Consider the following 57,671-nt stretch of genomic DNA (forward strand, 5'->3'; position numbering starts at 1 on the left):
TCGGTCTGGAGAACAACCAGCAGGGCGGCGCCGGTGGCGGCAACCAAGTTCCGGGGGTCGGCGGGCTTCCGGGCATCCCCAACGGGGGCAATAACAATGGCGGCGGTGCCGGTGGCGGCAACGGTGGGATCAATATCGGTCTGGAGAACAACCAGCAAGGCGGCGCCGGCGGTGGGAACGGCTGACACCCGCAGGCGAAACCCGAACCCCTGTAGACGGGATTCACTGGATGCCCCGGCGCACACCGCGCCGGGGTTTTCGTGTGGTTCGGCTACCCGGTAGGCGGTGCGGGGGTGCACACTACCATGAGGTTACGGGTCATCCGATGCGGGAGCGGTGGTGGCCGAGTGATGCGGATGGCGCGGTCGCACAAGACCGCGATCGTGCAGGCTCGGCGCAACGCCGAAGCCGGCACGGCGCAGACTCGGCTGCGCAGACAAGACTCGGCACAGGCGCAGCTCGAGGTGTTCGAAAAATGCGGATTGAGCGTGCTTCCCACGCCGCCGGGCTACGCCGGCAAGGTGGCGCTGGACGGCGACCACACCCGCGGGGGCCAAGCGGGTGCGGATTCCGACGGTAGCCGACGCGGAGTACATGAAGATCCCTGACGAGGCTGCCGCTGCGTCACACGATCGGGTGGCGCTCGACCGAATGCGGATCGGGTAGCCGCCCTGAGATCGTCACGCGGGCTGCGGAGTTGGTGGAAGGCGGAGCTGCCGTCCTCAACGGCGCTGACAGCGTGTGCGAGTCGGCCACCGGTGTGGCGAGTCGCGGACGGCGATCTGCGACACATTGCCCTGGCGGCTTCGGTCGACAGGGTCGACACGGCAATCCGCGGACATGCCCCGCCGCACTCGGGGGTGCGCCCCCAGTGAGCGGCATCGTCCGTCACTCACTGGCTCGCATCTGCACTGGCCTCGGCCCGCTTATCAGCCCTGCACTGATCCGGAATCCGGTGGTGTTCGCCTTGGCGCTACAATATTTCGTCCTCCAGCGAGGTGGGCGACCACCTCCGCGCAGGCGGCGAGCCGTCCGGTCGGAGCCGATCCCGGCCCGGGCGTATCGGATGATTGAGGCGGCCGATCAGAGCACGTTGCTCGAAAGGGTAGTGGCCTGCGGGCGTCTGCTATACGGGTTTGCCGCAGCTACTGCAGAATTTGGCATTCGATTCGTTCGCCGTTCCGCATTGACTGCAGAAGCGACGCTGTGCTGTCTCGGGTGGACTCGAGGTTGGGGGCTCGGTGGGACCCGTGTGCGGTGGTTGTCCGCCGGCGGGGCTCGCACCCCGGGGCGAGATCGTGGATGCGCTCTGTGCTGCGCCGGTTCCGGGTGCCGCCCCGGCCGGTCCCGCCCCGGCAGGTGCAGCGGCGGGTGTGGCACCACCGCGCCGGCCGCGCATGAGCACGGTGAGCAGTCCCACCACCACCAGGATCGCTATCACACCTCCGATTACGAACCATGTGAGATTGGATCCGCCCGCCGCGGGTGCTGCATCACCGTATTGATCGCGGTCTTTCGCGGCATCCTGTTTGAGATCAGCGACACCGGGATACCCGGGTGAGGCCGCGAGGACGTCGTCGAAATCCTCGATCGCGGCCGTGTAGTTGCCAGCGAAGTAGTTGGTCAACCCGTCTCGGTACGCGGTATCAGTGGGCCCGAGTGTCGCTTCGACTCCATTGGTGGACAGCATGTCCGAGAGGATGCTCGACGGGGCAATGAAGTTGAAGGCCTGAGTCTCCCCGGTGGGTTTGAAACTGTTGATTCCGAGGACCTTGCCATCGAGCGCGATCGTGGGTCCACCGCTCATGCCCTCGGATATCGCTGCGTCCATCTCGTAGACCGGTACCGTTCCGCTGGTCGATTTCTTGCTGATCTTGCCGCTCTTGCTGGTGGGGTCCAACGTCGGGTCGGTCACCATCTCGGTGCTCGCCGGGTATCCGACCGCGAGGACCGCAGTGCCGACGGCGACATCGGCGTCGGCGCCCAGTTGGGCAGACGGCATGTCCGACTGATGGACCCGGAGAAGCGCGACGTCCCCCTTGTCGGGAGGCACGGCCTCGACCACTTCGGCGGGTTGTGCATCGATTTGGTCTCCGGAGCCGGACAGCACCGCGATGTCGATTTGCGGGCTGGAGCCCCCCTGTTCGCCCTCGACGCGCCAGTTCGCGACCGCCACGTCGAACAGCGCGGGTGCGTCTTGGAGTTTGGTGGGATCGATGCCCTCGAGCCGGGCGGGTTCGACGTTCCCGTCGACGATCGCCTGCACTGCCTGGCCGAGGATCGCCTCCTCTGCTCCCGTGCCGCAGTGACCTGCTGTCGCCACCCATCCGTCGGGGTTGACCACAAAGCCGGAGCATTGCCAGCCGGACTCGAAATAGCCGGAGTCGAGCAGGTTTCCGTTCGGTAGGCGGACCCAACCCTTGGCGGTTGCTTGGATGAACACCACTGCAGGGCGGATGTATGCGGCCGCGACTTCTTCAGGGTTGGAGTCCGGCTTGGGCGTCGGGGTGGGTTGACTGAGTGCCACAGCGGGTGTTCCGACCGACAGTGCGCATGCGAAAACGATGGGAATGGCGAATTTGGTCCGCCATCGAGGATCTGACATTGCGACTTCCCCGTTCTGAGATTGTTCGGCATCGCGTCGGCGACCGTTGAAAGCCGGGATCATCGAACCCGGCCGGGCCGCGCTGATCTGACCACCGTCCGCGCGACCAGGTGCCCGTATCCGTGGTGCTGCAGCCAGTCGAGTACGCCGCGCCGGGCGCGGTCGTTCGCCGGTGATCGTTTTTCTGTCCGGAACCAAGTCTATCCAGGTCGTCGTGTGTTTTGAAAGGGTGTCGGACGGGGGCCGCGACGCGGAATCGGCCCAGGATCGCACTCACTCGTGGCCGTGCCGTATCGCTGGCCTCAATCGCCTGTGGCCGTCACCGCGGAGCATCAGTGGCGAAACGTTATCGCGCGCCGCGACCGTCGCTGGCGCACTTGGCAATCGGCCTGCGCACCTGCCCGGCAGGGAGAATGTGGTGTCGAGGGAGCGGCGCGCCCCGCTCAACCGGCACCGGCCGGGGTGTCGTTTCCTGGAAGCGCCGGCACCGGCGCCGGCACGGGTTCGGCCCGTGCGCCGGGAAATAGACGAGTGCGCGGCGCCAGCGACTAAGGGCGTGTCTCACCTCCATGTGAGACACGCCCTTTAGTCGACAGCTGCGGTGTTCGGTCGGTACACGCCGGGGTGTCCCGGAGGGGCGTTTGATGCTGTCCTGCCTGGCTGGTGATGAGTGTCGGGCCAGGCAGGGCACGCGGAGAACAGAATTCGCCCGTCACGTCGGAGGCGATTGCCGAGCGGACGTACCAGGCCACGTCCCCGAGCACATCCGAACTCGCGGCTTGGGTTCGAACGCGTCCAGCGACAGCAGCAGCCGCCGATGCCTCGTCCTGCCGTGGTGGTGCAATGGAGGCGTCGGATGCCGAGGTGGGCGGAGGCACTCTCGCCGGATCCCCCGCGCGGCCCTTCGCCGGCACCGCAGCCGGACAGACGACCGGGCGCGGGCCTCTAGCGCGCCCGCAGCTACCGGGGCAATGCGCTTGATCCACCACGGTTCGGCGTCTGCTCGTTCGCGGGTGTTGGAATCGTGAGCGGTGAAAGCTACAGACGGATCGGCGGTTCGACCGGCGGTGAGTGTAGCCACGACCTCCAGGAGCGTCAGACCGCGGGTCCGTCCCCGAACGGGTGGCCGGCCAGCGGTGAAGGGGGTGGTGGAGGGTCACCGCAGGCCCGCCGGCCTGCGGTGAGGGTGACGGAAAACAGGGTGTCAGGGGGTGTGTGGTGTGACGATGTTGTTGGTGAGGGCGAGAGCAACGAGTCGGGCACGTTTCTGGTTTCGGGGGAGGTCGTCGATGTCGAATTTGGTGCAGATAGCCCGCAGGTGCGACTTGACGGTTTCGGTGCTCACGTTCAGGGCGTCAGCGATTTGTTGGTTCGATGCAGCGATGGGGTGATCGGTGCCGTCGTGGAATGGCCGGCACAGTTCGGTCAGGACGATGTGCTGGGCGGGTGTGAGGTCGATGGGAGTGTCGATGGTGTCGCCGATATTGGTGACGCCGCATTCCGTCGCGGGCTCCCCGTGGTAAGTGAGGGTGCTCTCGCCGATCCGGATGACATCACCCGGGTGCAGGGTCTGGCGTCCCCGTATTCGGGTGCCGTTGACGAAGGTTCCGTTGCGGGAGAGGCTTTCGTCGGTGATGGTCCAGTAGATGCCGATGCGTTCGACGGTGGCGTGCAGGCGGGAGATGTCCGGGTCGGTGCGCAGTGACAGGTCGGCGTGAGCGGAACGGCCGACGATGATCGGGGAGCGGTCGGGGGACAGTGGTATCTGGTGGGTGTATCCGCGGTCGGTGTAGGTCAGAGTCGGGTCTGTCACGGGGTCTGTCACTGGTGGTCGTCCTTGTGGTACGGGTTGGTTGAGACGGGTGCGGTGGTGGGCATCTGGGCCAGGATCTGCTCGGTGGTGTCGAACATTTGCTGGATGACGATGGCTGCGGCGATACCGAGGGCGAGGCTGACCGCGCTGGCGAGGGGGAGACACGGGGTGAGGACTGCGGGGAAGAACCACAACAGGGTGGCCAGGACGAGGAGCGGGGCGGGCACCACGATCCAGCGGGCTCGGGACAGTTGGTCGCGGTGCACGGTCAGGGCGGTGCGTTGGGTGTGGTGGGGGTCGTTGTTCGGCGCGCCGGTGTAGGCGTTCGTCGTCATGGATGTGCTTTCTCGCGATCGCGGTCGGGGTGGGGTGGTGACGGGTGTCGGTTGTTGCTCGCGTCCTTCTATCGTGGTGGGCGGGGGCTGTTGGCGTTAGCCACCCTGGGGGTGGCTGTGACCACCCCCAGGCCTCTGCTCGTCTGTGTGGGGTTCCGGTTCGGTCAGGTGAATGCGGAGGACAGGCACCAGGCGGTGGTCAGGATGCCGATGCTCAGGGCGATGATGCCGAGGGTTCTGGCCCTCTTTGATGCGGTTCGGGCGCCGTCGAGGTCGCCGCTGTACCAGCGGGGGAACACCTTCAGTGCGTTGCTGAACGCTGCGAAGGCCAGCGGCCAGAAGAACACCACGGCGGCGACGGCCCATCCGACGTTCGAGGGTGGGGGCGGCGACAGCGGCAGAGTGTGCGGTGTGGTCAGTTCGGGCTGTGTCATGTTCTGCTCCTGGGGTTGTGGGTGGGGTTGTGTGCCGTTAACACTGGTTCATGCCGATGTTCGGGCGCGTCCCCTTCAGGGTGAGGCGTGCCCTACCTTGCTATCGGGTGCGGTAATGCGCTGGGGGAGCGCGATCGCGGAGAGTCGGTGAGGTGGGGTGATATGCACCCTGATGGGGATGAGCGACCGCTACGCCGACGGGCATCGTTGACGGCATCGAAAGCCCCACCCACCCCACCCGCACCGGTAAGGAACCAACCGGATCGAACACCCCCCAAGTCCACCAAGTCCGGCCCGTCCAGCCTGCGAGCCCTGGTCGTCGGTGCCGCAGCGGTGCCGATGCTAATTCTGGGGGTGGGCCCCGCGTCCGCTGCCGCGACGTTCCCGTTCGATGTGCCGATCAATATCGGTTTCGAGAACAGCCCACAGGGTGGCGCTGGTACCGGCGGTAGCAATGGCAACGGCAACACGGGAGGCAGCGGCAGCGGCACCGGGTCGGGTAGGTAGCGCGTCATGTCGTGAAGGTCCACGATCGTTGCGTGTGCTGCGGCGGCGGTCCTGAACTGTGGGTACGGGGCTGTCGCCGGGTCGGACGGCCCGATTGCCGGCCGGGCCGTGGTGGCCTGGGTTGCTCCGGACACCCCGGGCGCCGCGGTCTGGCAGCCTGGTGCGCCCGGGAGCGGCGGCCGGGCGGACGGCGGCGACTGTGCCGGCGGATCCGCCGGCAGTGGTGTCGGCAACCGCGGCGGCAGCGACACGGGCGGGGCCGGAGGTAACACGCCGGATAGCCGCCGCCGCGGGTGAACAACCGGAAGGGTGAGTAACCCCTCCGACCGTTCACACCACTTTCTATCGACGACCGATGCTCATCGGGCGGATATGCCCGGCGGGCAACGGTCGCGCGGTGACGGTGCTCGGGTACGTAACAGGCGACGTCACTTTCACTGTTGATCTTGGTCTTTGGTCATTGTTGGTCCGTCGCACCGCGGCGGAAAGGGAAAGAAAATCATGGTGCACAGACGCGTATTTCGCCGATCGCCGAGGGTCGACGTCGGCCCGGAGGAGCCCGGTGGCGTGTGGCACCGTCGGCGGCTGTTCGCCGGCGGGCGGCGGAACTATACTCCGGGGATGGCGGAGGATGAGCCTGGCGGGGACCCGGATCCGGACCGATCCGCGAGCCCACACGAGCCCCCAGTGGGAGGCAGTGCGTGGGAAGTGAGCATCGAGGGTCGGCACGACGCGGACCGCATCCGCGACCAGGTGCGGCGCGGGGCGAACATCGGCGACACCGTCGGCGGTGGTGGCGGAACTCTGTTCACCGAGCCGGTGCTGGTGGTCAATCAACGGGCCAAACTGATCGAACTGGCTGCGGAATTCGCCATCTATGATCAACACGGCCACCCGATCGGCTCGGTCGTCCAGGTCGGTCAGTCCACCACGAAGAAGGTGGCGCGATTCATCGGACGCCTCGATCAGTTCTTCACCCACACCCTCGAGGTGCGCGACACCAGTGGCGCGGTGGTGTTACGTCTGATTCGCCCGGCGAAGGTGGCCAAATCCCGGATCGAGGTCGAGCGCGGCGACGGGGAGCCGATCGGGGAAATCAAGCAGGACAACGTGCTCGGCGCGATCACCTTCTCCTTGTCCGCTGACGGTGTCACCGTGGGGGCGATCAAGGCCGAAAACGTGCTGGCCTGGGACTTCTCGGTGGTCGACGAGTCCGACACCGAGGTCGCCCGGATCAGCAAGACATGGGCGGGCTGGGACAAGGCGGCACTGACCAACGCCGACAAGTATGTCGTGAGGATCCACCGGCGGCTGCCGGATCCGTTGGCACGTCTGGTGGTTGCGGCCAGCCTGTCGATCGACCTGGCACTGAAACAAGACGACAAGGGATTGAGCGTGTCCGATCTGTTCCCCTGGTGATCCGGCTGGGGCACTATTGGATTCGATTCAGTAAGCTAGGGGTTAGGTCGAATCGCGGTGGGTCCGAAGTCGGCGAGCGCCACCGTCACCCTATCTTCCGGCAACGACGCGCCGGGATCAGCATGTGCGAGTGCCGCTGTCGTCCGGGCGCCGGTGACGACCTGCGCCAGCCGACTTTGTCTCCACCCGAGCGCGCACACACAGAGCATTGCTTTCGCTTGGTAACAAACATGATTCCACAGAAGGGTAAGCCCCTCGGTGACAGAGGGCTTGCTACAATTTTGCCACGCTCCGGCAATTCACGACATGGTCTTGTGGAGTTGATTTCGATGGCTGCACTGCATGCTCGGCTCCACTGGTCCGCGGCGGTTGCTGTGGTACTGCTCGCGGTGACCGTGGGGTGTTCGTCGGGCGGCGAGGACAGTGCGGCGTCAGAGGCCGCGGCGACGACGAGGCAGGTGCCGGACACGGCCAAGTTCGTGCCCGAGTACCAGGATGCGGGCCTGTCGGAGATGAGCCAGGCAGGCCATGACATCGCCCGCGACAACGAGGTGATCGAAGAGTTGGCCGAGGCGTTGGGGGAGATCTACAAACTCCCCAAGGACTTCCCGATCATCGGTGTGGAATGCGGTGGGTTCGGCGTGATCTGGGATTCGGAGAACGACTGGATGGTGTTGTGTTACGAGATATTCACGGTCGCCGAGGATTACGCGAGACTGCAGGCGGAGGGCCGCGCCGACAACTCCGACCTGTCCTTCGACGGGATCACCCGGATGCTCACGTTCCACGGGTCCGGTCACATGGCGATCGACCTGTACTCGCTGCCGACCACGGGGTGGGAAGAGGATTCCGCCGATCAACTCGGTGCCCTGCTCCAGTTGACCACGCCCGGCCCGGCCGGGGTGGCGGGTGTGGCTGCGGCGGCGGACTTCTGGTTCGACATCTCCACCGACCCGGCGAGCCTGACCGCGGAGTCGGTGACCGCAGAGTCGGTCTTCGCCTACAGTCATGCACTCGACGAGGTCCGCGGTTACAACCTGCTGTGCTGGGATTACGGTGCCCTTCCCGAGACCCTCGGCGTGTTGGTGGCCGAGCCCGGAGGGCCGGAGCGGGAGGGGCAGCTGCCGGCGGACCGCGCGGCGGGGTGTCCGGAGGAGTATCAGAAGATCCTCGCGTCGTGGACCACAGTGCTCGAGCCGTACCTCACGGTCGAACTCGGTGTTCCCGCCGAGGAGGCGAGCGGTTCCCCGGCGGCGACGTCGACGACCACGACCGGAACCCGGTAACCCACCCCCACTGCACGGGGGTTCGGGCGGGCACCGAAGGAATGGGCGACACCTGTGCTGTCCGACCGGTAACGCGGTGCCTCGGGGCCGGGGTCAGTGTTCGATCCATCGAGGGGGCGGGTCGGTGCGGTTGTCCCCGTTCCAGTCGGCCTTCTTGTCTGCCCGCTGGTGCTGGTGCTGGTGGTGGTTGTGGTTGTCGTGCGGTGGTGGGAGGGGTGTGTCGGTGACGGTGGACAGGCGTCGTCGTAGTTCGGCGACTTTCTGGGGGTCGGCGTGTGCGGTGAGGCGGTCTCCGATTTCTCCGAGGACGAACATTGCGATGATGGGAGCGACGAGGACGCAGATGACGATGACGGTGGCGGTGGTCATGGGTGTCGGACCTAGCGGGGCCGCAGGTGCGAGGCGAGCCGGTCGACCTTGCGGAGGTGATAGTGAAACGCGAGTGGTAGTGCTGCGATGAGGATCATCGAGATCGCGGAGCGCAGGTGGGTGGCCGAGGTGGCGGAGCCCTCGGCGGCGTAGATGATTGCGCCGAGAATCAGCATGAGCCAGACCGTCGCAGCGACGATCAGTGTGATCAGGCGCGTTCGGGCTGAGCCTCCCCCGTTTCTCCGGACACTTCCGAACCAGGTTTTATGTGGAGACCGAGGAAGGACATCATGGGAACGAGGAAGTATCCGCCGGAGCTGCGGGAACGTGCGGTGCGGTTGTATCGGGAGTCGGATCCGAAGCCGGTGCTCCGCCGGCTGGCCGAGCAGTTGAACGTGCACCCGGAGGCGCTGCGGAACTGGATCCGCCAGGCCGAGGCCGATCACGGGGAGCGCGACGACCGGCCGTCGACGGCGATGATCGAGGAGAACCGGCGCCTGGCCCGGGAGGTCGCGGAGCTGCGGCGGGTGAACGAGGTGCTGCGGGCGGCGAGCGCGTATTTCGCTGCGGAGATCGACCCGACCCGGAGAAGGTCATGAGTTTCATTGATGCGCATGACTTCTCGGTCGGTCTCGTATTGCGGGTCCTGGGTATCGCCTCGTCGACGTACTACGAGTGGCGGGCGCGAGCAACCCTGCCCGCTCGGCGCCGACGTGAGGACGCCGAGCTGCTGGCGTTGATCGACGAGATCCGCGCCTCACACGAGTTCGCTGGCACGTACGGGTCCCCGCGGGTGTGGCTGGAGCTGCGCCGCCGCGGGGTGCGGGTCGGCCGAAAACGGGTCGAGCGGATCATGCGCGAGAGCGGACGCCGAGGCGCCTACCTGCGCAAGGGGTGGAAGGGTGGCTCGACGAAGCAGAATCCGCGGCACACCGCCGCCCCGGATCTGCTGGACCGGGACTTCACCGCGACCGCGCCCAACACCAAGTGGGTGGCCGACCTGACGCGGATCCTCACCGGTGAGGGGGTGTTGTGGTTGGCGAGTGTGCGCGACGCGTTCTCGAACAAGGTGGTCGGCTGGCGATCCGGCCCGCGGGCGGACACCGACCTGGTGCTCTCGGCGCTCGACTATGCCCTGTTCTCCCGCGATGTCCGGGGCGGGGGGTTGATTTTCCACAGCGATTATGCCGAGGTTTTCGTTAAGCCGAGGAATTTGTGAGTTTGTCTGTGCTGCTTAGATATTCTGAGTATTCATTCGGCTTAACGATTGACTGTCAGGCTTACGTTTGTCGTGTCCATGCCCCTATGGGAAGGAGACGGCGATGGATACGACGATCACCAGGATCGGTGCGGTTGTTATTGCCGAGTTGCGTTCAGTCGGCTACATGGAATCGACGATCGGGCAGTACGGAAAGACCATCAAGGCGCTCACCGAATACGCGAAGCGACACGGTGCAAATGCTTACACGCCAGCGTTGGGTGCCGGCTTCGCGTCGATGACGACCAGCCCGCGCACGGGACGGTTCAGCGCGCAGCGCAGGTTCGACTACCGACGACTGGTAGCCCTGTTCGACTCCTACGTGACCACCGGACGGGTCGACCTGTCGATGCGTAGGCGCGGCGGTGGTGGTCCGCGACCGACATCTGCTCAGTTTGTGGTGCTTAATGATTCGTGGGAATCGGACATGGCCGAACGCGGTTTGGCTGCAGCAACGCGTGAGGCCTACGGCCGGACGGCCCGCGGCTACCTGTGTTTTCTCGAATCGAGAGGAACCGTCGAACTCGATGACGCCGACGGTGGCACCGTTCTGGAGTTCCTGCGTTCGTTGTCGCCGAGGTGGGCGAAAACCACGTTGTTTTGGGTGGTGTCGAACCTTCGCCCCTTCCTGACCTTCATAAACCGGGCAGATCTGATCGACGCGGTCAATCTGGCGGGAGTGAAACGTCCCCATCCGATAGTGCCGGTCCTCGGTGACGACGATCATCGGCGGATCATCGCCGCGTGCACGTCCGGCATCGTGTGCGTTCGTGACGCCGCAATCACCTTGCTGGCACTGTCGACCGGGCTTCGGGCCTGCGACATCATTGCGTTGCGACTGGGCGATATCGACTGGCAGGGGCAGACGATCTCGCTCGTGCAGCAAAAGACGGGCAACCCGCTCACCGTCCCGCTGATCGACGTTCTCACCTCGACGCTCGCCGACTATGTTGTGCATGAGCGGCCCGAAACCGAAGACGATCACCTGTTCGTACGCCGGGTGGCGCCGCATGTTCGGCTTCGTGATCACGCCTCGATCCACCGGGTGACTGCGACGGTGTTCACCGCTGCCGAGGTGACCGATGTCAAGGGTGGAACCCGTCTTCTGCGGCATAACGCCGCCTCTCGGATGCTGCGGGCCGCGACTCCGTTGCCGACCATCGCGGCGGTGCTCGGTCTCGCGAGCGAGGAATCGGCCAAGCAGTACATGAATATCGATGACGAGCGGCTGCTCCGGTGCGTGCTGGCGGTGCCGCAAAGCGCACGGCCATGAACGGCCGCGGATTCACCAGCGCGTTCGCGACGCAGTTGGCTGAGTACGTCGAGTTCAAAAGGGCGATGGGTTGCGACGGTGCCTCGCGGATCTGGTATCTGAACAAGTTCGACTCCTATTGCGCCGAGCACGAGCGGACCCTTTTCGATCAGGAGACCGTCGAAGCCTGGGTGACAGCGCAATTGGCCACCTCCGGCCGGTACCGGTCGTGGATGTCATACATCCGCGACCTCGGCCGCTTTCTGCGTGCCACTGGGCACACAGACGCCTACGTGCTCTCCGACAGGTGGAAGTCCGCGGTCGTGCCCGCCCGTCCCTACCTGCTCACTGCCAAGGAGATCGACGCGTTCTTCGCCGCCGCGGCACAGCTGAACACGGCATCGCCGTGGCGGTGGCAGGCGAGCGCATTCTTCACTCTGATGCACTCGTCGGGCCTCCGCACCTGCGAGGTCCGCCGCTTGCTGGTCGAGCACGTCGACCTGCCGGGCCGGCACATCGACGTGATCTGGTCCAAAGGCAGACGCAGCCGCAGACTGCCGATCACCAGTGATATCGCCGACGTGCTGGCAGCGTGCGACGACACCTCGAGATCGACTATCGGTGCCGGGCGGGAAACGTTCTTCACCTCCTCGACCGGCCAGCCGGTCACCGCCGCTACGGTCGGGGTGATGTTCAACCGGATCTGGGATAACGCCGGCTTGGCGCGACCGGCGAGCGGACAGCGTCCCCGCCCCTACGATTTCCGGCACCATTTCGCCTACGCCAACATCGAACGATGGATGGCCGACGGCATCGACGTCGGCGCGATGTTGCCGTATCTGTCGACCTACATGGGTCACGCAACGGTCGAGTCGACCTACTACTACATTCACACATCGCCCGGCTTCATGGACGCCTACGGGCACATCACCGCCGGTGCCGGCTCGCTGCTCCCGGAGGTCGGATTCGAATGAAACACAACACCACAACCGGCGCGCCGGACTTCTACACATTCGCGCGCGGCTTCCTGCACACGTACATGCCCACAATCCGCAGACTCTCACCGAAAACGGTCGAGGCCTACCGGATCAGCTTGGAATGCTTCCTCACCTTCCTCACCGACCACGAGCACATCGACCGCGCACGGGTGAGCTTCGACCACTTCGACCGAACACATCTGAAAGCATGGATGATCTGGCTCGCCGACGACAAACAATATTCAGCGCGAACCATCACCCTGCGGATCAGCGCCCTCAAAGCTTTTCTGGCCTACGCCGCCGCCGAGGATGTCAGCCTCATGGCACTGAGCGAGGCGGCACGAACCCTCAAGACCCCGTCCGCCCCGAAGAAGCCGATCGAATATCTCACCGAAGACCAGACGCGAGCCTTCCTATCCGTATTCACCGGGCGCACCGGGAAATCACGCCGCAACCGAATGCTCCTGATCCTGCTCTACGACACCGCCGCCCGGGTCAGCGAAATCACCGCCCTCACACTGGCCGACCTGTCGCTGACCAAACCAGGGCACCTCACGCTCACCGGGAAACGCGACAAGACCCGAATCGTGCCCCTTGCCGGCAAGACGATCGAGCACCTGCGCGTCTACCTGAAAGAATTCCACCCGAACATCGCGGGCCAACCCGCGACGCGTCCGCTGTTCTACAGCCTCCGCGGCGGCCAGCCCGTCGGCTTGTCGAGCGACACCGTCGCGGCCGTAGTCAAACAGGCCGCGGCGACCGCGCGAAAGACCTGCCCCACAATGCCGGCCAGGATCCACTGCCACATGCTGCGCAAAACGAAGGCCATGGACCTTTACCGGCACGGCATCCCACTGCCGATCATCATGAGACTTCTCGGCCACGAAAACGTCTCGACAACCGCCGCCTTCTACGCATTCTCCACCATCGACATGATGCGCGCCGCCGTCGACGCCGCCACCCCAACACCCGGCGACCCCGCCGAACACCCCCTCGCCGAAGACGCACTGCAAGCCCTCTACAGCCTGCGATGAACCTGAATCGTTAAGCCGAAGAATCCGACAGAAACAGGCAACTGACCAGACCCGCCCCCCGATTCCTCGGCTTAACAAAAACCTCGGCATAATCACTGTTAAGCGGAATTCCTATCTGGGGTTGCGTGACCACCGTCCGCAACGAATGGTGAGAGTTCTTTACGACGGTCGGCGTGTCTGTCGCGGACGTTCTATCCGGGGTGGTTACGCTACGGATGTGACGACGATCACAGGAACGGTCGGGACGTGTTGTCGGGTGCAGCGGCTGGTCCTGCCCGAGGGCGGGGGCCACACCTGGACGGTGCTCGGCTCGGATCATCGCCCGGTGGTACCGGTGGAGGAGTACCTGGAATATCTTCGGGCCCAGCAGGTGTCGCCGAATACGGTGAAGTCCTACGCGCGGGCGTTGGCGTTGTGGTGGCAGTTCCTGGAGCTGTTCGGGCTGGCCTGGGATGCGGTGACGTTGGAGAACTTCGGTGCGTTCCTGACGTGGTTGCGCACCGGGGACGAGCCGGGGGTGGTGTCGATCGAGCGCCGTGGTGCCCGATTCGCCGAGTCGACGATCTCCGCGCGGCTGGGTGCGGTGCTGTCCTGCTACGACTATCACGTGCTCAACGGCGTGGACGTCGGCCGGGACCTGCATCGGATCACCCATCGCGGCGGCGGCCGGTACAAGCCACTGCTCGAGCACGTCGCGCGGCGCAAGGGGCGTCGCCAGGCGGTGATCCGGGTGCGCCGCCCGGGCCGGGCGGCGCCACCGATCCTGACGCCCGAGCAGATCGAGCGGATCTGTGAGGCATGCGCGAGTTGGGATCCCGACACGCGGGAGTGGCGTGGGTCGGTGCGCAACAGGCTGCTATGGATGTTGTTGGCGGAGACGGGAGTTCGGCTGGGTGAGGCGCTCGGTTTGCAGCATCGCGATTGGCACACCGGGTGCGGCGACACCCCGTACGTCGAGATCGTCGCCCGAGACCACCCACACGGGGTGCGGGCCAAGAGCGGCTACCGGCGGGTGTATGTCTCCGACGAGCTGGACCGCCTCTACGGCGAGTACGTCTGGCGGTTGTGTGAGGCCGGCGCCGACCTGGCCACCGACGACTTCGACGGCACCTGCGTGTTCGTCAACCTCGACCGGGACCCGCGGTTCGCGCCGTGGCGACCGGAGTCCGTCTACGACCTGGTGGACCGGCTACGCCGGCAACTGTCCGGGCAGGTACCGCAGGCCTGGACCCCGCACTGGATGCGGCATTCGCACGCCACAGCGCTGTTGCTGTCGGGGGTACCCGTGCACGTGGTGAGTCGACGATTGGGACATCTCGACGTGCAGACCACGCTCAACACGTACGCGCACGTGACCGAGGACGCCGAGATGCGGGCGGCCGCCGACTGGAAGGCGTTCACCGGCGGCTGGCGAGTCGGCGCGCACCGCGACGACCGGATCGGGTCCGGCTCGTGACCGGCGGGCGCGACGAGGCCACGATCGACTGGGTGGAAGCGGCCCGCGTCCGCTGCGACCCGCAGGCGCTGGAGGACTTGTGGGCGGCGGTGCCGGAACCGATGCGGCTGGCGTGCTTCGCCGAGTCAAGTGTCCCAACGGAATACGCGGGAGCGTTCTGCCACGACGGGACCTGGCGGGCCGGGGTGGACCTGTCGCAACTGCCGGAGCCGATGCGCCGGGAGGTGGCGTGGTGTGTGTTCCGGATCATCGAGCTGGGTGGGAAGATCCCGACACCGGGGTTGAGCATGCTGGTGCGCCGGCTCGGTGAGGTGATCGCCGATCGTGCCGGACGGCCGCCCGCCTCCCTGCTCGGACTGCCCGTGCGGGACTGGTGCCAACAGATCCAGCGTGCGGTGCACCGGCGCCGCGGGCGGCTGCCGGCGGTCACCACGATGAAGAACATCCGCTGCCTGCTGACGCGGATGATGCGTCTGCTCGTCACCGCCTCCGACACCGGCCCGTGGTGGCAGCGGGATCGATGGAACCCGGTCGAGGACAACAGGATCCCGCTGCGCGAGCACGAGCCGATGGGCCGGTACTCGGTGCGGTTCGACCGGATCGGCACCCGGTGGCTGCGGCGCGGGCTGCAGTGGCACTGCAAGGTCGGGCTGGAGACGGGATCGTTGAGCTGGTCGACGGTGCACCGCCGGATCGTGGCGGTGGTCGAGTTCGACGGTTTCCTGGGCGGTCGCGGGGTCGACGGGCCGTGGCTGGTCGATGACGCCGCCGGGACGCGGGCCCTCATGCTGGAGTTCCTCGGTCATCTCCGCGCCAGGCCGGTCACCCGTGGACGCCGCACCGGCAAGCGGTTGTCGCCGGAGTCGGTGCAGCACCGGGCCAGCGATGTGGAGCAGTTCTACCTATTCATGACCGACAACAAGGACGCGGCCGCCGCGGCGCTGGCCGAACCGGGCTGGCTGCGACTCGGGCCCGAGCACGCCGGCTTCTACCGGCGTGGTGAGCTGCCCGGCAAGCCGCGGCCCCGACTCGACGGTCAGGTCATCGACGACGACGCCATGACACGGATCATGGGAGGGTTGGACCTGCTCGGCGCCGCGGTCGCCGACGGCGGGTTCGGTGACGAACAGGCCATGCGGATCACCATGCTGGTGGCGTTGTTGGGCCGGCGCGTCAGCGAGATCTGCCTGCTGGACCGCGACCCGCTGCTGCCGTTGTCGCCGACGACCACATCCTCACCGGGCGACCCCGACGCAGACGGCGACGAGCAGGGGCTGGTCGCCAAGCTCCGCTACCAGCAGACGAAGATCGACGGTGCACCGGACACCATCCCGGTGCATGCCGAGGTCGTCGCGATCATCCGTGAGCAGCAGCAGTGGGCGCAACGGTTCCTCGCCGAACACGGCGCACCCGGCAGGACCCCGAAGTACCTGTTCCTGGCCGCGCTGATGAACCGCAACGGCGACAAACCCTACTCCGGCACCAACCTGCGGAATCTGCTGACTGATCTGGCCGTCCGGCTGGACGTGCGCGACAGCACCGGAGCCCTGGTCGATTTCAACCGCACCCACCGATTCCGCCACACCGTCGCCACCCGGTTGCTGAACAGCGGCGTCCCGTTGCACGTGCTGCAGCGCTACCTCGGGCACCTCACGCCGACTATGAGCATGACGTATGCGCAGACGTTGCAGTCCACCGCCGAGGCCGAGTTTCTGCGCTTCCGCAAGATCACCGCCGACGGGCGCGAGCTCGAGGTCGATCCCCGCGACCTCTACGACATGCTCGAGCTGGACAGACGCACCGACCGGATCCTGCCCAACGGGTACTGCCTGCTGCCGCCCCGTCAGGTCTGCGGCAAGGGCAACGCCTGCCTGACCTGCGACAAGTACGCCACCGACGCCACCTTCCTGCCCGAGCTGCAAACCCAGCTCGCCCGAACCGACCAACTCATCACCGAACGCCGCGCGACGTTCGAGGCCCGCACCGGACACCCGATGGGCGAGGACAACATCTGGCTCGCCGGACGCCACCAGGAACGCGACGCCCTCGGCCGAATCATCCTCACCCTCGGGCACACCCGGCTCACCGACGGCACCGCCGGGGCGATCCGCGGCGCCGGCGTCGAGGCCCGCACCGAGGCCATCACCGGAAAAGAGGACAACCACTGATGCGTGGCAACCCGGACAACCTCCGCCAGGCCGCCGCCCGCAAGAGCGCCGCCGCTCAGGCCCGAGCCGAGCAAGGACTGCACGAGATCATCCGCCGCAACGAGCCGATCACCTTCCGCGGCCTCGCCCGGACCGCGGGTGTCTCCCTGGACTTCCTCTACCGCTGCACCCCGATCCGCCAACGCGTCCAACAACTTCGGGCCCAACAACAGAACACACCACCACCGGCAGCAGCGGCCCCGACCCGAGACGACTCTGCGAGCAGCGTCGTCCGCACCCTCACCGCCCAGCTCACCGAACTCAAACGACGTCACCGTGACGAGATCAACGCTCTCAGACAAGCGCTCGAGGCCGCACACGGCGAGAATCTCGAACTACGTCGCCGCCTCGGCGCCCAAAGCGCCCTCCACGACACCAAGGCACCCTGACGCTCCTCTTGCAGACGCGTACGCAAACGATCTACCGGCGTAGACACACAAATTCACGATCATTACCCCAGATAAAACATCGGTTTAACTCCGACAAGGGCTGTCAATTTACGGCGGTTCGGTTCACCCAGCGGCTCGTCGACGCGGGCATCGCCCCGTCCACCGGAAGCGTCGGGGACAGCTTCGACAATGCGCTCGCCGAAAACCTGTGGTCGACACTCAAGATCGAGCTTATCTACTGGCCCGCAAGAATATTCGCCACCAGAGCCGAGGCGGAGGCGGCATTGTTCCGCTACATCGATGGTTGGTACAACCCGCGCAGGATTCAGGCCGGCCTGCGCGGACTGTCACCCGACGAATACGAACGCGCCTACTATGACCGATCAGACGGACAGGAGACAGATATCATCGAACCCGAGCTCGTCGGAGCCAGATAGAAAAGTCTCCGGAGAAGCGGGGGAATCTCAGGCAAGTGTGGCGCGTGTGTCGGCCAGCAGCGGCCCCCACACGTGCGGGGGCGCACCGGGCGGCAGGGCCCCGTTCTTCACCGCCGTGTCGACGGCGCGTTGGGCGGGGGTGCGATGGAACATGCTGGCTCCTTGGGCGGGTCGCGGGTATACCCGACAATTCTCGGCTTCCGCGGGCGCCGCGAACATCCCCCTTGGGGTGCAGGAGGTATCACCCCCGGGTGCCGCCGCGCCCGGGTTTCGCGGTCGAGGGCCGCGGTCGAGGGATTCGATCCCCGCGCCGCCGCCCGTTTACCGTGCCAGTCCGGGGTTCGCCGGGGACGGTGTCGTGCGCCGTGGGCGGGGTTTACGCGGGGGTCGTGGGTGCGTTTCACCGAGGGGCGGTCGGGAAGGTGGTGGTGGTGGCGGTGTGAGCGATGCTTTGGCCCCGGGTGTGACGGTCGCCGGGTACACGATCGAGCGTGTGCTGGGGTGGGATGGGGACGGTGTATCTTGCCCGGCATCCGACGTTGCGCCGGAAGGTGGCGTTGAAGGTTCTCGACTCGTCATGGGTGGAGGACGACTACGTCGCGGTCAGTTCGAGTCGGGGGCCGATCATGCGGCGTGATCGGTGCGTACGCGGCGGCGGCCAACGAGCGAGGCGATGTGTTCGTGACGACGGCGAGCAATGCGGTCAGTGTGCTCAGCGCCGCGACGAATACCGTGGCGGTGCTGCCGTTCGCCGAAGTCGACGAGGCCTCCGGAATCGCGGTCGGCCCGGAGGGCGAGGTGTATGTCGTCGACGTCGAGACCACCCGGGTCGTCATGCTGCCCCCACAGAACTGATCATCCTGGCTCACTACTGTTGCCGAGCAACAATATTCGTTGAGCCCTCATCGCTTTCGGCGATGCCTGCGCGGCACGGTACGGGTCGAGGATCCCACCGCCCCCGTTCCGGGTCGGTCGCTCCGCCCACGACCACGCACACCACACCCATCCTGCCGCGTGCCGGGAGGCCGGCCGAGGCGGACACCCCCACGCGCGCTGGGGGTGGACGTCGGCCGGAGGCGTTAGGAGTGTTCTCTCAGCCGAGCTCTTTGACCCGGTGAACTTGGGCGGCGAAGGTCTGCTCGAATTCCTCGAGGTCGGAGAGTTGGTCGACCTCGCCGCTTTCGGTGTCGGTGAGGGAGGCGACGACGTTGTGCTGACCGACGCGTGCGATCAGCATGACGGTGGCGGTCCGGTTTCCGTCGCCGTCGGTGGTTGTGACGGCCAGTCCCACGGATTCGTCGGCGCTGCTTGCCGGCGGCTGGTAGGCCGACGTCCGGGCTGTCGAGGTGATGCCGAGTGCGGAGATGGTGACGGTGGAGCATTGTTCGAGGAGCTGTTGGGTTTCGCTGACGTTCGCCGAGCCCTCACCGACCACGATGGACAGCATACGCAGATTCCCGGTGTCGGGCTCCATCGCCCATCCGCCGGTGAGGAGGGAGGTGGCGGGGTTGGTCTGCTCACCCGGGCTCACCGCCCCGCATTCCGGGGGGTTGACCGTCATGTCCTCCATGGGTAGGTCCACGTCGGGTATTTCGGCGTCTCCTTCCGCGTCGTCGGGTGGCTCGAGGAGCGCGGAGTCGAACAGAACGTAGCCGGACGGTAGGTCCTCCTGGGTGATCAGCACGCTGCTCGGTGGGGGGTCGGCGGCTGCGGTCCCGGTTCCGCCAGCGAGCAGTACCCCCGCCGCTGCGGCACCGATCACCGCCCGCCGCCACAGCGAACGCTGTCGTGGAGCCGATGCCGTGTCGTTCATGGTCTCGAACACTGTGTCAGGGCCTCTCGTACCGTGGGGGGTGGTCAGACCCAGTGTTGTGGTGCCGAGCCAGCGAGACACCCCCCCAGAGGGGTGGTTTCGCCGCCCCCGGTAGCAGCGGGTCGAGTTCGATGCGATCCGGCGAGATGTCGAATCGACGCGCGGCGAGCGTGATGCCCGGTACCTCCGCACCCCGATCAGGCTGCAGACTTCCCCGAAATCGGCTGTCGTGCAATGTTTTTTTTGCGTGTGTTGTTGTCCCACCGGCGAAGGGGCTGGGGCCATCGCGAAGCGCGGCATGGCGCAGTGGAAGGACTCCCGCGGCCGCGGCACGCCGTCACACCGATGCCCACTTCGCATCGGACGGTGCTCGCGCCGGTGGAACAGGCTTCGACCATAGCCCGTCTCCGCCGTTGACGTCGTCGAGCACCGCCGACTCCGGCGGGCGTGGCCGTCTCAGAGGTCGAGCGCCATCAACTGGGCGCCCGATGCCTCAGCGGGGGTGCACGTGTGGGGATGCGGTCGCACAATCGAAGGGGGTGCGGATTCCTACCCGGAAGTGGGTGATACGGGGCCGGGCACCGGTGCCGAGGGTGATGCGGTGGTGGCGGCTGGGGCCGTGGAGCCGCAATCGTCTGATGCGGTCCGGTGACCGCGCAGAGGCGGTGATGATGGTGGTGGCGGTACTGCTGCTGGTGTTGCTGCAGTTCGCCGCGGCGTTCGGGATGGTGACGTATACCGGGTTGGAGCGGCAGGCCGCCATTGCGCGCGCCACGGTGCATCCGGTGCCCGCGGTGCTGCTCGAGGATCCCTATCCCACCCCGGAGGTCGCCGCGTCGATCCGTACCGCCGGATCCCAGCACTGGGCTCGGGCCCGGTGGTCGGCGGCGGGCGGTGAGCGCACCGGAGCGATCCCGGTCGACGCGGCCGCGCGAGTGGGGCAGACGGTCACCGTCCCGGTCGACGCCGCGGGCGATCTGACCGGCACTGTGAGTTCGGGGCCGGAGAATGCGGTGGTGGCGGTGACCGCGGGTTGCGGGGTGTGGGCGCTCGGCGCCGGTGCGGCCGCCGTGGCCGGGGCCGGTGCGCACAGGGTCCTGCTCGGGCAGCGGATGTGGCACTGGGCCCGCGAGTGGGACGAGTTCGGTACCCCTCCTGGACCGCCGTGACGGCGGATGCCTCCCGCGGCGGGGGTTGGATGGTGCGGCCGGCGGGGCGAGGACTGTGGCTGGCCCTCAGGCCGATCGAGGCCAAACGCGCCGCGACCCGCCAAGGAATGCGGCATCGACCGCAACCACCGCAAGGCGCCACCCACCCTCGTCGAAGGCGCCCGAGTGCAGGGCTGGACCGTTGCACTCGGTGCCCCCGTCCTCGCATACCCCGATCGCCTGACCGGTCCGTCAAAGCGACTGAATTACAAAGACTTACACAGCAGTACTGACAGGCTTCGTGCCCGGCAAACGTGGTGCCGGGTTCGAGCGGGTCGCTCACATCGGCTGCACCGCCTCGTCAGTGGGTTACCTCATTGAACCGCAGCGAACCACCACCGGGAATCCCCGGATGAGGAATCGAACCGGATGCCCGATCGAGCACCTCGATGAGCAATTAGCCGCTGGTAAGGAGTCGATTAGCGCTACAGGAGAACCTTTCCACAGCCGAAACCAGACGGCTGACACCCGGAAAGGAAACTTCATGAACCCAATGCGATCGAACTACGTTCGCCACGTGGCTTCGGCCGTCGGTATTGCGGCGGTCCTGGCAGCCGCGACAGGGCTGGGCACCGCAGCGGCTGCGCCCAGCCAGGACGCCGGGGCGACTGCGAATTTCATCGCGCTCAACGGTACGACCACGGAGGTGCAGGCAGACTCTGTGAGGTACTGCAGCACGGTAGGCTTCGGAATCCCATTGTCCAGCGGTCAGGAACTGGCGTTCGACGAGGTGCAAAGCATTGATGTCCTCGCCGCCGATGACAGATTCGAGCCGAATGGGACTGCATCACTTCAGATCAAGCTGGTAGACGGAGACCTGCTGCAAGACAGCATGCCCGCCAACTGCGACCTGTTCGGGCAAAACGAGATCGGCCGATTCAGCACTTCTCTGCAGGACCTGCAACGACTCGAATTCACCCGGCCGGCTGAGATGAGTGAGCGATGAAGCAGGCCCTGAAGACGGTGCTGGTATGCCTGGTCGTCGGCGCGGCGGCGCTGGTGGTGTGGGCGGTCGCGTCGCGACCGGACTCGCCCGAGCCGCCGCGCCCGCTGCCCGATTCCGCGGTCATGATCCACGGCGGACCGACGACGTGCAGTGAATTATTCGGGCAGTCCTGTGATTTCGGGTTGCAGTCCGCCTTCAACCGGTGGGGGACAGGTCTCGCTCCGTTCGTCGATTCCGGGGTCCTGGGCCCGTACGCCGAGCGGATCGGGTTCGTGGCGTCGGCGAAGCTGAGTCTGGACGCCTGCGCACTCTCCCACACCACCGGAAAGACGGTCCTCGAATTCGTCGAGCAGGAACAACGGCAACACCCGGACGCCGGCAGCCCCGAGCTGTTTCCGTTCTGGAACCGGACCCGGCAAACCCTGTGCCCCCTTTGACCCGCACAGTCGATTATGGCTTGACATCGACGATGTTCCGCCGCATCACTTGTCGCAGGCGAACCCGTCCTTGTCGCGGTCGAGCTTGGTATGAGAGCTACCCGGGCGGCATCGGCCGAAACCTCCGAACATAGGATTCCCAATTCCAGGTGGACAGGAATGCTTGCGCCGCTTCGTATCCGTTCCGGTGAAGCGCTTCGATGTCCTCCTGACGAAGGTCGAAGTCGAGGACCCCCACATCGGTGGAGTCCACCCTGATTGCGCGGACACTCACCCAGGGCTGGTTGAGGTACGCCTGATCGCGGCCCACGAGCATGGTGCTGAGAACGCTCTCGAACAGGTGCGGTGGTCCGAGAAGGCGCAGGAGTCTGAGATGGGGGATGACGTCATCGTTCCCGGCCGGCAGATTGGGAAGGACGGTGACCCCGAAGGTGGGCCATCGCGGTACCTGTCCATCGGTCCGATCCAGAGAATCGATCGGGAAGTTCGAGAGCACTCCGCCGTCCACCAGCGTCGAGGTCATTCCGGCGGCACTGGTCAACGAGACAGGGCGGAAGAAAAACGGGATAGCCATGGACGCCCGCACCGCGTCGGCTACGGACTGTGCGTCGGGGTCGAGGCCGTAGACCCGTTCGAAGTCCCAGGGCAGTCGCACCAACTGCCCGGTCGTCACGTCGGTAACGGTGACCACCAGTCTGTACCGCTGGTTCAGCGGCAGGGTGTCGTCGTCGATCTGCAGGTCGCCGAAGGTTGAGACCCCGAGGCTCGCGAGCGTGTCCTTGATCCACTGGCGAACACGATCGCCCCGGTAGAGTCCGGTGCCCCGCAGCAGCGCCCACGATTGCCCGACGATCGGGATGTTCTCGAGGAGGCCCGGATCGAGAAACTCTCGATAGTTGAGATGGGTGAGCTTCTTCAGCTGCTCGCCGGTCACATGTTTCCCGCTGGCTGTGGCGGCCGCGAGGATGGCTCCCACCACAGCGCCGGCCGACGTGCCGGACACGCGATGAAACGTGTATCTGGCATCGATGAGCGCTGAGGCGGCGCCGACCAACCCGATTCCTTTGACGCCGCCACCCGCTAGGACGAGGTCGGCCTCCTTGCTGTTCCCTGATGCGGTCACATCATCCGTCCCCTGGTCGCTGTGCGGCGTGGCCAAATCCGAGCCTTCCTATCTTCGCCGCTTCGTCGTCGGTGAAGGACGGATTCGAGAGCTTATGTGGCGTCCAGATTTCGAGTCCATCGGAATCACCGGAGAGGCCGACACTCACATCGTCCGGTATTCGGCATGCCTACACGAAACGACGGGCACCGTCGGCGCGGTCGCCAGTGCAGCCCTCCTATGTGACGTGCGATTGCTGCCTGCTCTGCTGCGGTGAACTCGGCGTCGTCTAGCAGTCCCTGCGCACGCAGCGCAGCGAGACGCTCAATCTCATCTGTCAGACCGCCGGTCGACACGCCGCAGCGTCAGGGCCCACGACTACCGTTGTCGCGATCGGGCGGTGCCCCTTCTCAGCGGAAGCCGGATAGGCGCCGTACCGGACCTGACGGAGGAGGCGGCCACTCGGGTTGCCGGGGCGGTGTCCTCGTCGCGGGCGCCGGGCACTCACCGGGTTTGTGCCTCGGACTGGCGGCGCCGAGACCCGCGGGGGGGGGCTGGCAGGGGGAACATCAACTGTCGTGCGGCAGTTGCAGCACCCTGTCGCCATCGGTGACGAAGAGGTCGCCGGTGGCCCTGACCGCGACCCAGATCGGGCGATCGAGACCGGTGAACGGCACCACCGTGGCGGTGTCGGCACCGGATCGAAGTGCGGCAACGCGGCCGTTTTGGTAGTCGGCGACGAACACATCGCCCGTGGCATCAACCGCCACACCGGTAGGGGACGCGAGACCCGTGAGCGGCAGCACGGTCTGGTAGGTGGCGCCGGCGGACAGGAAGACCACGCGATTGCGAATTCTGTGCCGAGGCGCTTGACGGCGCCCGATCAGGGCCGCTTGTTTGGCGCGCGGAGCCCAAGCTCTTGGGCGAAGCAAGGGTCAGTCGAAACGCTCCGAGCTGAACACCCGTCCCGCCTTCAAGGCCGACGCCACGACGAGGGACGCGACAGGATCGGGCAGCCCCCGCATCAGCAGCCGCGTCACAACGTATTTGCCCGCAATGGGAAACTTCTTCGTTTCCACAGTCCTCGTGACGCGCGCGATCTCATCACCAGACTCGTCGATGATGGAGAAGTCTGACCACTCCCTCCACTTCCTCCACTTCCTCCAGTTTTCGCGGTGAACCCTGCCGACCCGACGACCGGCTACCCTCAACGACAGTCGTGCGCTTCCGAGGACGTTGTCCTGGACGATCTCGCCGATCGGTCCGCTCCACGGCCGCTCGACGACCAACCGGTATGTGCCAAAAGTCTTGTCTCTGATGAGCAGGACCGGCCGATCGTGCGCGTCCACCACGTGCAATTCAGTAGCCAGCCATGTCGCTGGTGCACCGTTACGGAGCCCGAGGACGGCCCCGATCCGCAGGTCATTCCGGTCAAGGATCATCGGGCTCTCGTGCACCAACAGCCCGGCTTGACAGACGAACTGCAGGACCGGTTCGGTGAGCATGGTGCTGGTGACGCCGCTAGCCGCGCCGGCATTCGCTGGCGACCGAACCTGCTGCGACGGCATCGGCTGGGCGTGCGATGTCCACTCTGAACCGTCCCACCACCGCAACCGGTGATCATGCGGGTACCAACCAGGAGGAGGCGGCGGCGGATTCGCCATCTTCGTAGAATACGTCGGATGTAAGTGGCGTGTCCCCCGTAGATGAGTCTGGGTCGTTTTAGGGTCCTGTTTCTCCGGGGTTGGGGCTGGAAGGACGATGTGCGTCCACAAAGGATCCGCCACCGGTCGCTCGATATCGCTCACTCGGTGGTTGCCCTCGACCTCACCCACCAAGTGTATGACAGTGTCATACACTTGGTGGGTGAGGTCGATTGGACGTATCGGGCGGGCTACATGCGTGAGCGTCACGGCATCGAGGCCGATTGGGCGCGGGAGGCCTTGGAGGACCCCGGTGCGGATCGATCCGGATCCGGCCAGTCGGTCCAGCCGTAGTGTCCGCACGATCGGCTACTCACCGTCGGCCGGCGGGTTATTGACGGTCATCACCCTCGATGACGAGGGCACCACCCACGGCGTCAATGGGTGGCGGTCGAACGACACCGACCACAAGCGCTATCGAGAGGAGCCGGAATGAGTGACGTCGAACGTCTGCTCGCAGCGGAGGCGGCGGCGGCCGAGGCGAACATCGACGCTCCGGTGCCGGAGGGGGCGAAGGTGACCCGGCCGAACCGGGCGCGGTCGGTTCCGTACTCGATCCGCCTGAACCCGAAGGAGCTCGCTGCGGTGCAGGAGTTGGCCACGCAGGCGCAGATTCCACCGTCGACGTTGATCCGATCGTGGGTGATCGATCGTCTGCGCGTCGAACGTGGTGAGATCGGTGATGCCGAGGCGGAGCTGCGTGCCGCGCAGCGTCACCTGGCGATGCTCGAGCGGCACCTGTCGCATCGCGCCTCATGAGGATCTGAAGCGGGACCGTGAGACGGCGCCGATGTGGCGCGACTCTCTAGGTTGTCATCGGGAGGGTGAGCCCGAACACCCGTCGGCCCGGCTCCTACGAACCGACGCCGAACGTCGACGCCGAGAATCGGAAAGAGGCATCGCGAGCGGCGCGGCCGTCAGCGACTGCGACGCGAGACGGCGTCTATCGATCGGCCCGACCCGCGCGTGATCGAGGGCGGCGACGGAGTTCGGGGACGGGCCGGACCGGTCCTTCGGCACCACCTGTTCGGCGCCGGGAATCCGGCCTGGCGTCGCGGTCATTTCTCAGTCGCCGGTTCGGGTGACGTCGACGGTGGACTCGTAGGTGGTTGGGCAGTCGCCGTGAAAGGTTTGGACCCAGCGGCCAGCGAGTTTTTGGGCCGGCCCCTCGCCGGCACCGGTGCGGTCGAGGGTCGTGCGGGAGTCGACGGACGTTGTCCGCGGATCCTCGGGTTTGTTTAAACAGCTGCGCGGGGCGGCGGTGTAGGCCCAAATCCACTGCCCGTTCGCGTACAGGTACATGTATCCCTCGGGCTTTGCGTCGGTAATGAAGATCGAGGCGCACCGGTCGCCGGTGCGCAGGCAATACGTCCGGAAACGGCCGGTGAGGTTCTCCGGGTGGAGCGACCCGCCGGGCGGTACCACCGCCGGAGTGGCGATGTAGTTGTAGGTTCCGGTCAGCGCCGCGCCGGGTGAGGTCGGGCCGATCGGCGCTATCTCGGTGGGCGGGGTGAGCGGGATGGCGGGGTCGACATCGCCGGTGCGCCGGAGGGTGATGCCGACCTCGGATCGCCGCGCGCACGGGTCGCCGCGATATTCGACCTTCGTGCCCGTCAGGGAATGGCCGTCCGGCTGCGGGCCGTCGAGTGTCAGCGTCCGCGAATCCCAGCTGGGGACGTCCTGGAGCGGGGCACCGGTCTCGGGGTCCTGGCAGCCGATTGCGGGTAGTTCCCGCACGGCGGACCAGGTTCCGTCGCTGTAGTCCATCACGAACTGCGACGGCGGCGATCCCGGTGGATCGTCCGGACGTGTGGCGGTGACCGATGTGATGCAGGCACCGGTGGCGGCGGGACAATGGGTGCGGACCGCCCACCGCGCCGTGAACTCGGATTCGCCGCTGTAGCCCCCGCCGTAGGTGGCCTGCACCTGGTACGCCGCGTCGTACATGCCGTCGAACACCCTTCCCGGGTTCTGGGCTGCCCGCTCATCCGTGTCCTGACCGCGCCAGAGCGTGTAGCCCACGGCGCACAGTGCGACGACCACGACCGCGACGATCGGTGTCACGGGACGCCGCCACCAGGGTGCGCGGTGACGCCCGGCGTGGGGCGGATGCTCCCGCGGTCGGTCGCTGATCGGCGGTCCGAGGGGTGGTTGCGCCGAATCCGGCCGACCTGCGCCGGCCCACGTCTCGATCTGCTGCTGCGCCACCTCGTCCGGTTCGGGCGGGAGCTCGGTGCGCCGCACCGTCGTCTCCTCCTGCCGTCGAGTGGACGGTCCCGGTGTGGGCGGCCCCGGTGGATGGGACCGGTCCGTCTCCGGTTCCTCGCGCACCAAGGTCGGGATGTCGGCCTGCGGCGGCCCGAGTGCGTGTTGCGCGGCCGCCGCGAGGGCCCCGCAGCTGGGATACCGGTCCTCCCGGTCCTTGGCCATCGCCCGCGCGATGACCGCGTCGAACCCGGCCGGCAGCCCGGCCCGCGCGGCGGTGGGCCGCGGGATCGGCGAGTTCAGGTGCCCGGCCATCAGCTGGGCCAGGGTCGATCCGGGATACGGCTGCTGCCCGGTCAGCAGGCGAAACAGGGTGCAGCCCAGCGAGTACACGTCGGCCCGGGCATCGAGGGGGAGGTTCGCGAATTGTTCCGGCGCCGCGTACTGCAGGCTCGCCACCAACATCCCGGTCTTCGTCAGGTGCTGGGTGTGCTCGAGCGCCTTGGCGATCCCGAAGTCGGCGAGCAGCACCCGCCCGGGATCACCCGGATGACCGGGTCTGGGGTGTTCGAGGAGAATGTTGGCGGGCTTGACGTCCCGGTGCAACACCCCGGCCTCGTGGGCGTAGTCCAGTGCCTTGGCGGTCTCGGCGATGATGCGCACGGCCCGGGACGGATCGAGCGGGCCGCCCTCGCCGGCGGTGGCGGCGTCGGTGCCCGCGACGTACTGCATCGCGATCCACAGCCGATCACCCTCCCGGCCGCGGTCGTACACCGCGACGATGTTCGGGTGCTCGAGCCGGGCCGCGTGGTCCGCCTCCTTCTCGAACCGGGCGCGGGCGTCGTCGTCCTCCGCCAGGGCCGGGTGCAACACCTTCAGGGCGATCCGCCGCGGCAACCGCGGATGCGCCGCCGCGTACACGGTGCCCATCCCCCCGACACCGAGCACGCGTTCGATGGTGTACCCGGCGAACACCTCACCCGGCCGCAACGCGCCGTGCTCACCCATGCCGTCACCACCTCACCCGGATGCGTCGCCGACCTCAGTCAACACCGACCACACCCGCCATGTCCGGGCATCGGCCACCAATGCCCGGCGGGTCAGGGGCTGGTGACTCGTCTCCGCACCGACATCGCGACCCTCAATTTCGACCGGATGCGGCCAACCCGTTGCGTGATCCGCCCCGAGCCCCCGCCCGGCGGGCTCGAAAACACGCCGCGGATGCTGGCCGAGAGTAGTTGGGCGGAGCCGTCAGCGGGGCCGTCCTGCAAGTCTGACCCGGGGGACCTGGACCGGGGTGAGCATCGGAGTGGGCGGTCGGCGTCGGCAATGGTGACACGGGGCGCCGGAGAGTCGGGCAGAGCGCTCATCGGACGCTCGAGGATCGCTTCAGCCGGGTCTGTCATCGTTGAGCCTTCAGGCGGAGGTGACGCAGGGTCGCGAACCCAAACGCCGTGCCGAGGACCACCAGAATCGCGACGTCGAGCAACCATATCTCGGATGTATGCTGCCACAACTCATCTGGCTGCACCGTCGCGACGTGTGCCCGAAGATCGACCGTCGACGCCCCGGCCGCGAAGCCCCATCTCGCTGGGAACAACCAGGACAGCTGGTCGAGCACGGCTCGGTCGGTGACCGGGATCAGCCCACCGCACATCACCAGCTGCGCCATGACGGTCACCACCAGCAACGGCATCACCTGGTCACTCGACCTCGCGAGCGCGGAGAGCAGCAGCCCCACCATCACACAACAGCACGCCGTCAGAGCGATGTCGACCAACAATTCGATACTCCCCGAGGGGATGACCGCACCCGGACCGGGCGCCCCCTTACCTGCCACCACGATGCCCACGAGCACGATCGATTGCACGAGGGCGGCGAGGCCGAACACGATGCTCTTCGCGAACAGGTACGCGGCCGGCAGCAACCCGACTGCACGTTCGCGGTGATAGATCGTGCGTTCGCCGACGAGGTCGCGTACCGACAGCGCCGACCCCATGAAACAGGCGCCGAGAATCAGGAGCACCATGACCTGCGCCGGCTCCGTCGGTGCGCCCGGGCCGGCCGCGCCGAAGCCCGCCTCACCCGGGACCACGAGCGACAGCGCGCCCAGGACGAACGGGAGCACGACCAGGAAGGTGAGATAGCCGCGATCGGCGAGGATCAGCCGAAGTTGGCGCCGCGCCACCGTGGAGATCTGTCTGCCGGTGCTGGTGTGCGCCGGCCTGCCGGGTGGACCGACTCGGGGCGGCGCAGGGGCCGCACGCCCCGACCCCTGCGCCTCCCGCGCCCGGTACGCGGCGAACACGCCGTCCGGGTCCGCGCTGACCCTGGTGAAGATCTCCGCCCAGTCCGAACTGCCCAGTGCGGCTCCGACTCCGCCGGGGTGTCCGCAATAGGCGGTCTTCCCGCCCGGAGCGAGCAACAGCACCTGGTCGCACATGTCGAGGTGCGTGACCGAGTGCGTGACCACCACGACCACCCGACCGGCGTCGGCGAGGTTGCGCAGCATCGCCATCACCTGCCGATCCAACGCGGGATCGAGGCCCGAGGTCGGTTCGTCGAGAATCAGCAGCGACGGGCCGGTCAGCAGCTCCAGCGCCACCGACGCACGCTTACGTTGGCCGCCGGAGAGCCGGTCGACCCGGGTGTCGGCGTGCTCGGTGAGCGCGAGCTCCGCGAGTACCCCGGCGATCACCCGGTCGCGGTCGGCGGCCATCGTATCCGGCGGTAACCGCAACTCGGCCGCGTAGCGCAGCGCCTGACGAACGGTGAGCTGGCGGTGCAGCACGTCCTCCTGCGGAACCAGCCCGATTCGACTGCGCAGCGCCGGGTACTCGGCGTGCAGGTTACGGCCTTCGAAGGTCACCGCGCCGCGGGAGGGATTGGCGGAGCCGGCAATCACCCTCGCCAGCGTCGACTTCCCGGCACCGGACGGTCCGATCATCGCGGTCAACGAACCCGGCCCGGCGCCCATCGAGACGTCGACCAGCAGTTGTTTGCTGCCCTCGACGACGAACCCCACGCCGTGCAGACTCAGGCCCGTCTCCGCGGGGGCACGTTGCCGATGCCGGACGGTCCCGCCCGCAACGACGAGGTCGACCTTGCCGATCGTCACGATGTCGCCCTCGCGCAGCACCGTTCTCCGCGTTCGGGCACCGTTGACGAAGGTGCCGTTGACGCTGCCGAGATCTTCGATGCCGAGGCCCTCTCGAATCCGGACGAGCCGGGCGTGGCGTCGCGAGGCGAGTACATCGTCGACGACGATCTGATTCTCGCCGGTACGACCGATGGACAGGCCCGCCGGTGGAATACGGGTCGGTGCACTGATCGGCGCCGTCGACGGGCGATGCCGGACCGGAGGCCGCTGCGTCGTACTCGCCATCATCGTCTTGTGCACATCGGGGGTCGGCGTGTGCGCGGGCGCCGGCGAACGCTCGCGTCGTGACCGATGCGGGGTCAGCACCACCAAGGGCCCGGTGGCGGGATCCCCGAGACGCAGCTGAACCCGTGCGTCCACGCGCACCGGTTGAACGACACGGCGACCGTCGATGAAGACCCCGTTGGTGCTGTGCCGATCGGTGAACACCCAGCCGCCCTGCCACGACAGCTCCGCATGGATCCGGGACACCCAGGGACTGTCGACGGTCAGGCCGACCTCGGGTGCCCGGCCGATCGTGACCGGCTCGACGGAGTCGAAGATCCGGTCCACACCGTGGATGCGGACGGTAATCGCGTGCACCCCCGGTTTGCTCATACACAAAATCATATTCCTGTCGGTGCCTCGCCGATGCCCGCCACCTGCGGTTTCACGCTCGGGAGCGCCGAGCGCGCTACGCGGCCCCACGCAGCCACGCCGCGACAATCACATCCAAACGGCCAACTGGCCACCGAGTGGCCATCGCAGATGAGAATTGGCCACGAGTCTTCGCCGGGGTGGCCATTGGCGGCTTGCGCTTGGCGACCGACGCCAACCCTTCCTTTCTCAAGAATCCGTATGTCATGAGACATGCGGATTCCGGAAATGGAGACTGGTCAGCGAGAGGCCGTGCCGGCGGTGGGACCGTTGATTGATTCGGTTCGTGAGACATCGCCTGATGCCGGCGAACCCGGCGCCACGCGTGGCTGGCGGTGGGGCGTCGAGAGACGCGAGTTGGCCCGCTGTGGTCGAGTTCGCCTCGCCCCTCGGTGAGCCCTTGCCGCCCCACCCGTCGATCCCGCACCGAGCCATCATCCTCATCTGCTGCACGCCTGAGCGCACGGTTCCCGCGGTGCCCGGTCGGGTTGTCGGGAGCTGCCGAATCCCCACCGGCACTGCGGGCGGCTACCTGGTGGAGCGGGGATCTCACGAGACCATGCACAGTTCGGATCAAGTGAGCTCCAGTTCACGCGCGCTGGTAGGTCGCGACCAGTTCGCCCCTGCCGAGCACGTGACCGCTGATGCGTGACTCCAGATCGGACCTCGTCGCGCCGGCCGCCAGATTCAGCCGGGTGCCCAGCGCGACGACCACGAAGTGGTAGTGATGCGCAGCGCCGCGTGGTGGGCACGGGCCCCGGTAGCCGCGCCGGCCGAAGTCGTTGACGCCTTCGGCGGCCCCGGCCGGCGCAGCCGCCAGACCGGAGATGCCGGGAGGCATTCCGTAGACCAGCCAGTGTGTGAAGGTGCCGCCCGGTGCGTCGGGGTCGAGCATCTCGATGGCCAGCTCCTGGGTACCGGGCGGCGGCGTGCTCCACCGCAGGCGGGGGAGCCGGTCGGCGCCGTCGCAGGTGAACTCACGCGGGAATGTGCCCCCAGAAAGGTCTGGGCTGGAGACCGTGAGCGGGGAGGAATCTCCTTGATCGGGACCGTTCACTGTCGAACCTCCACATCTGATCGGCGGCAGCAATGGAGAAGAGGGCCAACCGCATTGCGCAGGAACGACGGCAGGTCAACGTGGGGCCGATCGGCATGGGCCAGCTGTTGCCTTCCGAACCCATCCTGAACTCCGCTGGTGCCTCCTGGCTAGGTGATCGGCTGGTCGGTCATGACCGTGCCCCACCCCCGGTTCGATCCTACGGTCGTCGACCGGCATCGGGTCGGTGCCGTGCCATACACGGTGGGCCGACAGATCCCCCTCAGAACTCGCCAGGGCTGAGAACCGACATACGAGACAGATTTCAACCCTGAAAAGAAGCGGTGCCACTTTTCAGATTCGTGTCACTTGCGTGTCGCATTGCGGGCTTCGTGCCACTCCGGACATGCCGGGGACCAGCGAGGCCGAGGTCGGATACGCCCACGTCACGACTCGGATGTGCCCGGGTTGACGATCCGGGCGGAGAGAATGGGCTCGGAGTCGAGTACCTTCTGCAGCGTGCTCGTCACCGATCTGCGTCATTTCCTCGATCTGCCGGACAAGGTCCCCGGGCCTGCGCGCCGTCTCGCCGAGCAGCTGTATGACCTGGTTCGCGCCGCCACCGCCGGTGACACCGGCGCCGCCTGGGTGAGCGCACTGCGGTGCCGGCGTCGCCCCGGTAACCGCGCCTGCGCCGGCCGGATGCTCGTTCTCCGCACCGATCCGTCGGGACCCATCGTGTGGGAGTGCAGTTCCTGCGGCGATGCGGGGCGCATCAGCGATTGGGAGGACTCACCGTTCGACCTCCGACGCCGTCGACCGACGCCGACCCACCCGGTGCACCCCCTCCGCATCCCCGACGAGGTGGCCACGACCCTGCGCGGCATCATCCTGCTGGACGCCGACTGCGAACGCGTCGTCTTCGGTGCCCGCGTCGAGGGCGACGACATCATCCTGCCGGTCAGCGACGTCGACCTCGAGGAGCTGATCGGGTACGTGGCCGCCGACGCCAACCATGAACCGAACCGGCGCCGCCGGCAGCGCCTCGACGCCGCGTTCACGGTACTGACCGAGGTCGCCGAGAACCGCGCCGAGAACCCGCCCCGCTTGCCCCGGACCTCGGCAGCTTCCGGCGGCACCGCCGGCGCTGCGTCGCCACCACGGTCGGCGCCCGCGGCGACCGGGCTACCGGAGCTGGACATCGCGCGGGTGCAGCGGTGGTGTGTGGCCCGCGTTCCCGAGCACGCCCGGCATCAGGTCCGCCTCGAATGCGAGGTCGCGGCGCGGCACCTGACCATCGTCGAGCGGCGCGCCCCCTGGTGCGCCGACGTCGGGCCGGAGTGGACCAGCCTGCCCATCGCCCGGCTGCGCTACACCAAGGCCACAAAGACTTGGAGCCTGTACTGGCGGGACCGCAATCTCCGCTTCCACGCCTACGACCTGCTGCCCCCGTCGCCGCACCTCGAGACCCTGCTGACCGAACTCGACCGGGACCCGACCTGCATCTTCTGGGGCTGACGAACCCACTGGGCATCCGACGCATCACCGGGGCGTCCGATGCGGTTGTGTCACACAGGTCATTTGCCTCTCCGCCCGCTCACAATCAGAAGGATTGGGACAAGTTGGATCAGCGAGAATCCAGCAGTCCCACATCGCCGAGAAGCCACGGGTCAGCTCCTTCTTTTGGAGGCACGCGGCCGATGTCAGCCGATGTCGGTATGCGCCGGTCGAGGGGCAACGCGTGTGCACCACGGGTGTTGGGCATCTATTCGACGGGGCCGCGCGGAGGGCATGCGAGGTAACCCTCATCCGCCAACCATCCACGTGCACGACCGCGTCTCCGCTCATCCGAAAACAGCCAGTATCGATGAAACTCGTCGGGCCACCGCGACAACACGTCCTTGAAGCGACGGAACGCACCGCGCCCGGAAATCGCAATGTCGAGCCGGTCGGCAATGGCAGGGTCGGCTACCGACTCGATGAACAACTCCATGTCGCGATAGCCCGCGCGTGATCCGACGCAACCGACGTACAACCACCGGTCGGGATCGTCGGCCTCGTCGGACGCGTCGTCCTCGATCATGGTCGGCCACGTTTCCCCCGTCCACAGGTCGATCCGACCACCGCCGTAGGTCGGGTCGCCTTCGAGTTCCTCGAGGTCGACCGCGAGACGTCGGAGCATCGGTGTCGCGGACATCCCCAACGCGGCCTCCAGTTGGTTGGCGAGCTCGTCGTCGCCGGTCCAGTCGCGCACGCGCAGCGCCGCCGCGCACTCCGCGGCCACCTCGTGTGCCCCGTCGATGTGGTCGTCGACCGCGGCGATGAGTGCGTCGCCGACCAGCTGCAGCACCTCGTCGGTCAATCGTCCGCGCACCAGATCGACGACCGCGCCGGTGCGGGTGCTCAGAGCAACACGCAGCGCAGTCAGGGATTCCTCGTCCCAGCCGGTCACCATCGAGTGCCGACGATAATGCGGCGATCCGTTCGAGTACAGCCTTCCCCTTCGACGACGACCACGGCGGCCGGGCCGCCTCGGGTGTCGACGATGGCCCTTCAGTTCTCCGGGCCGACACATAGCGCTCCGTGGGGCGAGACACGAGGTGATGACCGAAACACTCGATCTGTCACGTTGGGGAAGAGCCGGAGATGCAGTGTGCCCCGTGAGCCGAAGCTCGCGGGGCACACTTTCTCGAGCGAGTGCTACTGCAGCTGGGGGGATGCGCTTCCAGCGGAGCTGTCGTCGGCGGCCTCGGTCGTTGCGTGGGTCTGCGACAGTGGTGGTTCTGGCCCACTTTCCGTGATGGTTCCTGAGTGTGTCAGTGGCTGAGGAGTATTCGTTGGCGTAGGAGGTCGAATCCGCGCGTCCGTACATCTGGCGTTTGAGCATTTTAAAAGTTACGTGGAATCTGGCCGTGGGGATGATCATGTCTCCTCGGTGTTGACCACGGAAATGAGGAGATGGCTTGAGCGGCACGGTGGTGTTGGAGGAGAAGTGGCCGGTGCTGGGCCGGCATGTGCAGGCGGCCGGGTGGCTGCGGGTGTGGACCGATCTCGGGAGGGCGCCTCGGACGATCGACGCCTACGCACGGGGGCTTGCCGAGTACCTGGAGATGTGCGAGCGGGAGGGTGTCGACCCGCTCACGGCGAGCCGGGCGCATGTCGGCGTCTATGTGCGGGAGTTGACCGACCGGCCCAGCCGCCGTGGCGCGAATGTGGTGTCCCTCGACTCCGGCTTCGGTCTCGCGAATGCCACGATTCAGCAGCGGCTGGTGCCGGTGCGGCTGTTCCACGACCACCTCATGGAGGAGGGGTTGCGCGAGTCCAATCCCGTTGGCCGGGGCCGTTTCACGCCCGGCCGACGGGGCGGCGGGCATCAGCGTGGGTTGGTGCCCCGGTTGACGAAGCTGCCGTGGATTCCCACCGAGCGGCAGTGGGCGGACATCCTGTCCGTCGCCGCCGTGGAGCCGGTCCGTAACCGTGTGATGCTGGCGCTGTCCTACGATGCCGCGCTGCGCCGTGAGGAGCTGTGCGCGCTGCGCACCGACGATCTCGACCCGGCCCACCGCACCCTGCGGATCAGGGCGGAGACGACGAAGAACCGACTGGAACGGGTCGTGCCGTATTCGGCTGCGACCGGGGTGCTGCTGTCGGACTATCTCGCGCACCGGGCACGTCTGAGCAGGGCACGCGGACCGCTGTTCCTGTCGGAGTCCCGCCGCAATCATGCCCAGCCGCCCAAGTCTGTGGACGTGGTCGAAGGTGGTGCGCCGGATTGCCCTGGCCGCCGATGTTCCGCGGTTCTCCACGCACACCACTCGGCATCTGTGTCTGACGGATCTGGCCCGGATGGGCTGGGAGTTGCACACTATCGCGACCTTCGCCGGGCATCGCCACACGGACTCGACGCTGCGATATATCCACCTGTCCGGACGGGATCTGGCCGACAAACTCGGCCGCGGCATGGACCACATCCACGCCTGGCGCATCGCAATGCTCACCGGCATGGACGCCGCGACCCCAGGAACACCACGGTGACCGCGCCGCTGTCGGGCAACGTCAACCCGGACTCAGAATCACGTTGGTGCTCACCGCTCGTCGCGCATCACTTCGACACCACTATCGAGGTCCGAGACGACGAGGTCAGGGCCATCGGTGAACTCGGCGTACGAAACCTGCGTCGGCTGCAGTATCACGATCCGCACGCGCCGGGCTGGCACGTGATCGGACGACTGCTGCGACCGCTGGAGACGGTCAACGCAGGACTCGATTCGCCGGTCACCGCGCATCGGCGGCGCGCCATGGCCGACGCCATCGCGGTGCTGCTGGTGTGTTGCGCCGAGAAGGAGCGGCCTTCTGGGGCTGGAGCACGCAGGAATGGGTCCATCTGCTTGGCAGGGATCAGGCCGAGTTCCGCCGGAACGCACCCGCCTGGGCCGGCGACACCGTCCGCATCCTCGAGCGCGACGACGCGGCGGCGGCCACCGCCCGCATCGACGCCTCGATGGCCCGAGCCGTCAAGTCCGGCCGCCTCGATGCCGCCGCGGCGGCCGACGCGCTCACCCGGATCGACACCACCCTCGACCTCGACGATTTTGCCGACCGCGACCTCGTGATCGAGGCCCCCCCGAGATCGAGACCGTCAAGCACGACCTCTTTCGCCATCTCGACACGATCGTCGCCCCGGACGCGATCTCGGCGACCAACACCTCCTCGATCCCGGTCATCAGGGACCCTGTTGCCTAATTTGTGATCACGCGGCGAGTGCGAGATGGAGGCGGGTGAGGTGGCTGGTGCGGGTGCGGTCGAGGGGGTGACAGGTCCAGTGGGCGTCGAGTCGGATCATGTTGAGGGCGACGGCGGAGAATGCTTGTTGGAGCTGGTTTTTCGCCAACCCGCGGTAGCGGGCGCGCCGCGCGCCGCGCGCTGTGACGGCTTGGTGCATGGTGGATTCGGCGCCGGCGCGGATGGCGTATTTCGCTTGCCAGTCGGCGGTGTTCTGCTCGGCGCGGGCGCTCTGCTGGGCGGCGTGCAGCTCGCGGGGCGGCACCGTCAGCTGGCGTCCGCCGCGGCGGGCGGTGGTGCACTGGGCGCGCACCGGGCAGGGCGCGCAGGTCGTGGTGTCGAACTTGATGACGATCGCCTCGGTGCCGCGCTGGCGACACGGGCTCCACGAGGAGCTGGTATGGCCCTGCGGGCAGCGGGCGGTGCGGGTGTCGAAGTCGATGCAGAAGGCGGCCCGGTCGAACCCGGTGCCGGCCCGGGCCTGGGCGGAGACATCGGCCAACAGCGGGCTGATAAGCGTGACCCCGTAGTCGCGGCGGGATGCGGCCACCAGCGGCACCGACGGGTAACCCGAATCCACGTAGTGCTCGCCGGGCAGCAGATCGCGGGCCTCGAGCGCCTGGTGGATCGGTGCGGTCATCGCCACGTCCGGCACGGCGGCGTGGGTGACCGCCACGTTCGTGATGATGTTGGGCACCTCGCCGTCCTCGCCACCGGGGTCCTCGCCACCGGGTGCGCGGCGCTCGGGCGGTGTGCCGCAGGTCTCGGAGTAGTGCACCTTGTAGCCACACCAGAACAGGTCCTCGCCCTTGGCGGCCCAGCGGGCGTCGAGGTCATAGGGGGAGGCCACCCGCAGTCTGCCCGGCGGGAGACCGTCCTGCTCCGCCTCCCGCCGCGTGATCACCTCCCGCCCGTTGCTGGTGAGGGTGCGGGTGTAGTTCTGCAGCAACACCACCCGCAACACCTCCACAGCGGGCAGCTCGGCCAGCCAGCCCGGTGCGTCGGGCGCGTAGACCGCGCGCAGCAGCGCGTACCCGTCGGTACCATAGGCGCCGGCCAGTTCCTCCCGCTTGGTCTTGGAGGACGGCATCCGCCAGGAATCGACGCGGCGCCCGTAGCGGGTGTTCCAGTCGCTGACGTCGATGGCGGTGGCCAGCCAGCCCGGCGCGGCCACCGCGAGCGCCTCCAGGGCGGCCCGCACCGTCTCCCCGGCCAGCTCGGTCCGGTTCAGGTCCCGCACCGCGGAGATCACGTGGGTGGAGTCGGTGCGCTGCTTGCCACCCGCGGCCACCAGCCCCTTGTCCTGCAGCGCCGCCAGCAGCAGGTCCAGTGCCAACTCCTCCAGCCCGTGGTCGAGAAGACGGGTCCGGAACTGGGAGAGCACGGTGAAGTCGAACCCCGGATCGTCCAACTCCAGTGCGAGACAGTACTTCCAGTCGATGCGGGCGCGCACCGCCTCGGCGGCCTGCCGGTCGGTGAGGTTCTCGGCGAACTGCAACACCGTCACCATCGCCAGCTGCGCCGGCGAGATGCCCGGCTTGCCACGCACCCCGAACGCCGCCGCGAACCGCTCGTCGGCGAACAGCTCGCCCAGCTCGTCGCGGATCCGGATCGCCAGCGCCCCCCTCGGGAACGCCGCCCGGGCCATCCTCGCCGTCAACACCGGCACACCCACGGGCCGCCGCGGCCGCATCGACACCACACACCCCATCTTGCGGCCGGGGTCGGGACCAGCGAAAGACGACCGCTGCACGATCATCCGACAGGAAGATCAACAGTCACGGCACCACCGTCGGCGTGTCACCGAAAATTAGGCAACAGGGTCATCAGGATCGCCAAACGCCACCACCCGACCCGAATGCGTCGTCGGCGTGCACTTCTTCAACCCAGTCCCGGTCCTGCCGTTGGTGGAGATCGTGGTGAGCCTGTCCACCGCCGGGCACGTCGTCGACGATGTCACCGAGTACGCGCGCAAACGTCTGGGCAAAAAGACTATTCGATCCGGCAACCGAGCCGGTCTCGTCGTCAACGCGTTGCTCGTGCCGTACCTGGTCGGCGCGATTAGAATGCTCGAATCCGGGTTCGCGACTGCCGAAGACATCGACGAAGGCATGGTCAACGGGTGCGCCCACCCGATGGGACCGTTGAAGCTGTGCGACACCGTCGGCCTGGACGTCGTCCTCGCAGTCACCGAGTCGCTCTACACCGAATTCCGCGAACAGCAGCACGCACCACCACCGCAACTTCGGCGCATGGTCGACGCCGGCTATCTCGGGCGAAAGTCGGGACGAGGCTTCTACTCCTACGACGCCTGAGAGCGAGCGCATTTGGGGGCAGTCGCGGCCGCACCCCGTCGGCGGCACCCGCACGGCTACACAAACCCGGCAGGCAGCCGACGCGGGTTATTTCAACGTGCGCCAAGAATGTGAACCTATCCTCAGGAATCGATCTGCAATCCCGCGACCCACACCGCAATTTGTGCCCGGGAGGTAAATCCAAGCTTGGCCAGAAGGTGTTCGACGTGACCCTGCGCGGTGCGGGGCGAGATCACCAGGCGTGCGGCAATCTCCTTGTTCGTCAGCCCCTCGGCGATCAGGTCGGCGACCTCACGCTCACGTTTGGTCAGTTTGCCCGACAACCCAGCTGCGGGCGTCGGCGGACGCGGAATCTGCTCGCCCAGCGCGTAGGCGACGGCTGCGTCGAAACCGAGCACCGTGCCCCTTCTGCGGGCCGCGGTGAAGGCCTGCTCACCCATCGCCTCTCGGGTCCGGCGTTCGCACTCGTCCTGGTACACGAGCAGGCCCGGGAAGAACACCGTCGGACTCCCGAGTGACCGACTGATCCCCTCAGCGGCTGCGGTCAACACGGTCGCGCGTTCGAAATTCTGCTCCTCGGCGGCGATCCATGCGAGTGCCTGCAGACACATGCTGCCATTCAGTCGGTCGTTTACCATCCGGTCGACCTGGAGCGCCTGCACGAGTAGCTGAACCGCCCGTGCGTGCTCACCGTGCCGCCATACCGCGACACCGAGCGCCCACAGTGAGTACGACCGATATACCGATTCGCCGTTCGCCTCGGTGATCGCGAGGACGCGTTCATAGCATTCGATCGCTCGTTCCGTGTCGTTGAGTGTTTCGTGGGTAACTCCAAGAATTCCGACGGCAACGACCTGGAAGAGGAGGTCCTTGTGCGAGGTGTAGACGTGGAGGGCATTTTCGAGATACGTGCGTGCGTCGGACGGACTTCCTTCGAAGAGCGCTAGAAATCCAGCGGCGAGGTCGATATGCGCGTGAAGCATCGGGTCGATCGTCTGGGTGGCGAGTGCGCGCCCCTCCTCCACCAAGACAGCCGACGCGCGAAGGTCGGCCTGCACCCCGGCCAAGACAGTCGCGGCGTAGAGCGCCTTGGCTCTGTCGACGGGAGATTGGCCGGTCCGGTGTGCCAGGAGGCGGTCGAGCCATCGCCTTCCCTCGCTGAACAAACCCTGAGAAAGCCAGAACGGGTACAGAGCGGCAGCGATCCGCAGTCCGGAGTCCGCACTGTCCGAAAGGCAGAATTCCAACGCGTCACGGAAATTCGGTTGTTCCCGACCGAGTTTGGCGATCAACGCGAGCTGCCGGGAACCAATCCACTCGGATTCCGCCTCGACCGCCAGCCGCTCACACCAGTCCCGGTGCCGACGGCGAAGCTCGCTGTAATCGCCAGTCTCCTGCGCTTTTTCCCGCCCGTAGGCGCGGACGGTCTCGAGCATTCGGAACCGCACCGCAGAACCCGACTCCTCCCTCGTCAGGATCGACTTGTCCACAAGGAACGTCACCGTGTCGAGAAGATCCTCGGCTGTCAGGTCGCAGACCTGCTCCGCCGCCTCGAGTTCGAAACTGCCCGCGAACACCGACAGCTGCGCCCACATCCGTTGCTCCACCGGTGTACACAGGTCGTAACTCCAGTCGATGCACATCCGCAACGTCTGCTGCCGAGACGGAGCGTCCCTGCTTCCGCGGGTGAGCAGGAGGTAGCGGTCGGTGAGGCGCTGCAGGATCTGGTCGGGCGTCATCGCGCGAAGCCGGGCCGCCGCCAGTTCGATCGGTAGCGGCAGCCCGTCCAGCCGCTGACAGATTCGGGCGATGGTGACCTTGTTGTCCTCGGTGAGCTCGAATCCCGGGACTGCGGCGGCGCCGCGGTCCGCGAAGAGGGTGACCGCATCGTTGCGGGGCAGTCCTTTCGGCAGGTGATCGGGATCCGGGACGGGCAGCGGGGGAACCACCAGCACCGATTCCCCGCCGATCCCGACTGGCTCACGACTGGTCGCGAGGATCCGCAGCCGAGGACAGACGCGAAGCAGGGATTCGGCGAGCTTCGCCACCGCGCCCACGACCTGCTCGCAGGTATCCAGGACAAGCAACAGTCTGAGGGGGGCGAGGAACTCGACGAGCACCTCATTCAACGGCCTCGCCGATCGATCCCGGAGCCCCAGCGCGCCCGCCACCACACCGGCGAGCAGCGACTCGTCGCGTAGGTCACCAAGATCCACCAACGTGACGCCGTCGACGAAGTCACGATGCACTTTGGTGGCCACGCGTAGTGCCAGGCGGGTTTTTCCCACCCCGCCGACTCCGGTCAACGTCACCAGTCGCGACGTCGACAATAAGTTCGTTCCCTCGGCCAGTTCCGTGCGGCGGTCGACGAAACTGGTCAGCTCCAGCGGAAGTCCACCCGTTCGGCCCGAATCCGCCGGTGACCACGACGGCGACCGCACAGCCGATTCACCTTCTGCCGCGGAGCGCGCGCCGATGACGGACGTTCCGCCCTGCACCGCGGCCGGTTCCGTGTGCATTGCCATCTCGTCGACCGGGAAGCCCTGATGAAGTTGGGACCGGCGGAGTTGCCGACCAAGGTCCACGGCGGAGGGGCGAGCGCCTGCCTCGGTGGACATGGCACGTTCGATGACAGCGCTGACCCCCTCGGAAATGCCGTGCTCGCGCGGGTTCGGCACCGGCTCGGACGTGATCCTCAGGAACTGAGCCACCAGTTGCTCACCGCTGCGGCGTTCGAACGCCGCATGACCGGTGAGCGCAGCGAACAAGGTGGCGCCGAGGCCGTACACGTCGGCGGCGGGACTCGGTGGCTCACCGGCGACCACCTCGGGGGCGGTGAACGCCGGCGAACCCGTCACGACGCCGGCGGTGGTTTCGAACCCGCCGGCGATGTGAGCGATGCCGAAATCCGTCAGCGCCGGCTCGCCGTATTCGGTGATCAGGATGTTCCCGGGCTTGACGTCGCGATGCAGGATCCCGAGGCGGTGCGCGGTCTCCAGGGCGCCGGCCATCTTCACCCCGAGTCGCAGCGCTTCGTCGAGGGGGAGCGGTCCGTGGCGCCGGATCCGCTCGTCGAGAGAACCCTGAGCGTGGTACGGCATCACGATGAAGGGACGTCCGTTCTCGGTGACATCGGCGTGGAGAACATTGACGATGTTGGGGTGACCGGTCAGCCGGCCGGCCGCACGCTGTTCTCGCAGGAACCGTGCCCGGTTCTCCTCGTCGAGGTCGGCGGTGAGGACCTTGACCGCCACGGTGCGGTCGAGCGCAGCTTGCGTGCACCGGTACACGACACCGAAACCGCCGCGCCCGATCTCCTGGGCATCCTCGAATCCGGCCGCCGCCAACTCCGCCGTGACCGAACCGGACACGTCGCGTTGCGTCGCGAACGGATCGACGTCCGTCATCGACTACATCGATCCATCCGGTCGGAACACTGTCGAAGAAGCACCACTGCTCACCTCTCGCGGATGTCCCCAAGAATATCGCCGACCGGCCCGGCCTGCGCCCGACCGCTGTCTCAGCAAGACCGAACGGCACCTTCGGGGCAGTTCACGCGGTACAACAGCGTGGCTGGTGCCTACTCGATGAGTTCACCGGCGGGTGCGCCTCGAGGACGCGGATCGCTTGGCCGCGGACCTCGCCGACACCGCACCGCCGATGACGAGGACTTTCGCTGATCGTCGTCAATGGGCCGCGCAGGTCACCGAACCGCTCAACTACCGGGGCAAACGCCACCCGCGGACCACCTGCCGTTGTGGTGCGGCACGATCCGGTAATGAATTCCTCGTCCGTGGTTTGTAGACGGACGCGAGTTCTTCGAGAGAACTGTCGTCGAGTCCGATCTCTTGCACGATCTGCCAGAGCCGTTCGGTAAAACGATATTTGGTCATTCCGAATCGAACAAAGATCTCCTCGCCAGACGCCCCTCCATACGGAGCCCACACGCGGGCAAACTCGATCATGTCTTCGGCTTCTGCGCCGAGTCGGCGTCGTCCCGCTCCTTCCGATACTGCTTGTCTCCTTCTTTGGCTCCAGCGCCGGTACCTTCGGATCTCGTTATCAACATCCAGACGGCCACTGCATGGTCCAGGCTTGATATTCAATGGAGGGCCATCCCGATGTTCGGACTGAGAACCAGCATCTCCAGGTGCTTTCCTCGTCATTTCCCCACCTTCACTTGCCCGGACGAATCCCACGTCGATTGGGTGTCGAATCGGAACGGCCGTGCACCACGATGCTGTTGGCTGCGGTCATGGTGATCGAGTCCCCGCGAGGCCATGTTCGCGATGGAGAACGGTCGTGGACGACAGTGGAGACTCGGGGGATTCTCGACTCGGCGGTGGTGTCGGAATTCGGTGTCCACAATTGAGACCGGCGATCGCCTCCCGGCTGTGCAAGGGCGTTCACTGTGCGGAGCTGACTTGCTGTGCTGCGGCGCCACCCAGCGCGGCGAGTTAGCCGGTGCGGAGTTCGTCGATGGCTTCTTCGATCCAGTCACAGATGTAGTCCCGGACGACGGACATGTTGTCGACGCTGCAGTGCTCGACGCCGCCCTCGCGTTCGGTGAAGACTTTCAGCTCACGCTTCGGGCTGTTGGTGAGGTCGTCGTAGAGACTGTGGGCGTATTCGAGTGGGATCTGACGATCGTTCTCGCCGTGCACGACGAGGAACGGTACGGCGACCCGGTCCATGATCCCACGCAGGCTCACTCGCCTCGCAATGACGAGGAATTCGTCCATGTCTTGTGCGCCCCATACCCAGCGCACGTGTTCCCAGTAGTGGGGAACGGGCCGGTCGCCCTGGTTTTCGAGGCGGCGAACCTGGACCTGACCCCAGTCGTAGTTCGCGCCCCATGCCACGCTGAATCGGATTCGCGGTTCGAACGCGGTCGCGCGCGGGCCGTAGTACCCGCCCAGCGACCAGGCGAGCATCCCGATCATGTCGCTGTCGATGTCCTCGCGCTGTTCGAGCAGGTCGATGCAGGCGGCGGCCCACCGCTCGGTCTCGGGGATGGCGGTCATCCCACGAAGGCGCAACGCTTCCCCGGAGCCCGGCGCATCCACCATGAGGGTGGAAATCCCGCGCCGGCGCAGCTCCTCCGGTGTTCGTGTGCCGTAGAACTGTTCCTTGGTGCTGTCGAGACCGTTGAAAAAGATCACACAGGGGACGGGACCGGTGGTGTCGGCGCGCATCAGAATGCCGGGGAAGCTGCCGTCACCAAAGGGAACTTCCACCCGTTCGGCGGGCTGGTCCGTCAGCTCCAGGAATTTCGCGAAGCTCGCCAGTGTCCTCGCGTATGCCTCCTTGCGGGGTGCGAACGAGTGGTTCTGCATACGTTCGGCGGTCTGGTAGTACACCGCGGCGCGGCGGTGCTTCTCGCCGGCGCTGTGGCGGCGGCCCAGCTTCTCGTCCTCGCCGGCCAACTCCACCAGTTGGTCGGCCAGTGAGCACCAAGACCGAAAGAACGCCTCCGTCGCTTCGTCCTCGCTCTGTTCGGCGCGGTCGAGAAGAGGGCGGCACGCCCGATCGATCTCACCGATCACGCCTCCGGTCTCCATGGCGAGATTCACCGAGAGGTTCCACACGTATCGGTCGGGGAAGGGTTCGAACATGAGGTCTCGATTCTTTGAAGGTCGTAGTCGTCGGTGTTACTTCAGCGCCACTGCACTGACCGGGGAACCGGTGCCGCCGGTCAGGGGCAGGGGCGAGGCGACGAACATGAATTCGTAGACGCCGTCGTTGGCGCAGTCCGCCGCGAGGGCGTCCAGGTCGAACATCTCGCCGAACGCGACTCCCGTGTGAACCAACGCCACGATGTGCAGCGGCTGAAAATAGTCGATCTCGTTCGGGCGCACCTCGACGCCCCACGTATCGGTCGCTACGGCGGCGATCTCTTTTTCGTGCAACCACGACGCGGTGTGCAGCGACAAGCCGGGGGCGGATCCTCCCGCGTAGTCGCCCCAGTTTCCCCGGCGAGCCGCCATGAATCCGGTCCGCACGATCAGCGCGTCACCGGTGCGGATCTCGAGGCTGTGTGCCGCCAGGCACTCTTCGATGTCGTTCACGGAAATCGCGTAGCCCGGTTCGAGGGAGTCCACGCCCCGCAGAACCGGGAGATCGACGAGAATGCCCCTGGTGACTATCCGAGCGGTGTAGTTCTCGATTCCGTTCGCCTTCGAACCCTGCGAGGTGACCTCGCCGGCCGATCGGCCGTTCCACATCTTTCCTTCCCAGAAGATGTGCGAGAGTGCGTCCCATTGGGTTCCGGCCTGAGTGTGCATCACGAGGAGATCGTCGGCGTAGCCGAAACCCTTCGCGGCACCCCACCCGGCGGGAAGAGGGTCTTGTTCGCCGGCGAGGTAGTCGAGCCCGGTTGCGGTCGTCAGAACCTGCGGGTTGCTGCGGAAGGCCCCGGATTGCGGGCCGCGCGCGTCGTAGGGGAGGGTCAGCGACAGCGAGGTGCCGCGCCGGACCAGGGCTGCAGCGTTGCGAATCTGGTCGGGTCCGATGAAGTTGATGGCACCGCGTTCGTCGTCATCGCCCCACCGACCCCAGTTGGAGCATCGAGCGATGTAGTCGTGAAGGACATCGGCGTCGCTGGCGACTCGGCTTTCGGTGATAGACACTGCGCTGCTTTCAGAGTTGTGGTGATTCGAGGATGAGACCGACGGGTCAGTACGCGCCGGCCAGGATGCCGAAGGCTTCGCCGCGCAGACCTTCCTGGTCAGCGCCGGGTACGTCCGGGTGTGTCTGCCAAAAGCTGAGTTGGGTACTTGTTTCGACGACGTACTTGCACCGCTCGAAGCGGCGCTTGGAGTAGGCGCGTAGGGCGTCGGGAACCGTGGCGGCTGTTCCAAATTCCTCGGCGAGGACGACGGCGTCCTCAAGGCACATAGCGGCGCCTGCGGCGAGGTGCGGTGTCGTGCTGTGCGCAGCGTCCCCGAGGAGAACGACCCGGCCGTGGTACCAGGGTTCGGGAGCGAGGATCGTCTCAAGCGGGGCGCAGTTGACCTGTGCTGGGTCGGTGATGCCGTCGCGTAGTTCGGCGACGACGCCACCGAAGGGGGCGAGGTATCCGCGGACGATCTCGGGAAGTTCCTCGGCCGGAGGCCGGTACAGCTCGGAGGTCGGGACGCAGCAGTAGATATACATCGAGTCTTTGCCGGTCGGCGAGAACCCGATATGCGCGGTCTCGCATCCCACAAACGCAACTTCGCAGGTCACCGAGGCCGGCCGCGGAACGACGGCGCGATAACAGATCTGCTCTTGGAATACCGGGGTCTGCGGAGCGGAGACGATGTCACGCACGGTCGACCGAATACCGTCTGCGCCGACAACGAGATCGTAGTCGGCGATGCTGCCGTCGCTGAACGTCACGGTGGCGTGTTCGGAATTGGTCTCGATCGCGGTCGGTCCCAAACCCGTTCGGACTGTCAGTCCTTCGGAGGCGGCGTGATCGAGCAGAATCTGGTGCAGCATCGGCCGCATCATTCCCATCATTCCCGGCAGATCGGACCCCAATGCGGACGGCAGAGCCATCACATCGAGCACCGTGCCGTTGACGTCGCAGATCTGCATCTCCTTCGTTCCGTAGCCGTTCTCGATGCACTCGTCGAGCACCTCGAGGCGCTGGAGGGCGCGCATTGCCGGGGCGATCAGCGTGATGCCACTGCCGATCGCGCGAATCGCCTCGTCACGCTCGACGAGATCGACTTCGATACCACCTCGGCTCAGTGCCAGCCCGGTTGCAATGCCAGCGATACCGCCGCCGACGACGAGTGCTTTCACCACGATCGTTCACCTTCTCTGATTCGGTTCATCTTGATTAGTTCTTCGCCGTGGCCCGGCGGACCACGATCGGTTGGCTTGCTGCGGGTTCTGTATGTCACCGGCGGACCGGCGCCGAACCGGCGTGGACTGTCGAGGGGTCAGATCGGTGCGGGAACCCACAGCCCCTTGTCCGGGTCGTTGAACATCGCCGGGATCATCTGTTCGGTGATGAGATTGCTCGTGCCCCACTGGTCGGCGCCTTCCGGTGTCATGTCGAAGCGCCGCGGCTGCCAGGGTTCGTCGATGTCGATTCGTTGGAGTTCGGTGGTGTATTCGACGACGTTGCCGGTCGGGTCGAGGAAGTAGGAGAAGGTGTTGTCGCCCGCCCCGTGGCGGCCGGGCCCCCAGATCGCCGCCTTCCCGGCCCGCATGAGCCGTCCGGTCCCGCGCATGAACTCGTCGATTCCGCGCATTTCGAACGAGATGTGATTGAGGGAGGTATGTGGTCCGTGCCCGATCGCGATGATGTGGTGGTCGGTGCGCACGCGCAGGAAGCACATTTCGTCTTCGAGCCAGTCGGACAACATAAAGCCCAAGTGGTCCTCGTAGAACTGTTTGGTCCGGAGCACATCGGTCGAGTTGATGACGACGTGACTGAGTTTCTGCGGTATGGACTCGCGGGGTTCGAGAGCGCGGTAGGCCTTGTGGGCGACATTCGCCGAGACTTCGAGTAGTCGGCCGTCGGGATCGAAGAAACGGAACCCGTAACCCCCGCCAGGGCTGTCCAGCTGGTGTGGTTCGGTGACCAGTGAGATGCCGGCCGATCCGAGTCGTTGGGCGAGCGCGTCCACCTCGGTCGCCGTCTCGGCGGCGAACGAGATCAGGTCGAGTCGCTTGTCGGTGGATCGACGGATCCGGACGATGTACTGCTCGGGGTGGGCCGGGGTGCCGAAGTACGTGACGTGCGAGTCCTGGGCAACGACGTCCAAACCCCAGTAGTTCTTGTAGAACTCGACTGCTTCGGTGTAATTCGGAACTGCCAGTGCGACATAACGCACTCGGGTCAGCGGAGATCGTGCGATGGCGGTCATCATGTCCTCGCTATCTAGGAGTGTGGAAGCTAAGGGACGCTTGGGCCCGGTGCCTTGGCTGTCCGCGGCGCACAGGATTGGGATGCGACGACGGCGGCTCGCTCGCTGTAGTGGGTCGGCAGCGCTGTGGGGCGGCGATTCCTACGCTAGTGTCCCCGATCACATACCGGTTAGCGATTGTGGTCGATGGTTTCCATCACTGAAAATGATGTGGTCGGCGGTCGAGTGAACCCACCCCGGGCCTGGTTCACCGAGCTTGCGCCGGCGGGACGGATCGCGGCGGGTCGGATGTCCTGGGCTAGGGTGGGTCAACCCTTGTGAGCTGGCTGGATGGTGATGTCGTGGATCGAGAGCCGCTGTACCGGGTAGACCTCAACCTCCTGCTGGCGTTCGACGCGTTGATGGCCGAGCGCAGTGTCACCAAGGCTGCTGCGCGGGTGTCCGTCGGGCAGCCCGCGATGAGCGCGTCACTGTCACGGTTGCGGCGGTTCTTCGACGACCCGCTGCTGATCCGCGAGGGTGGATCCTTGGTGCCGACCACCCGCGCGCTTGAGCTCATCGAGCCCATCCGCGAGGCACTGGACCTGGTCGAGTCCACGGTCCGGTCCAGCCGCAGTTTCGACCCTCGCACCGATCACCGCACCTTCACCCTGATGGCCAGCGACTATGTTCTGCTGATCCTGCTCGGCCCGCTGTTGGCCGAGCTCGAGGTCGAGGCGCCGAACCTACGCTTCACGGTGCGTCCGATCGCGGCCGATTTCGTCGAGCAGATCAGCCGCTCGCAGCTGGACTTGCTGATCTATCCCGATGAGTTGGTCCCTGACGGGCTGCAGGCGAACTCGGAGCGGCTGTTCACCGATCGGCTGGTGTGCGCGGTCGACCGCAACCATCCCGAGGTCGGGGATTCGATCACCGAGGAGCAGTTCCGCACTCTGCCGTATGTGTCGTTCGCCGGGACGTCGCTACGTACGGTCAGCGAAGTGCGGCTCCGCCACCTGGCCATCGACCGTCCGATCGACATCGGCACCCAGAGTTTCGTCATCCAGCCGTTCATGTTGCGCGGTTCCCGGCTAATGGCACTAATGCACGAGCGACTCGGCCGGTACTTCGCCGAACAGGCCGGGATCCGGCTGCTCGATCCCCCGTTCGCGATCGACACGATGACCGAGGCGATGTACTGGTCACCCCGAGCCGACACCGACCCGGCCCACCAGTGGCTCCGCGAACGCCTGGCGCGGGCCGCCGCGGCGCTCAGCGACTGAACGCATCGAGCCAGCTGTTATCGATTTCGGTGATGATCGGCATCGATAACCATCGCTATCAGTGTGAGGGTCGGCGCGATTAGCGTGGTAGCCATCACACAACGAAGTAGGAAGCTCCATGACCCGAGGCACCCGACGTGACCGCTGATCCACTGTCGCTTTGTGGGTGCCAGGAACCCGGATTTCCGGACACCGCATCGACGCTTCCGCGGCAGCTTGCAGGGTCATCGACACCGCATTCACACCGTCTTGAACGTCCCGCGATTGACGACCAGCACGCCTTGCCAAGAGCAAGGACCCGGTAAGCGGCTGCACGCTCCCCGCTCGGGAGAGCGTCTCGCGCAACCGAACTGAAAGGGTAACGATGAATATCAGCGTAGATCGGCAACGCTGTGAAGGCTACGGGATCTGTACCGAAACGGCCCCGCAGCTGATGCATCTCGACGATGAAGGCGAACTCGTCCTCGATGTAGCACAACCCCGACCGGAGCAGGCCCGCGATGCCTCCTCCGCCGCACGCGTGTGCCCGGTCGCCGCTCTGAGGATCGTCGATGACGCCTAGATGATTGATTCCTTGAAGGTGTGTCGCTGCGGGGCTGGTAGGCGGAGGGTTTCCAAGATCAAAGCGTGACCAAAGAACTGGAAACCCTCCTGACCGAACTGTATGTGCTCATCGACGATCATGTCGTCGAACCCCGCTCCGGTCGGGGCCGGCGGCCCGTGCTCAGCGACGCCGAACTGCTCACCCTGACCGTCGCACAGATGCTGCTCGGGTTCGATTGTGAACGCCGGTGGATCCGGCACGCCCACCACAGCGTCGAGTTGCGTGCTCTGTTCCCCTACATTCCCGGACAGTCGGACTACAACAAACGTGTCAGGGCGGCACGAGGGCTGCTGTGCAAGGCAATTCAGACGCTGGCACGGATCTCACCATCCTGGTTCGACGACCTGTGGATCACCGACGCCACCCCGGTGCCGTGCGGGATGTCTCGGGAAACGGTGAAGCGGTCGGACCTGGCCGGGCACGCGGGATACGGCTACTGCGCCTCCCATTCGCGCTTCTACTGGGGGCTGAAGCTGTACCTGGTCTGCGCCGGCGACGGGATGCCGATCATGTGGTGCCTGGCGAATCCGAAACTCGGTGAACGCGAGGTGGTGACCGCGCTGCTCGAACGCGATCATCACCTGATTCGGTCGGGGCAGATCCTGCTCGCCGACAAAGGCTTCTCCGGCGCACAGTTCGCCGCCACCACCGCCGCGATGGGTCTGCGGCTGCTACGCCCGGACCGCAAGGACGAAACCTACAAGAACGGCAATCTCGGCGGGGTGCGGCAGTGGATCGAATCGGTCAACCACACGCTGAAAGGGCAGCTTGGCCTGGAGGAACACGGTGGCCGTACCACGCACGGGGTGTTCGCCCGCGTCGCCCAGCGTGTGCTGGCGATGGCCGCCGGCATCTGGCACAACTGGAACATCGGCGCCACCGCCAAGCGATCATTTATCGCCTACGACCACTGATCCGTTCAAGGAATCAATCATCTAGCGCAGCGCGGCTACGCCACATCGCGATCGTCGGTGCGTCACTGACTGGAACCCTCGTCGCCGATACCTTGCGCAGCAACGGCTATGACGGGCGAATCACCCTGCTCGGGGCCGAGTCGACTCCCGCATACAACCGCCCCGCCTTGTCGAAAGGCATTCTGGCGGGTACCGAAACACCCGGCGACATCCTGCTGGCACCGCTGAGCAGCGACATCGACCAGAGGCTGAACACCCGCGTGCTTACTGCCGATCTCGAGACGCGCAGGCTCGTGCTTGACACCGGCGAACACCTTCCGTTCGACGGCCTCGCGATCACGACAGGCGCCCGCGCCCGCCGGCTCGCCGATCTCGGTGCCGCCAAGCCCGGTTCCCGGGAAACAACCTTCCGCGACCTCGACGACGCGATGGACCTCGCCCGCACGCTGCAGGCACGATGCGTCATCGTCATCGTCGGCGGCGGCATTCTAGGAATGGAGCTCGCTTCCGCATGTGTCGACCGCGGCGCCGAGGTCACGGTGATCGACCGACAGCCCCCTCTGCTGGGGCAGCTGGGCAACTACCTCTCGGACATCGTCACCGCGGCCGCCCGTCGGCGCGGGGTTCGGTTCGTCCGCCACCCGTCGGTTCGGCTCCGCGGCTCTCACTCACCGATCGTCGAGCTCGGTGATGGTCGCCGCTACGACGGCGACATTATCCTCAGCGCGGTAGGTTGCACACCAAACGTCGAGTGGCTCGCCGGTACGGCCCTGCCCACCACCGGTGGCCTGCACGTCGATAACCGGGGCCGGGTCCGCGAGAACATCGTCGCCGCAGGCGATGTCGCCGCGTTCCCCATCGAGGGGCAACACCGTCGCAGTCCGATCTGGAACAGCGCCCTCGAACAAGCACGCACCGCAGCCGCAGCCCTGCTCCACGGCGAGCAGGCACCACCGTTGACGCCCACGCACTATTTCTGGACCGAACAATTCGGCCTGACGATCAAGATCTGCGGCAGGCTGCCGGTCACCGGCAGCCCGGACATTCTCGACGGCACCCCCGAAGCCTCGGAGCTCCTGCTGCAGTGGCGGGACGGGCACTGCGCCACCACCGCCGCCACGGTGAACATGCGAATCCCCATCGGCAAGTTGCGAGCCCTCGCCCGCGCGGCCTGACCATCAATCCAGGAGAGACCAATGACCATCGCTTCCACCCCGCACACAGATATCGACCTGTTTTCCGACGACATTCTCACCGATCCGTACCCGGCCTACGCCACCCTGCGCGACATGGGTGCCGCCGTGCATCTGAACAGGATCGACGCGTGGGCCTTGCCGCGGTACGAACACATCCGCGCTGCCCTGCACGATTGGGAGACGTTCTCCTCGGAGGCGGCGGTGGGACTCAACGACGTGGTCAACGGGTTTCTCGTCGGCACCGTCCTCGGAACCGACCCGCCCGAGCACGACAAGCTCCGTTCGGTGCTCTCCGCGCAACTCGCGCCCCGGGCCTTGCAGAAGGTCAAAGCGGGTATCGAAGCGGGCGCCGACACACTCGTGGATGACCTGGTCCACCGTGGCCAGTTCGACGCCGTCACCGACCTCGCGGCGGCACTGCCGCTGTCCGTGGTCTTCGATCTCATCGGACTCCCCGAGCATGCGCGCGGTGACATGCTCCGCTGGGCGGACGGCACCTTCACGGTCTTCGGTCCGATGAACGAGCGTACCCAGCACGGCCTGACGGTCATCGAGGAGATGTTCGCCTGGCTCGGCACTCTGCGTGCCGAAGGCCTCAAACCTGGCAGCATGGGACGCGCGATCTTCGATGCGGCCGAAGCCGGAGTGATCGCTCAGGATTCGTGCGTTCCCCTGCTCGCCGCGTACACCACCGCCGGCATGGACACCACGATCAACGCCATCGCCAATGCGGTACAGCTCTTCGCGACCCACCCGGACCAATGGGACACTCTCCGCGGCAATCCCGACCTGACGCCCAGCGCCTTCAACGAAATCCTGCGCTATGACTCACCGGTGCAAGCCTTCGCCCGCAAGCTCACCCGCGAGGTCACCATCGACGACGTCCACCTGCCCGCCGGAGCCCGCGTCGTCCTGCTGTACGGATCTGGAAATCGTGACGAACGGCACTACCCGAACCCCGATAGTTTCGACATCCACCGCAATCCCGTCGACCACCTGACCTTCGGCTACGGCACACACACCTGCGCGGGACAAGCGCTCGCCAAGATCGAAGCACACGCGATCTTGCGGGCTCTGGCCACGCGAGTGCGTCGCATCCATATCGGTGATCCGAAACGGCACTACAACAACGTCATTCGAGGACTGGAATCCTTACCCGTCGTCCACCTCGACCTGAATCAGTGACACTCACGTCGGGCCAGCCAACGCGGTTGCCGCGCGAACCGAGCCGAACGCCATGTCGGTGTGCGGCCACGGGGGCCGGACGCTCGTCTGGGTCTTACACCTCAGGCTGAGATCCCGGAGGAAAGTGAACAGTACCCGAACGTCAGCGCCTGATCGATGTCACCTGTTGAACATCGCAGGCCCCACCATCCGGCCCCGGGTCACCCCGGGACGGTGACCGAGGCCTGCCCCGGCCCGACCTGCTCGACCGAAAGGCGACCCGCCCACATGGCCCACATCACACCGGAATCCGTTCGCCCCGAGCCTATCTGGGAACCAGACCCGGAGACCGTCCACCTGTCCACCCTTGCCGGCTTCACCGACTTCGTCCGCGACCGATACCCGAGTGCCGACGTCAGTGATTCCCTCGACTACCCCGGATTGTGGCAGTGGTCCACCGAGCACATCGACCAGTTCTGGGAGGCGGTCTGGACGTTCTTCGACATCGACTCCGCCACCGCATACGACTCGGTGCTGGCCGCCGAGACGATGCCGGGCGCACAGTGGTTTCCCGGCGCCACAGTCAACTACGCCGAACACGCGCTGAGCAACGACCGCAGCGACCAGGACGCGCTGGTCTGCATCCGGGAGGACGGACGGACGGAGAGGGTCAGCTGGGACCAGTTGCGCCGCCGCGTCGGCGCACTCGCGGCCACCCTGCGCAGTGTCGGTGTGGGGCGCGGTGACCGGGTCGTGGGCTACCTGCCGCCCGGCCGGCACGCCGTCATCGGCCTGCTCGCCGCCGCGTCCATCGGTGCGATCTGGTCCCAGTGCGCCCAGGACTTCGCCGCCGGCGCGGTCATCGACCGATTCGGACAACTCGAACCCACGGTGCTCATCGCCGCCGACGGCTACTCCTACAACGGCCGCAGCTTCGACCGGCGCTCCGAAGTGAACAAGGTCCGCGCCGGACTGCCCACCCTGACCCACAACATCGTCGTCGACCACCACACGGACGGGGCCTTCTCCGACACCGACGACCCGGCGGTTCTGTTCTGGAACGACGCCGTCGCCGCCGAGGCGCCGCTGCAGTTCGACAAGGTTCCGTTCGAGCAGCCGCTGTGGGTGTTGTTCTCCTCCGGCACCACCGGCCTGCCCAAGGGCATCGTGCACGGTCACGGCGGCATCATCCTCGCGCTGCTCTCCCTCGTCGGCCTGCACATGGATCTGCGGGAGGACGACAAACTGCTCTGGTACACGAGCACGAACTGGATGATGTGGAACGTCGTCGTCTCCTCGCTGCTGACCGGCGCCACCGCCGTCATCTACGACGGCAGCCCCACCTACCCGGACACCACCACTCTGTGGCGGCTCGCGGACGAGCAGAAGGTGACCTTCCTCGGCACCAGCCCGGGCCACCTGCAGGCGTGCGCCCGGGCAGAGATCAGCCCGGGTACCCAGTTCGACCTCACGGCTCTGCGGACCGTCGGCTCCACCGGATCCACCCTGCCGGCCAGCTGCTACCACTGGGTCCACGACAACGTCGGCACCCGAGTCCAACTCTCGTCGACAACCGGCGGCACCGACGCGGTCACCGCCTTCGCATGCAGTACCCCGACCACCCCGGTCTGGCCCGGTGAACTCAGCGCCCGCAGCCTCGGCGTCGCCCTGCAATCCTGGGACAGCACCGGCAACGAAATCATCGGCGGCGTCGGGGAACTCGTTCTCACCAAACCCGTCCCGTCGATGCCGGTGTTCTTCTGGAACGACCCCACCGGTGATCGTTACCGGGAAGCGTACTTCTCCACCTTCCCCGGCGTATGGCGTCACGGTGACTGGGTCACCGTCACCGGCGAGGGCAGCGTCGTCATGCACGGACGCTCGGATTCGACCCTCAACCGGCACGGGGTCCGCCTCGGCAGCGCCGAGATCTACCAGGCCGTCGAGCAACTGCCCCAGATTGAAGACTCCCTGATCGTCGGCATCGACGAGCAGGAGGGCGGCTACTGGTTGCCGCTGTTCGTCGTCCTGGCACCTGGGGTCGAACTCGACACCGCACTACGCGAGAACATCAACGCGAACATCCGGGCCCACGCTTCTCCGCGGCACGTTCCCGACGAGATCATCGCGGTCCGCTCCCTGCCGCACACCCGCACCGGCAAGAAGATCGAGGTCCCGCTCAAGCGGATCCTCCAGGGCGCCGACCGGGACACGGTGCTGAGCATCGACGCCATCGACGACCCCGCCTCTGTCGATCAATTCGTCGCTTTGGGTGCTGCCCGAACGCATCGCCGTCGCCCCCGCGTAGACGTCAATTCCCCGCCTGTCGTTCGGCTCGACCGTGGCCAGCATTACGTCCACCTGGTCGAGTCCAAGGGCTTCAACGCTATCAAGGAATGAAATGCCCCGCCGAAAATCCGTACCGGACCCTCTCGATCCGCATGAGCGGGCGATGTTGAACTTCGCCCGTTCATGGGCGCCGTTCGGTGGTGGCGACGACGAGATCTTTCACCTGTTCGGAATACCCATCTCAGTCTTCTATCGCAGAGTCCTTGCACTGCTCGATAAGCCGCGAGCGACGAGGCTCGATGCGCCGACATCGGAAGCGCTGAAAGAGCTCTGCGCGCGAAAGCTTGCATGACGTCGACATGGCTGCTGGAAATGACCGGCCGAGCCGGTGAGTTTTTCATCGAGTCCATTACTGGGCAGTCAGCGAGGTAGCGGGCTTTGAGGGTGTCGTTCCTCGCGCTCTCCGGACATGGCGCTACCCGGGACGACCGCGCGGACCGGTCGGCGGGTTCGGGCGGCCTCGAGGCACGACCCCCGGTTGGCCGCGTATTGTTGCTCGTCGATGGGCACCACCGCGGGGTCGGTGGTGGCGATCGTTGCCGAGGTGGTGAGCTCGACCCGGGTGACGCTGACGGCGTCGGCGTCGTCGAGGGCGTAGACCGTGGTGTGTGCGAGGCGTCTGAGTATGTTTCGAGTGGGTCGCCGGCGGTGGTCGACTCGCGGAGTCCGTCCAGTGCTGCGGTGACCGCGTCCAATGCGGCGGACACCTTCACCGTGGAAAAATTTCGTCGGTTCGCTCGGACATAGCCCTCATCGCCCTTCACCTCGAGTATTCCACGTCAGACGATAACGACCGCGGCGACGGTGAGGGGTGCAGAACGCAGTTGCGAATACGATGCTGCGCCGAGGCTTTCGCCGCTGAGGCCTCACCGAGTCGGGGCGACGTCTTCCAGTCGACAGGAGGCGGAGAAATGGCGTCTTGAGGCATTGGACGGCTGGCTGAACATCTCGGTGAAGAATCCCACGCCTCCGGTCGGGTGGGCCGGAGAACGCTCGCCGCTCCAAGCGCCTGAAACGGCGGACTGCGAATTCGGCGAGAGTGGCTCGGTCGATGTCACCTCTGGTGTTGAGTGCGTGGCCGTGATCGAGCGAGACGATTATCCCTATTGTTACCGCTGGATCAGTCGCCAAAGCGTCGCCTTTCAAACCGAATTGGATCTCTTTCAATTGAACTCGGATGCTCCGGCGGAACGAGTCGGCGTGTCTGTGCGTGGGCGCTCTACTCAGGTGGGCATTCGGGTGGTCACTTCAATTCGTTCACCGACGGGATCGCTGGTTGGTGATGAAAGTAGGCGACGAAGGCGTGTCGGAATAGGGGCAAACTTGGTTTCCTTGTCTGTGGGCAGATCTCGCGGGTGTTCACACCGAGATTAGTGGTCCCCTCGATCGTTGCGGCTCGATGCCACGACGAGCTGCGCGCTGACCAGTACAACCAGGGAGATCATCGCCGAAACGACAAACGGCGACTCACTGCGCGCGAGTCCGATGACAACGCCACCACTGAAGGTGGTGACGACGAAGAGACCAAATGCCCGTCGGTACGACCGATATTTTCCGTCGCCTTCCACAGGTATTCTCCTGTCTAAACGCCGACTGCACGCGAAGGCACGTCGGGCGACGTGCAGATCGAGTCCCGCGACGTCGCCGCTGTCCGTCGGCGGCAACGTCTTCAGCTGTGCCATTCGAAGATCGGCGTGGTGGGCACGCCCGGATACAGGTGTCCGGTGTGATGGTGGGGTGCATGCGCGGTGTCCTTTCTCGCGGACCCTTCTGTCGGGTGGATCGACGTCGGCCGGGGGCGGGTTAGAGGCCGACCACCTGCTCGAGGGCGTCGAGTTCGGTGTGCAGATGGTCGAGCATCGGGTTCAGGTCCCCGACCGCGGCCCGGCAGCCGGTCAGCCCGAAGACGAGCTGGTCGTCGGTGCTGGCGGCGGTGATGTTCAATCCCTGCCCGGTCACCGGGATGGACAGCGGGTACAGGGCGTCGAGCCGGGCCCCGTTCCAGTACAACGGGGTCCTGGGGCCGGCGACGTTGGAGATGACCAGGTTGAACGGTGGCCGCTGCGGGCCGCGCCGCCCGGTCAGCAGCTCCAACCCGAGCGGGGCCGCGCCGAGGGCACTGAGCGCCAGCACCTGAGCTTGAGTCATCGACCGCAACGCGGCCTTGCCCTCGCGCATGCAGGTGCGGATGGTCTCG

At 66.3% G+C, this 57,671-nt stretch carries 50 protein-coding genes and 7 pseudogenes (1 of these 57 running past the window's edge); 32 read left to right on the forward strand and 25 right to left on the reverse strand.

What is annotated here, in order from left to right; all coding sequences use genetic code 11:
* Together QM806_RS27605 and QM806_RS27610 are read left to right on the forward strand one after the other, a co-directional pair.
* On the forward strand, nt 1-185 hold a 185-nt coding region (locus QM806_RS27605), incomplete at its 5' end, for a hypothetical protein (protein WP_283293438.1).
* Between the two features lie 171 nt (nt 186-356).
* The gene (locus tag QM806_RS27610) at nt 357-608 is read left to right on the forward strand and encodes a hypothetical protein (protein WP_271209233.1); all 252 of its coding nucleotides are present in this window, start codon (nt 357-359) and stop codon (nt 606-608) included.
* 518 nt (nt 609-1,126) lie between these two features.
* Here QM806_RS27610 and QM806_RS27615 read toward each other — a convergent pair.
* The 5 genes and pseudogenes from QM806_RS27615 to QM806_RS27630 all read right to left on the reverse strand — a co-directional run bounded on the left by QM806_RS27615 (nt 1,127) and on the right by QM806_RS27630 (nt 5,187).
* Entirely contained in the window at nt 1,127-2,527 is a 1,401-nt protein-coding gene (locus tag QM806_RS27615; protein ID WP_283293441.1) for a trypsin-like peptidase domain-containing protein, read from the reverse strand.
* Nucleotides 2,528-2,668: 141 nt separating this feature from the next.
* Nucleotides 2,669-2,781 (reverse strand): annotated as a pseudogene (locus QM806_RS41795) (MinD/ParA family protein); the annotation flags it as partial.
* A gap of 1,028 nt (nt 2,782-3,809) precedes the next feature.
* Nucleotides 3,810-4,418: an FHA domain-containing protein gene (locus QM806_RS27620; RefSeq protein WP_283293443.1), complete on the reverse strand. Its 609-nt coding sequence runs from the start codon at nt 4,416-4,418 to the stop codon at nt 3,810-3,812.
* A gap of 8 nt (nt 4,419-4,426) precedes the next feature.
* Complete coding sequence (locus QM806_RS27625) at nt 4,427-4,753, reverse strand: hypothetical protein (protein WP_271209230.1); 327 nt, start codon at nt 4,751-4,753, stop codon at nt 4,427-4,429.
* Between the two features lie 164 nt (nt 4,754-4,917).
* Entirely contained in the window at nt 4,918-5,187 is a 270-nt protein-coding gene (locus tag QM806_RS27630; RefSeq protein WP_283293445.1) for a CD225/dispanin family protein, read from the reverse strand.
* 1,326 nt (nt 5,188-6,513) lie between these two features.
* Between QM806_RS27630 and QM806_RS27635 the strand changes: the two genes are divergently transcribed.
* Nucleotides 6,514-7,113, forward strand: a complete 600-nt coding sequence (locus QM806_RS27635) for an LURP-one-related/scramblase family protein (protein ID WP_283293447.1) — start codon at nt 6,514-6,516, stop codon at nt 7,111-7,113.
* Nucleotides 7,114-7,442: 329 nt separating this feature from the next.
* A complete protein-coding gene (locus QM806_RS27640; protein ID WP_283293449.1) occupies nt 7,443-8,399 on the forward strand; it encodes a DUF4344 domain-containing metallopeptidase in 957 nt (318 codons plus the stop codon).
* 93 nt (nt 8,400-8,492) lie between these two features.
* On the opposite strand, the gene QM806_RS27645 is transcribed toward QM806_RS27640, so the two are convergent.
* Nucleotides 8,493-8,768, reverse strand: a complete 276-nt coding sequence (locus QM806_RS27645; protein WP_271209226.1) for a hypothetical protein — start codon at nt 8,766-8,768, stop codon at nt 8,493-8,495.
* Between the two features lie 11 nt (nt 8,769-8,779).
* Entirely contained in the window at nt 8,780-8,944 is a 165-nt protein-coding gene (locus QM806_RS27650; protein ID WP_283293451.1) for a hypothetical protein, read from the reverse strand.
* Between the two features lie 114 nt (nt 8,945-9,058).
* On the opposite strand from QM806_RS27650, the gene QM806_RS27655 reads away from it, so the two are divergent.
* The 9 genes from QM806_RS27655 (at nt 9,059) to QM806_RS41800 (ending at nt 17,778) form a co-directional block, all read left to right on the forward strand.
* Entirely contained in the window at nt 9,059-9,367 is a 309-nt protein-coding gene (locus tag QM806_RS27655) for a transposase (protein WP_283293453.1), read from the forward strand.
* Nucleotides 9,364-9,987, forward strand: coding sequence for an IS3 family transposase (locus QM806_RS27660; RefSeq protein WP_283293454.1), 624 nt, complete (start codon nt 9,364-9,366; stop codon nt 9,985-9,987). Before QM806_RS27655 ends, QM806_RS27660 begins: the two co-directional genes overlap by 4 nt.
* Nucleotides 9,988-10,090: 103 nt before the next feature.
* Nucleotides 10,091-11,299, forward strand: a complete 1,209-nt coding sequence (locus QM806_RS27665; RefSeq protein ID WP_061700376.1) for a tyrosine-type recombinase/integrase — start codon at nt 10,091-10,093, stop codon at nt 11,297-11,299.
* A complete protein-coding gene (locus QM806_RS27670; RefSeq protein WP_061700377.1) occupies nt 11,296-12,252 on the forward strand; it encodes a tyrosine-type recombinase/integrase in 957 nt (318 codons plus the stop codon). Before QM806_RS27665 ends, QM806_RS27670 begins: the two co-directional genes overlap by 4 nt.
* Nucleotides 12,249-13,289 carry a tyrosine-type recombinase/integrase gene (locus QM806_RS27675; protein ID WP_005562451.1) on the forward strand — a complete coding sequence of 347 codons (1,041 nt, stop codon included), beginning with the start codon at nt 12,249-12,251 and terminating at the stop codon, nt 13,287-13,289. Before QM806_RS27670 ends, QM806_RS27675 begins: the two co-directional genes overlap by 4 nt.
* Nucleotides 13,290-13,506: 217 nt before the next feature.
* Entirely contained in the window at nt 13,507-14,745 is a 1,239-nt protein-coding gene (locus tag QM806_RS27680; RefSeq protein WP_283293457.1) for a tyrosine-type recombinase/integrase, read from the forward strand.
* Nucleotides 14,742-16,913, forward strand: a complete 2,172-nt coding sequence (locus QM806_RS27685; protein WP_283293458.1) for a tyrosine-type recombinase/integrase — start codon at nt 14,742-14,744, stop codon at nt 16,911-16,913. The genes QM806_RS27680 and QM806_RS27685 overlap by 4 nt, the downstream gene beginning before the upstream one ends.
* A complete protein-coding gene (locus QM806_RS27690; RefSeq protein WP_283293460.1) occupies nt 16,913-17,341 on the forward strand; it encodes a DUF6262 family protein in 429 nt (142 codons plus the stop codon). Before QM806_RS27685 ends, QM806_RS27690 begins: the two co-directional genes overlap by 1 nt.
* Nucleotides 17,342-17,349: 8 nt before the next feature.
* Nucleotides 17,350-17,778, forward strand: a complete 429-nt coding sequence (locus QM806_RS41800; RefSeq protein WP_502943897.1) for a transposase — start codon at nt 17,350-17,352, stop codon at nt 17,776-17,778.
* 27 nt (nt 17,779-17,805) lie between these two features.
* On the opposite strand, the gene QM806_RS27700 is transcribed toward QM806_RS41800, so the two are convergent.
* Nucleotides 17,806-17,931, reverse strand: a complete 126-nt coding sequence (locus tag QM806_RS27700) for a hypothetical protein (RefSeq protein ID WP_283293462.1) — start codon at nt 17,929-17,931, stop codon at nt 17,806-17,808.
* A 286-nt stretch (nt 17,932-18,217) separates the two neighbouring features.
* Here QM806_RS27700 and QM806_RS27705 point away from each other — a divergent pair.
* Both QM806_RS27705 and QM806_RS27710 read left to right on the forward strand, forming a co-directional pair.
* Nucleotides 18,218-18,412, forward strand: a pseudogene (locus QM806_RS27705) (serine/threonine-protein kinase PknD); the annotation flags it as partial.
* Nucleotides 18,412-18,633, forward strand: a complete 222-nt coding sequence (locus QM806_RS27710) for an NHL repeat-containing protein (protein ID WP_283293464.1) — start codon at nt 18,412-18,414, stop codon at nt 18,631-18,633. The pseudogene QM806_RS27705 and the gene QM806_RS27710, both read left to right, overlap by 1 nt.
* 238 nt (nt 18,634-18,871) lie before the next feature.
* Here the strand turns inward: QM806_RS27710 and QM806_RS27715 are convergent, their stop codons facing one another.
* Nucleotides 18,872-19,591 carry a hypothetical protein gene (locus tag QM806_RS27715; RefSeq protein ID WP_271209223.1) on the reverse strand — a complete coding sequence of 240 codons (720 nt, stop codon included), beginning with the start codon at nt 19,589-19,591 and terminating at the stop codon, nt 18,872-18,874.
* A 596-nt stretch (nt 19,592-20,187) separates the two neighbouring features.
* Between QM806_RS27715 and QM806_RS27720 the strand changes: the two genes are divergently transcribed.
* The 3 genes from QM806_RS27720 to QM806_RS27730 all read left to right on the forward strand — a co-directional run bounded on the left by QM806_RS27720 (nt 20,188) and on the right by QM806_RS27730 (nt 22,182).
* The gene (locus QM806_RS27720; RefSeq protein WP_283293597.1) at nt 20,188-20,760 is read left to right on the forward strand and encodes an Rv1733c family protein; all 573 of its coding nucleotides are present in this window, start codon (nt 20,188-20,190) and stop codon (nt 20,758-20,760) included.
* A gap of 523 nt (nt 20,761-21,283) precedes the next feature.
* Complete coding sequence (locus tag QM806_RS27725; protein ID WP_271209221.1) at nt 21,284-21,745, forward strand: hypothetical protein; 462 nt, start codon at nt 21,284-21,286, stop codon at nt 21,743-21,745.
* Complete coding sequence (locus tag QM806_RS27730) at nt 21,742-22,182, forward strand: hypothetical protein (protein WP_283293466.1); 441 nt, start codon at nt 21,742-21,744, stop codon at nt 22,180-22,182. The genes QM806_RS27725 and QM806_RS27730 overlap by 4 nt, the downstream gene beginning before the upstream one ends.
* A gap of 97 nt (nt 22,183-22,279) precedes the next feature.
* Here the strand turns inward: QM806_RS27730 and QM806_RS27735 are convergent, their stop codons facing one another.
* The 4 genes and pseudogenes from QM806_RS27735 to QM806_RS41805 all read right to left on the reverse strand — a co-directional run.
* A complete protein-coding gene (locus QM806_RS27735; protein WP_283293468.1) occupies nt 22,280-23,305 on the reverse strand; it encodes a patatin-like phospholipase family protein in 1,026 nt (341 codons plus the stop codon).
* A 548-nt stretch (nt 23,306-23,853) separates the two neighbouring features.
* A complete protein-coding gene (locus tag QM806_RS27740) occupies nt 23,854-24,126 on the reverse strand; it encodes an NHL repeat-containing protein (protein WP_283293469.1) in 273 nt (90 codons plus the stop codon).
* Between the two features lie 93 nt (nt 24,127-24,219).
* Complete coding sequence (locus QM806_RS27745; protein ID WP_283293471.1) at nt 24,220-24,789, reverse strand: hypothetical protein; 570 nt, start codon at nt 24,787-24,789, stop codon at nt 24,220-24,222.
* Between the two features lie 60 nt (nt 24,790-24,849).
* Nucleotides 24,850-24,948: pseudogene (locus QM806_RS41805) on the reverse strand (DUF2510 domain-containing protein); the annotation flags it as partial.
* A 292-nt stretch (nt 24,949-25,240) separates the two neighbouring features.
* Here QM806_RS41805 and QM806_RS27750 point away from each other — a divergent pair.
* A complete protein-coding gene (locus tag QM806_RS27750) occupies nt 25,241-25,423 on the forward strand; it encodes a hypothetical protein (protein WP_271209217.1) in 183 nt (60 codons plus the stop codon).
* A complete protein-coding gene (locus QM806_RS27755) occupies nt 25,420-25,746 on the forward strand; it encodes a hypothetical protein (RefSeq protein WP_283293473.1) in 327 nt (108 codons plus the stop codon). The genes QM806_RS27750 and QM806_RS27755 overlap by 4 nt, the downstream gene beginning before the upstream one ends.
* A 306-nt stretch (nt 25,747-26,052) precedes the next feature.
* Here QM806_RS27755 and QM806_RS27760 read toward each other — a convergent pair whose 3' ends face one another.
* The 3 genes from QM806_RS27760 to QM806_RS27770 all read right to left on the reverse strand — a co-directional run bounded on the left by QM806_RS27760 (nt 26,053) and on the right by QM806_RS27770 (nt 32,045).
* A complete protein-coding gene (locus QM806_RS27760; RefSeq protein ID WP_283293475.1) occupies nt 26,053-28,200 on the reverse strand; it encodes a serine/threonine-protein kinase in 2,148 nt (715 codons plus the stop codon).
* 394 nt (nt 28,201-28,594) lie between these two features.
* Nucleotides 28,595-30,949, reverse strand: coding sequence for an FHA domain-containing protein (locus QM806_RS27765; RefSeq protein ID WP_283293477.1), 2,355 nt, complete (start codon nt 30,947-30,949; stop codon nt 28,595-28,597).
* A 628-nt stretch (nt 30,950-31,577) separates the two neighbouring features.
* Complete coding sequence (locus QM806_RS27770; RefSeq protein WP_283293479.1) at nt 31,578-32,045, reverse strand: YbhB/YbcL family Raf kinase inhibitor-like protein; 468 nt, start codon at nt 32,043-32,045, stop codon at nt 31,578-31,580.
* A 438-nt stretch (nt 32,046-32,483) separates the two neighbouring features.
* Here QM806_RS27770 and QM806_RS27775 point away from each other — a divergent pair, with 438 nt between their 5' ends.
* Entirely contained in the window at nt 32,484-33,542 is a 1,059-nt protein-coding gene (locus QM806_RS27775; RefSeq protein WP_283293481.1) for a DUF3024 domain-containing protein, read from the forward strand.
* A gap of 247 nt (nt 33,543-33,789) precedes the next feature.
* Here QM806_RS27775 and QM806_RS27780 read toward each other — a convergent pair whose 3' ends face one another.
* Nucleotides 33,790-34,479, reverse strand: a complete 690-nt coding sequence (locus tag QM806_RS27780) for a UPF0158 family protein (RefSeq protein WP_283293483.1) — start codon at nt 34,477-34,479, stop codon at nt 33,790-33,792.
* 1,027 nt (nt 34,480-35,506) lie between these two features.
* Here QM806_RS27780 and QM806_RS27785 point away from each other — a divergent pair.
* The 3 genes and pseudogenes from QM806_RS27785 to QM806_RS41810 form a co-directional block, all read left to right on the forward strand.
* A pseudogene (locus tag QM806_RS27785) lies at nt 35,507-35,683 on the forward strand (site-specific integrase); the annotation flags it as partial.
* 668 nt (nt 35,684-36,351) lie between these two features.
* A pseudogene (locus QM806_RS27795) lies at nt 36,352-36,585 on the forward strand (hypothetical protein); the annotation flags it as partial.
* 68 nt (nt 36,586-36,653) lie between these two features.
* Nucleotides 36,654-36,767, forward strand: coding sequence for a 3-hydroxyacyl-CoA dehydrogenase NAD-binding domain-containing protein (locus QM806_RS41810; RefSeq protein WP_502943906.1), 114 nt, complete (start codon nt 36,654-36,656; stop codon nt 36,765-36,767).
* A 7-nt stretch (nt 36,768-36,774) separates the two neighbouring features.
* On the opposite strand, the gene QM806_RS27805 is transcribed toward QM806_RS41810, so the two are convergent.
* Nucleotides 36,775-38,559, reverse strand: coding sequence for an IS1182 family transposase (locus QM806_RS27805; RefSeq protein ID WP_283293485.1), 1,785 nt, complete (start codon nt 38,557-38,559; stop codon nt 36,775-36,777).
* Nucleotides 38,560-38,659: 100 nt separating this feature from the next.
* Between QM806_RS27805 and QM806_RS27810 the strand changes: the two are divergent.
* Nucleotides 38,660-39,121 (forward strand): annotated as a pseudogene (locus QM806_RS27810) (3-hydroxyacyl-CoA dehydrogenase family protein); the annotation flags it as partial.
* 122 nt (nt 39,122-39,243) lie between these two features.
* On the opposite strand, the gene QM806_RS27815 reads toward QM806_RS27810, so the two are convergent.
* The 5 genes from QM806_RS27815 to QM806_RS27835 all read right to left on the reverse strand — a co-directional run bounded on the left by QM806_RS27815 (nt 39,244) and on the right by QM806_RS27835 (nt 47,985).
* Nucleotides 39,244-42,528, reverse strand: coding sequence for a protein kinase domain-containing protein (locus tag QM806_RS27815; protein WP_283293487.1), 3,285 nt, complete (start codon nt 42,526-42,528; stop codon nt 39,244-39,246).
* Between the two features lie 1,050 nt (nt 42,529-43,578).
* Nucleotides 43,579-44,736, reverse strand: coding sequence for an alpha/beta hydrolase family protein (locus tag QM806_RS27820; RefSeq protein WP_283293489.1), 1,158 nt, complete (start codon nt 44,734-44,736; stop codon nt 43,579-43,581).
* A 36-nt stretch (nt 44,737-44,772) separates the two neighbouring features.
* The gene (locus QM806_RS27825; RefSeq protein ID WP_283293601.1) at nt 44,773-45,744 is read right to left on the reverse strand and encodes a cyclase family protein; all 972 of its coding nucleotides are present in this window, start codon (nt 45,742-45,744) and stop codon (nt 44,773-44,775) included.
* Nucleotides 45,745-45,796: 52 nt separating this feature from the next.
* A complete protein-coding gene (locus QM806_RS27830) occupies nt 45,797-46,915 on the reverse strand; it encodes an FAD-dependent monooxygenase (RefSeq protein ID WP_283293491.1) in 1,119 nt (372 codons plus the stop codon).
* 137 nt (nt 46,916-47,052) lie between these two features.
* Nucleotides 47,053-47,985 carry a VOC family protein gene (locus QM806_RS27835; protein WP_283293493.1) on the reverse strand — a complete coding sequence of 311 codons (933 nt, stop codon included), beginning with the start codon at nt 47,983-47,985 and terminating at the stop codon, nt 47,053-47,055.
* A gap of 341 nt (nt 47,986-48,326) precedes the next feature.
* Between QM806_RS27835 and QM806_RS27840 the strand changes: the two genes are divergently transcribed.
* From QM806_RS27840 to QM806_RS27870, 7 genes are all read left to right on the forward strand, one after another.
* Complete coding sequence (locus QM806_RS27840; RefSeq protein ID WP_283293495.1) at nt 48,327-49,247, forward strand: LysR family transcriptional regulator; 921 nt, start codon at nt 48,327-48,329, stop codon at nt 49,245-49,247.
* Between the two features lie 364 nt (nt 49,248-49,611).
* Nucleotides 49,612-49,809 carry a ferredoxin gene (locus QM806_RS27845; RefSeq protein WP_283293496.1) on the forward strand — a complete coding sequence of 66 codons (198 nt, stop codon included), beginning with the start codon at nt 49,612-49,614 and terminating at the stop codon, nt 49,807-49,809.
* A gap of 65 nt (nt 49,810-49,874) precedes the next feature.
* Nucleotides 49,875-50,765 (forward strand): IS982 family transposase, encoded by an 891-nt coding sequence (locus tag QM806_RS27850; RefSeq protein ID WP_283293498.1) that lies wholly within the window; start codon nt 49,875-49,877, stop codon nt 50,763-50,765.
* A gap of 50 nt (nt 50,766-50,815) precedes the next feature.
* Complete coding sequence (locus QM806_RS27855; RefSeq protein ID WP_283293603.1) at nt 50,816-51,940, forward strand: NAD(P)/FAD-dependent oxidoreductase; 1,125 nt, start codon at nt 50,816-50,818, stop codon at nt 51,938-51,940.
* 21 nt (nt 51,941-51,961) lie between these two features.
* Nucleotides 51,962-53,146, forward strand: a complete 1,185-nt coding sequence (locus QM806_RS27860) for a cytochrome P450 (RefSeq protein WP_283293499.1) — start codon at nt 51,962-51,964, stop codon at nt 53,144-53,146.
* A 267-nt stretch (nt 53,147-53,413) separates the two neighbouring features.
* Nucleotides 53,414-55,525, forward strand: a complete 2,112-nt coding sequence (locus tag QM806_RS27865; protein WP_283293501.1) for an acetoacetate--CoA ligase — start codon at nt 53,414-53,416, stop codon at nt 55,523-55,525.
* Between the two features lies 1 nt (nt 55,526).
* Entirely contained in the window at nt 55,527-55,766 is a 240-nt protein-coding gene (locus QM806_RS27870) for a DUF3263 domain-containing protein (RefSeq protein WP_283293502.1), read from the forward strand.
* A gap of 1,078 nt (nt 55,767-56,844) precedes the next feature.
* On the opposite strand, the gene QM806_RS27875 is transcribed toward QM806_RS27870, so the two are convergent.
* Nucleotides 56,845-57,156: a hypothetical protein gene (locus QM806_RS27875; RefSeq protein ID WP_283293504.1), complete on the reverse strand. Its 312-nt coding sequence runs from the start codon at nt 57,154-57,156 to the stop codon at nt 56,845-56,847.
* 121 nt (nt 57,157-57,277) lie between these two features.
* Nucleotides 57,278-57,671: pseudogene (locus tag QM806_RS27880) on the reverse strand (WS/DGAT/MGAT family O-acyltransferase); it runs 1,011 nt beyond the window's last position.

Origin of the sequence: Rhodococcus sp. IEGM 1351 (assembly GCF_030056875.1) — a bacterium.
Taxonomy (GTDB): Bacteria; Actinomycetota; Actinomycetes; order Mycobacteriales; family Mycobacteriaceae; genus Rhodococcus_F; species Rhodococcus_F opacus.

Bases quoted from the DNA above. Each gene is read 5' to 3' on its own strand.
- QM806_RS27610 (WP_271209233.1), top strand. From the start codon at position 357: ATGGCGCGGTCGCACAAGACCGCGATCGTGCAGGCTCGGCGCAACGCC.
- QM806_RS27625 (WP_271209230.1), bottom strand. From the start codon at position 4,753: ATGACGACGAACGCCTACACCGGCGCGCCGAACAACGACCCCCACCAC.
- QM806_RS27630 (WP_283293445.1), bottom strand. From the start codon at position 5,187: ATGACACAGCCCGAACTGACCACACCGCACACTCTGCCGCTGTCGCCG.
- QM806_RS27640 (WP_283293449.1), top strand. From the start codon at position 7,443: ATGGCTGCACTGCATGCTCGGCTCCACTGGTCCGCGGCGGTTGCTGTG.
- QM806_RS27645 (WP_271209226.1), bottom strand. From the start codon at position 8,768: ATGACCACCGCCACCGTCATCGTCATCTGCGTCCTCGTCGCTCCCATC.
- QM806_RS27650 (WP_283293451.1), bottom strand. From the start codon at position 8,944: ATGCTGATTCTCGGCGCAATCATCTACGCCGCCGAGGGCTCCGCCACC.
- QM806_RS27655 (WP_283293453.1), top strand. From the start codon at position 9,059: ATGGGAACGAGGAAGTATCCGCCGGAGCTGCGGGAACGTGCGGTGCGG.
- QM806_RS27660 (WP_283293454.1), top strand. From the start codon at position 9,364: ATGAGTTTCATTGATGCGCATGACTTCTCGGTCGGTCTCGTATTGCGG.
- QM806_RS27665 (WP_061700376.1), top strand. From the start codon at position 10,091: ATGGATACGACGATCACCAGGATCGGTGCGGTTGTTATTGCCGAGTTG.
- QM806_RS27670 (WP_061700377.1), top strand. From the start codon at position 11,296: ATGAACGGCCGCGGATTCACCAGCGCGTTCGCGACGCAGTTGGCTGAG.
- QM806_RS27675 (WP_005562451.1), top strand. From the start codon at position 12,249: ATGAAACACAACACCACAACCGGCGCGCCGGACTTCTACACATTCGCG.
- QM806_RS27690 (WP_283293460.1), top strand. From the start codon at position 16,913: ATGCGTGGCAACCCGGACAACCTCCGCCAGGCCGCCGCCCGCAAGAGC.
- QM806_RS27700 (WP_283293462.1), bottom strand. From the start codon at position 17,931: ATGTTCCATCGCACCCCCGCCCAACGCGCCGTCGACACGGCGGTGAAG.
- QM806_RS27715 (WP_271209223.1), bottom strand. From the start codon at position 19,591: ATGAACGACACGGCATCGGCTCCACGACAGCGTTCGCTGTGGCGGCGG.
- QM806_RS27720 (WP_283293597.1), top strand. From the start codon at position 20,188: ATGCGGTGGTGGCGGCTGGGGCCGTGGAGCCGCAATCGTCTGATGCGG.
- QM806_RS27725 (WP_271209221.1), top strand. From the start codon at position 21,284: ATGAACCCAATGCGATCGAACTACGTTCGCCACGTGGCTTCGGCCGTC.
- QM806_RS27730 (WP_283293466.1), top strand. From the start codon at position 21,742: ATGAAGCAGGCCCTGAAGACGGTGCTGGTATGCCTGGTCGTCGGCGCG.
- QM806_RS27745 (WP_283293471.1), bottom strand. From the start codon at position 24,789: ATGCTCACCGAACCGGTCCTGCAGTTCGTCTGTCAAGCCGGGCTGTTG.
- QM806_RS27755 (WP_283293473.1), top strand. From the start codon at position 25,420: ATGAGTGACGTCGAACGTCTGCTCGCAGCGGAGGCGGCGGCGGCCGAG.
- QM806_RS27760 (WP_283293475.1), bottom strand. From the start codon at position 28,200: ATGGGTGAGCACGGCGCGTTGCGGCCGGGTGAGGTGTTCGCCGGGTAC.
- QM806_RS27765 (WP_283293477.1), bottom strand. From the start codon at position 30,949: ATGAGCAAACCGGGGGTGCACGCGATTACCGTCCGCATCCACGGTGTG.
- QM806_RS27780 (WP_283293483.1), bottom strand. From the start codon at position 34,479: ATGGTGACCGGCTGGGACGAGGAATCCCTGACTGCGCTGCGTGTTGCT.
- QM806_RS27815 (WP_283293487.1), bottom strand. From the start codon at position 42,528: ATGACGGACGTCGATCCGTTCGCGACGCAACGCGACGTGTCCGGTTCG.
- QM806_RS27820 (WP_283293489.1), bottom strand. From the start codon at position 44,736: ATGTTCGAACCCTTCCCCGACCGATACGTGTGGAACCTCTCGGTGAAT.
- QM806_RS27835 (WP_283293493.1), bottom strand. From the start codon at position 47,985: ATGACCGCCATCGCACGATCTCCGCTGACCCGAGTGCGTTATGTCGCA.
- QM806_RS27845 (WP_283293496.1), top strand. From the start codon at position 49,612: ATGAATATCAGCGTAGATCGGCAACGCTGTGAAGGCTACGGGATCTGT.
- QM806_RS27860 (WP_283293499.1), top strand. From the start codon at position 51,962: ATGACCATCGCTTCCACCCCGCACACAGATATCGACCTGTTTTCCGAC.
- QM806_RS27865 (WP_283293501.1), top strand. From the start codon at position 53,414: ATGGCCCACATCACACCGGAATCCGTTCGCCCCGAGCCTATCTGGGAA.
- QM806_RS27870 (WP_283293502.1), top strand. From the start codon at position 55,527: ATGCCCCGCCGAAAATCCGTACCGGACCCTCTCGATCCGCATGAGCGG.
- QM806_RS27875 (WP_283293504.1), bottom strand. From the start codon at position 57,156: ATGGCACAGCTGAAGACGTTGCCGCCGACGGACAGCGGCGACGTCGCG.